Origin of the sequence: uncultured Campylobacter sp. (assembly GCF_938002845.1) — a bacterium.
GTDB lineage: Bacteria > Campylobacterota > Campylobacteria > Campylobacterales > Campylobacteraceae > Campylobacter_B.
The window spans coordinates 1-57,671 of sequence record NZ_CALKZP010000053.1; the positions used below are offsets into that span (position 1 = coordinate 1).

A 57,671-nucleotide genomic window follows, 5' to 3' on the forward strand; every position below is an offset into this window, starting at 1 on the left:
CTAACAAAAGGAGTTTACGCTCCGAAAAGTGTCATCCTCCACGCGGCGTTGCTGCTTCAGGGTTTCCCCCATTGAGCAATATTCCCTACTGCTGCCTCCCGTAGGAGTCTGGACCGTGTCTCAGTTCCAGTGTGACTGATCATCCTCTCAGACCAGTTACGCGTCATAGCCTTGGTAAGCCGTTACCTTACCAACTAGCTGATACGATATAGCCCTATCCATTACCGAAAAACTTTCCCGTACCTACTTGTATAGATACGGAGTATAAGGTATTAGCAGTCGTTTCCAACTGTTGTCCCTTAGTAATGGGCAAGTTAGCTATATATTACTCACCCGTGCGCCACTAAGATTAAATAGCAAGCTACTTAATCTCCGTTCGACTTGCATGTATTAGGCACGCCGCCAGCGTTCACTCTGAGCCAGGATCAAACTCTCCATATTAACCTTCTTTAGCGCAAAGCAAAGCTTTGCTAAGAAGCCTCTGCTTGCAGCTGCGAGTGCAACGAAGCAGAGCGCTAAAGACTAAGATTGCTTACGCAATCCAAATTAGCGTTTAGCTAAATCAAATTTAATTGATTTAGAATTTATATGAAGTTTTAATCAAAAAACTTTAATTTTATTAATTAGTTTTATCTCTTATCTACTTTCCAAGGAAAGCCTGATAAAAGATTGGCTCAATCGATCACTTGTTTAGATTTCAAAGATTGACTAATTAGTTTAACAGTGTTAAATTAAAAAACATAATTTAAGAGTTAGTTTCAAAAACTCTCAAAAATTAGAGAATTGTTTATTTAACTCAAAATTAAAACTTACGATATTAAAAGAAAAGGCTTTATTAACGTGAAAGTTAAAGGTGGTTTCTCAATTCGTGAGCTGGAATTATACAAGCAATATACTTAAAAGAAGCTGAAGAAATGAACCAAAATTGTATAATTTTTAAATTTATGGACGATTTAAAAAGTAACCTGCAAAAAGCCAGTTTCTGGTGTTATGGTTATAGTTGCGGTTCTTCGCGCCGTAGTCAAAACTATTTGACAGTTTTGTCCATTGTAAACCAACCTATTATAACCCCTAGTTGCACCACCGCCATTAGGAGTACTTACACTTCTCATAGGTCTTCCAAATTCATCAAAAGATAAAGTCTGCAAGCCGGCCTGTCCACATACACCGCGAAATTGAATATTAGTTATTCCAAAATTTGTCGTCAAATTATATTTATTGCTAACATTTGCGCAATCAGCATTCGTGATACCAGCCCATCCTGAACTCATAAATCTATTCGGATCCAATGGATCTCTCGCAACTTCGTTTGCCGAATTTAAATTACCCGTTGTAGCTCCATCATCATGATATACGCTATATCTCCATTCGTTTGCACCTCCGCAAAATGCAGCCTGAGTAAAAGTTATACTCCATCTCTTTCTAAACCAGTTGGCATCAGTAGGGTCAAATTTACTATCCTGCATCGCTAGGTGCTGAGTATAGCGGATATGCGACATCACTTGATCGGCGGCTTCGGCGATATGATCATCGTTTATTCTCGGTAGCGCAGCGGCGGCTATTATTCCTATTACCACGATCACAACGACAAGCTCTAGCATAGTAAAAGCTTTTTTCATCAAATTTATCCTCTAATCATCTTTTATAATCTTAAAATTTGCGATTTTTACGCCGAATTTATAGACCGCTATATTACCATAATTATCTTTCTGGTCCAAAATTGCTAGCTGCAAATTTGCGTCCGGTCGCGTATCTATGCCGTAAAATTTAAGTCTCAAGGCTAGCTTTTTATCGTCCGTGAAAATTTTTTCTACGCCCTCATTTTTTAGCTCTTTTGCAAGCTCTTTTGCTACGTGATATCTGTAAACAAAATGCTTGGTCGGATCTTTTAGCACGCCGTAAAGCGTTTCGTTAAAAAGCACAAACAAAAATCCCGCAAGCAAAGAAACCACGGCAAATGAAGCTAAAATTTTATACCCGCGTCTAAACATCGGCAATCTCACGCGGTACGAGCTAAAAAATACCCGAACCAAAATCGGCACCGAAATAACGCAAAAAGGTAAGTAGTTTTCGAGCTCAAGCCGCTGTCTGATCGACAAAAACAAGCAAAACAAAAATGCAGTTATGGAAACGAACCAGAGCAAATTTTTGGTCTCTTTTATCCAAATTCTATACATAGCATAGACGAAATAGACGAAAACAAAAGGCGAAAACGCGGCTGCAAAAATACTCACGGTGTCAAGCAGATGGCCTCTTGGTTTACCGCCCGAGTTAAATCCGTAAAGATAAAAACAAAGCGCTAAAAGTAGCGCCGCCACCCACGCCATCTTAGCGTCGCGCCTATAAACGCCGAATGCAAAAATAGCCGAAAAATAAACCAAAAATGCGCCGCTAATAAAAGGCAATACGCACAAAAGCGCGTAAAAAGCGAGCATTTTGCGTAGTTGATAGAGATAAATGCTCAAAAGCGAGAGCGCGATTATGATGCCGGCATCGTTTACCAAGATCGCCGACGCCATCGTCGCAGGAAGCAGTATAAACACGACCGCGCTTACTACTCGGTCAAATTTGCGTTTTAAAATTTGCTTTGATACCTTGTAGAGTAGCGCGACACTAAAAATGTGGCAAATAACAAAAGGAAGGCGCAAAGCATAGTCGTTTTGCCCGAAAATCTCAACCGAAGCTCTAGCCAAAACGGCTGAAATTTTAGGCGAGTTATAAAACGCATCCGCCTCGTAGTAGCTAATGCTAAGCGTGCTAATCGCGTACGACAAAAAGCAAAAATCGATAAGGCAGATGATAAAAAGTAAAAACGTTTCCGAGCGCAACATGGCTAAAATTTGGGCTTAAATTTGCTCTTCCCAGAAAAACTCTATCCACTCATGCGCCTCTCTTACCGTAAAATCAGGCAACAAAAGAGCTTTGCGTTTATAAAAGATAGTCGCGATCTTTAGCTCGATATGCGGGAAGCGCTTTAAAAGCTCTTGCTTGATAGCTATCATGCTCTCGCCCGTATCGATCATATCGTCCACTATCAAAATTTTATTAAATTTAGATAAGTCAGGGATGTTAAATACATCGATAGTGTCGAGCTTTTGAGTCTCTTCGTAGTGGATTGAGTTTAGCGTAAAAAGATTGCGGTTATTTAGCAAGCTCGCCAAAAAATGCCCCAAAGTAAGCCCGCCGCGGGCGATTGCCAAAATCACCTCGGGCTCGAAATTTGCTTTGATATCTCGCACCATTACTTTTACGTCTTTGTGAAATTCCTCAAACGGATACTTCAGCATATTCTCTCCTTAATGCACTAAAAATACTATGAAACTAATGAGCGCAAGCACTATAACGCCGATATTTACATACTCCCACTCGCGCCTCATGATACGAACCAGCAGATACGCCATAAATCCAAACGAAAGTCCCGTCGTGATTGAGTATGTAAGCGGCATCAAAATAACTATCAAAAACGTCGAGATAGCGATGGCCGGATCTTTAAAATTTATATTTCCAAGCTCGCTAAACATCAGCACGCCCACCATCACCAGTATCGGATATATCGCGTTTGAAGGGATAGCTTTAAAAAGCGGCAGCATAAAAATCGTAAGCACGAAAAATAGTCCGCAAAATACCGCCGTTAGTCCCGTCTTGCCGCCCTCTTCTACGCCGCTAGCGCTCTCGGCAAACGACGTCGTCGTACTAACGCCTACTAATGAGCCGGCTACCGTAGCTACCGCGTCGGCTTCGAGGGTTTTTTCTAGTTTTTCGACGCCTTTTTGATTGCTCTCGTCAAAGATTCCCGCTCTATTTCCCACGCCAGCTAGCGTGCCGATAGAGTCGAAAAGATCGGTCACGAAAAAGGTAACGATCACCGGTAGCAGCGCAAAAGATAACGCGCCCATGATGTCAAGCTCTAAAAATATCGGCGATATCGAAGCCGGTAGCGAGATAAACTCCTTCGGATACGGCGCGATACCAAAAATCCAAGCGACCACCGAGGTCGTAAATACCGCGATGATGAATGCGCCCTTAACCTTCCACGCCCAAAAAAGTATAACAAAAAATAGTCCCACAAAGCCCAAAATAACGTTTGGATCTTTTAAATTTCCAAGTCCAACCAGCACGGCGTCATTATTTACGACTACGCCCATCTGCTGAAGTCCGACAAAGGCGATAAACGCACCAATGCCAGCGCTTATCGAGCGTCTGACGTCATCGGGGATGGACTTTAGGACCCAGATTCTAAAATTCGTAAAAGATAGCACGACGAAAATTATACCCGAGATGAAAACCACGCCCAGAGCCGTCTGCCACGGTATCTGCATACCAAGCACGAGGCCAAATGTAAAATACGCGTTTAGCCCCATTCCCACGCTCATAGCCACAGGCGTGTTCGCCCATATGCCGTTTAGCACGGTAGCGATTACCGTTATAAGCGCCGTAGCCGTGATGAGCGCATCCATCGGCATGCCGGTTTTGCTCATGATTATCGCGTTTACCGGCACAATATACATCATCGTTAAAAAGGTCGTGAGTCCCGCGCTAAACTCGGTTTTTACGCTAGTGCCGTTTTGCTTGAGTTTAAAAAAATCCAACTTCGCCCCCTTAGTTATCGTAAATTTTTAGTTCGTTATACAAGCTATCTCGCTCGACGGGGATAAAACCCGACGTCTGAATGAGATCGGTAAAATTTCTAAGACTCATACCGCTTGCCGATTTCGCACCGGCCGCGCTTTGGATGCTCTCTTTTTCTATCGTGCCGTCTAGATCGTCGGCGCCGAATTCCTGCGCGACCATGGCTAAATTTATCGTCGAGGTCGCCCAGTATGCCTTGATGTGCGCTACGTTATCGAGCACAAGGCGCGATATCGCAAATGTCTTTAAAATTTCGGCCGAGCCGGGATAGTTTTCCACTTTTAGATAGTTATTGTCGCGCTGATAAACAAGCGGGATAAAGGCGTTAAATCCGCCCGTCTTGTCCTGTAAACCTCGAATCCGCAGCATATGATCGATGCGGTTTTGTCTGCTTTCTACGTGGCCAAACAGCATCGTAGCATTACTTTCTCTGCCTTTTTCGTGCCAAAGGTGGTGGATTTTGAGCCAGTTTTCCGAGCTCACCTTGCCTTTGCAGATTTTACGCCTAACCTCTTCGTCAAAGATCTCCGCTCCGCCGCCAGGCATGCTATCCACGCCGTATTCGAGCATTTTATCCACGACTTCTTCGTAGCTAAGTCCGTGTTTTCGCGAGAGGAAATCAACCTCCGCCGCAGTTAGAGCTTTGACGTGGATTTGCGGATATTTTTCCTTGATTTTTTTAAAAATTTCCAAATACCACTGCCACGACGTCTCAGGGTTGTGCGCCGAGACGATATGTATCTCTTTTGCGCCGCCGGCAACGCTTTTTTCGACGATTTTTAGTATTTCATCGTGGCTCATCGTATATGGGTTTGGATTTTTGCGGTTTGCGGAAAATGCGCAAAATTTACACACGTCCGCGCAGATATTGGTCGGGTTTATGTGGCGATTTACGTTAAAAAATACCTTTTTGCCGTGCAGTTTTCGCCGTTTGGCGTTTGCAAATTTACCCAGCGTAAAAAGGTCTAGGTCGTACAAGCCTGCGCATTCGTCCGCGTCCAGACGCTCGCCACTTTGGAGTTTGTCTATTAAATTTGTCAAATTTTATTCCGAAAATAGATATTAAACGGCGATTATATGTTAAAAAAGCTTTGTTTTTGCAAAATTTTAGTATCATCGGATAAAATTTACACAAAAAGACGGCGGTAAAAAAGTGGCTTTAAAAGGAAATTTAAGCGGCGTTTTGGGCGGCGCAAATTTGGCCTCGCAGCTAAAAAAGCTTCAGGGCAAGGGCTTTGCAAATTTCATCGCAAAGCAAAGCGACGAGCTGATAAAAGCTCTGTGCACGCGGGTTTTGGACGAGATTTTTGCAGACTTTAACCCAGATGTAGATTTTATACCATTTTGCGTCATTGCTACCGAAAAATACGCAGACAGCCTCATCTCTACAAGCTCGGTTTTAGAGATTTTAATCGTCTTTAAAGAAAACGCGGGCTTTAACGTCAAATTTATCCTAAAAAAGCTAGTTGCCGCGCTGGAGGGCTCAAATTTAAAGCTAAATATTAAAATTTGCGAGCTGGACGAGATTTTCGAATCGCACAAAAACGATCACAAAGCAAAGGCCGCGTTTAGCCGCATCCGCTATATCTGCGGCTCGCGTACGCTCTACAAGGCCGCGCGCTCGGAGATTTATAAAACGCGCGAGTTTAACGCGCAAGAAAATCTCAAATTTTACGCCAAAAATCTAGGCGCTTTTAACGATATCCCAAACATAAAGCAAGAGCCCGATCTTAAAAACGATCTAGGCGGTACGAACGACATATACTATCTAAACTGCGCTCTAAACGGCTTTGAAAACGAGATCAGCATGCGCTCGCAGGCTCTAAAATTTATCGACGAAAAGGAGCTTAGCGCGCTAAATTTGGCGACTGATTTTATCCTCTGCGTAAAATCGGCGCAAAATTTAACCCTAGGCTCGGACGTTTTTGCTCCCGCAAAGCTAAACGAGATCACCGCACTCATGCAAACCAAGTCCAAAAAAACGCAAGAAAATAGCAGCGTCATCTCGCAAAAGCTCTTTTCCTGCATGCACTCGGTCGCCGTTTTTTCGCGCTACCTGGTTTCTAGCTTTTATAGGAGTAAATTTACAAGCGGGGCTAAATTTAGCCAGCTGCGAACTGCGCGGCTAAAAAACGGATTTTATAGGTTTGAAAATACGATTTATGTCCCGCTACACGTCCGCGCTAGGCCGCTAAATGCAGTGCTAAAACAGCTTTTGGCTCTCGGCGATGCGGAGTATAAATTTGACGTCGGAACGATCTTTTACCTAAAACGCGCGCAAATCAGCAAAGAGGACGCCGAGGATTCGCTCGCGCTTTTTAGAAAAATTTTGATGCGAAACCACGCTTACTGCATCATCAAAGCGCTTTTGGACGCGGAGATTTTGCCCGTTTTGGTTAAGCCGCTCGAGCACGCCGTAAATTTGGCCGAATTTGACGGCTATCATAAATTTAGCGTCGGCGAGCACTGCGTTTTAAGCGTCAAATTTGCCGAAAATATCAAAGATAAATTCGTAAAATCGCTCTACGACGAGCTTTGTGTCGAGGGGCGCACGCTGCTAAAGCTAGCATTGCTCCTGCATGACGCGGGCAAGGGGCTAGGCGGCGATCACTCGGTCGTGGGCTCAAATATCTTTCGCGCCTACGCCGCAAAGCTAAATTTGAGCGCAAAGGCCGTAAATATCGGCGTTACGCTCGTGCGCTACCACACGCTGATGAACGACGTGGCAAACCGCGAGGACATCTACGATCAGCGCACGATTTTTAGCTTTATCTCAAAACTAGGCGATCCGCAAACACTAAAACTTTCCTATATCGTCGCTTACTGCGTGATAAACGCGACTGACGAAAAGCTCTATACGCCCTATCTGGCGCGACTTTTGCGCGAGCTTTACGGCATTTGTTTGCAAAGCTTTGAGGATGAAAATCTGCTTGATGAGGCTTCAAGGCGCGTAAAAAAGGAGCTTAGCATCAGGCGAAACGCTAAATTTGCGGCTTTAAGCGAAAATTTGAAAGAAAAAATTTTCGCCATCCGCTCAAATTTGCTCTTTGCCAAATACCAACCAGCAGATATCATCGCTATCGCCTGGGCCGCGCAAAGTGCGGATAAACTAAGCGTGCAAGTACAAAATCACCAAAGCTTAAGCATCGAAATTTACGCGCAAAACTATCCGAATTTAGCCGTTTTGCTCTCGGCTCTGGCGCATCTTGATCTTGGATTTATGGAGATTTTCGAGCTGTTTGATGGTAAATTTTACGTCAAGCTCGAGTTTAACAAAAACGTAAAATCAAGCGAGCTAGAAACCCTAAAAAACCTCATCGAGATCTCACTAAAAAGTGGCGCCTCAGCGCAGATAAATCGCCCGATAATACTAAAAGGCGAGCTAAATTTCGACGCGAACCACTCGCAAGAGTACGCAAAGCTGGGCATAAACGCGAAAGATCAGCGCGGACTGATGGCTTACGTATTGGGAGTTTTTAAGGAATTTGATGTAAAAATAGCCAACGCTAGAATCCAAACCGTAAAAAACAGGACGCGAAATTTGCTACTTATCGAAAAGCGCGAGGGCGTGGATTTGGGCGAAATTTTAAAATTATTAGAAAGCGAGTAAACATGTGCGGAATCGTCGGTTACGTCGGCAATAGAGAAAAAAGAGAGTTTATTTTAAACGGATTAAAAGAGCTTGAGTATCGCGGCTACGACAGCGCAGGCATGGCGGTGATGAGTCTAGATGGCGGTTGCGATAAATGCGCGCAAGAAATCGCCTTTTTCAAAGCCACAGGCAAGCTTGAAAATTTAGCCAAAAAATCAGAGGGCTTTAGCTCTAGCGGCGAAGGCGTCGCGATCGGACACACGCGCTGGGCTACGCACGGCAAACCAACCGAGATCAACGCTCACCCGCACCTAGGCGAGCACTCGTTCGTCGTTCATAACGGCATCATCGAAAACTACAAAGAGCTAAAAGAGGAGCTTGAGGCAAAGGGCGTTAGCTTCCTTAGCCAAACCGACACCGAAGTCATCGTGCACCTTTTTGAGGAAAATTTAAAAACTATCGGCGAGCCGTTTAGAGCATACGAAGCGACGGTAGCGCGCCTGCACGGTGCTTACGCGACGCTGCTAATCACCAAAACGGCTCCGGGCAAAATTTTCTTCGCCAAGGACGCCGCGCCGCTAGCCATCGGCAAAAGCGAAGGCAAAGAGGTCTTTTTCGCCTCTTCAGACGCCCCGCTAATCGGCCTAGCCAAAGAGGTGTGTTACCTGGACGATAAAAGCTACGGGTTTGTAAGCATTGACGAGATCGCGGTTTTTAAAGACGCAAAAAAACTAAGCCCGAGCTTTTCCGCGCTGCCAGCAGATAAAAGCTACGCGCAAAAAGAGGGCTATAGATTTTTTATGGAAAAAGAGATCTACGAACAAAGCGCGGTAGTGAGCGAAACGCTAATGGGACGCGTCAAAGAGGATGCAGTAGGTCTTGAAAATTTGACAGACGAGTATCTACGCAATATCGATGATATCGTGATCTGCGCATGCGGCACGAGCTATCACGCAGCCCTTACGTCTAGCTATCTTTTTGAGCGGCTAGCAGACACGAGAGCCAAGGTCGAGATCGCAAGCGAATTTCGCTATAGACGCCCAAAACTAAACAAAAACGCTCTTTTTATCGTCATCTCGCAAAGCGGCGAAACCGCCGATACCCTAGAAGCGCTAAAAATCGCCAAGCAAGCAGGACTAAAGACGCTAGCTATCTGCAACGTCGATAACTCCTCGATCGTGCGATTAGCTGACGACACGCTGCTAACTCGCGCCGGCATCGAAAAGGGCGTAGCCAGCACCAAAGCCTTCGCCACGCAGGTCGTGACGCTATGGATGCTAACGCTGCAAATCGCGCAGGCTAAAGCCTCGATAAGCAAAGACGAGCTAAAAAACGAGATCGCGGCGCTCCTGCACGTTCCGCAAATTTTAAACATCAGCAAAGAACCGCAAGAGCGCATCCGACGCCTAGCAAAGCACTATTTGCACGGCCACGGCTTCTTTTTCATCGGGCGCGATATATTTTATCCGCTTGCGCTAGAAGGCGCGCTAAAGCTCAAAGAGATCTCCTATCTGCACGCCGAGGGCTATCCAGCTGGCGAGATGAAGCACGGCCCTATCGCGCTTGCCGACGAGAGACTCTTTACGATCGCACTGATGCCGCAAACCGTCCTCTACGAAAAAACCAAAAGCAACGTCGAGGAGCTCGCCGCTCGCGACGCCTACATACTTGCTATCAGCCCCGAGGAGTTCGAGCTTAGCGACGATTTTATCAAAACGAGCAAGCAAACTCATCCAATGAGCGAGTTTTTCGAGATGATGATCATCCTGCAGCTTTTTGCGCTGGAAATCGCCGTGAGGCTAGGCAACGACGTGGATATGCCGAGAAATCTCGCTAAAAGCGTGACCGTAGAGTAAATTTAATAGGCGAAATTTGACGGGCGACGACGCTAAATTTCGCTTTTAAACCTATCCAGCAAATTTGGGCGATATAAATTTACTCGCCCAAATTTCTACCGATTTTTATTTATTATTTTTAAACTTACCTATACGCAAATTTATTATCACTCGGGAACATCATGCAAAATTTAAACGAAAAATACGAAATTTATCAAAAAAGGCTAGCTAAAAAGGCAAGTCGCCTCACGTCGCTGATGAACGACGCAAAATGGCTCAAGCTTTGCGAAATTTTAGAGGCCTCGGGTTGCAAGGGCTTACGCACAAAACTGCTTTCAAGCGACGAGGAGATCGTACTCGTTTGCGGCTTTGGGTGCCTACAGGATGGGTATTTTGACTGCGCCAACGGAGCTATCTTGTTTAAAGACTTGTACTGGGTTTTCGTGCCTAAATTTTACGAGCAAACGCGTATGAACAAAACCGAAAAGCTCGCCTCAAATTTTATCCCAAATCCGCTTGAAGCGGTGCTGGACGCCATGACAAAGGCAGGCAAATTTGACTACGAAATAGACGAAATCGGGCTAAAAATTTACGGATATAGATAAATTTGGCGCAGGCAAACGAAGTCAAATTTAAAGCCGCGCTTGCTCGCCAAATGCAGCGAAATTTGATAAAATTTGATGAAATTTAAACTCAAGGAGCAAATATGGGCGCTCATCTATGCCCAAAATGCGGCGAAAACACGATCTATTTCGACGGCATCTGCCACTCGTGCAGCCAAAGGCAGAGGCGGGATGAAATTTTAAACCTAAGCGCCGACGAAGTAGAAGCGATGATCTTAAAAATCGCGGAGCGAATCGATGAGATCGAAAAATGGGATGAGATCTGCAATGATTTTTGGGCGCTTTTTAGCCTGCTGGGCATCCACGATCCAAGAATCGCGAGAGCCGCAGCGGCAAAGGAAATCTACTATCCGCCAGAGCTCTACTTCGGCGCGCCGGACGATGTAAAAGACGCACTCATGACAAAACTAAACTCGCTAGAGGATAACTCCAAAAACGTGCTAAATCACCTACTTTGCGCGCTTGCGTGGCAGGGCGGCGAGCAGACGGCCGAGCTTTTTTACGAGCTGTATAAAAACCCGCGGCCGTGGCGTAAAAAGCTCTACGTGGGTACCGAATTTTACGCAAAAATCGGCGGCTGGGTGTTTGACGAGACGGGCGAGCGAAAATCTTTGGTTTTTGAAAAGTGCCTCACCGCGGTGCGCGTAAAAGATGGCAAAATCGCGAGCCAAGACGCAAATTTAAACTCAAACCAAAACGCGGATGAGTCCGTGCAAATCGGCGAGCCTACAGACCAAAAGTGCGAGTTTTGCGGCTGCGAGATGCTCGATATGCTACGCCTTAAGGCTGGCGAGCCGCGGCTTGCGTTTTTAAATTTAAAGCACGACGCGATATTTCGCTGCTGCCCGACCTGCGTCGGTTCGGTCGTTTACTTTTGCAAGAGAGGCGCAGACGGCGAGATAGAGCTAAGCTATAAAGGCGAAGGATTTACGGAGAGTTATTTTTCGCAAGAGGACATGGCGCGACTGTGCGGTATGAGATTTAAACTAGGCGACGAAGTGTCGCCCTTTTACGGCTGCTTTAGCGAGCTTGATACGACCGTGGGCGGCTATCCGCAGTGGGTGCAGGACGCCGAGTATCTACTCTGTCCTAGTTGCAGCGGGACGATGAAACATCTAGCGCAGATCCCATTTGGCGAGATGATACAAGGCGAGGGAGTCATATACGTGCAAATTTGCGAGAAATGCGAGGTTTTGGGCGGCTGTTTTCAGTGCACGTGAGGCGGACCAATTAGCTATAATGCGAGTAAAATTTGATTTAAGGAGAAAATATGGGGTTATTTGGTTTTGGTAAAAAAGCTGAAAAAGCGCAAATTCCAAGCACTTTTGCCGGCAGAGTGGATAAATTTTGGACGGAATTTAGCGGCGTGATAGATGAGATCAAGGCCGATTTGGCAGCGGAGGAGTTTGAAAAGGCGATGCGAAAGACCGACGAGAAGCTTCGTATCTGCCTTGCAGAGCCATATTTTATGACTGGGCTCGTAGGCGATAAGCTCGATCTGGTGCTAACTCCCGAGGGCATGAGGCACCGCCTATTTTGGCTAAGCTTCATCAAAAACGCTATGCCAAAACAGCTCGAGGACAGAATGCTCTGCACGCTCGGAAAGCCGCGTGCGCCGAGAGGTATCGGCGGGATCGAGATGTATGGTACCCGCGTAAACGCCGAGGAGTCGATGATCTACGCGCAGTTTAACGAAAGCGACGTGGATATCAAAATTTACAATGTAAATTTAGCCACTCTGCTCGCGCAGGACGATGGCAAGGCTTATAACCTTAGCTTTATCCTGCTTGACAATATGATCGGCGAAACGGCGATCATAAATACGCTAGGCGAGCTTGAGGTGCTAGCCGAACCCGAAGAAAACGGCGTGCCGCTAAGCGAATTCGCCGATCTGGTCGATGAGAAATTCGGCGAAAAAGCCGCTCGCGAACCGCTAAAGAATTTTTTTAGCTACGAAATGGAGCCGCGCGGAAGCGAGGTGCGCGAGGACGTGATCGTGGGCACCACCTGCCTAACGGCCATCGTAAATCAATACCTAAACGGCGAGCACGACATCTATAACGAAGCCTTCGAGCTTGGCATAAAATTTTGCTTTCTTAGCATCGGTAGCGGCGGCGACGTGCAGGCGGGCTTTGATCTGCGAAATAAGATCGAGGATGAGGAGCTAGAAAGCTGCGGCTCGTTTTTGGAGATAATCGGCGGCGCAACTGGGCAGAGGCACGCATACATCGATCTCATCTGCTATGACGAAGAAAGGCTTAAAGAAAAAGTAAGCGAGCTTTGCAAAAAATATGACGCAAATATCGAAATCCACGACTTTAAGCGGTAGCGGCCTCTGTTTTTGCGGCAGATAAATTTAAAATTTTGCGCCATCGCAGAAAATAAATTTTAAAACTCTACGCCGCCGCGTAAAATAAATTTAAAATTTGCCGCACCGCACGCTTTTCGTTCGGTTTTGTCGTTCCGCTGGTACGCGCTAAATTTGATCAAATTGCAAGCTTGCGGTGCAAATTATAGTGGCGCGATTTAGGATTTTGTTTATGCACGTGATTCGCTTGCAATGTAGATCAGCGTGGGCGTTTTTTATAAAATATACACACCGCTTGCAAATTTCACGCGCTGTACCTGTTCGCATACATAGGCTCGCTACGTAGAATTTTTATCGGCCACAATAATCTTCAGCGCGAGATTTGTTAAGATTTAAGCACCAACGCATAATTTGATAAAATTTTAGAAGCGGACACGCAATAAATTCCAAGAAAAAAACCAAGCACGAAAGAATTTCTAATGAAATTTTGCAAAACGCTCTTTGGTAGAATTTATAAAAATTATAAAGATTTGACTCGGACAAATTTTAAAATTCTATAAAAAGCGGGTTTTATCAAAATCTTGCCAAGCCATGAAATTTCAAGAAAATCCCATAGAATTTCGCAGAATTCCGATAAGTTTTTTGAAATTTTACTATAGCAGAATCCGATCCATCGCGCGCATTAGATTTAGCATTTGAGCATGTTCGAAAACGTCGTGCGTGCGGATGATCGCGGCGCCGTTTAAAGCCGCGATCTGGTGCAGATACAGCGAGCCTGCGAGCCTATCCTCGACCACGGAGGAGCTGTAAAAATCGATAACGCTCTTTCTGCTTGCGCCCACGAGCAGCGGACAGCCGAAGTGCAAGAAATGCTGCAAATTTTTAATCAGCACCAAATTTTGCTCGGCAGTCTTGCCAAAGCCGATGCCCACGTCAAGGATGATCTTTTTAAGTCCCACGCTTTGCAGCTGCTGCAAATTCTGCGCAAAAAACTCATCGATTTCGCCCATCAGATCGTCGTATTTGGGCGCAAGCTGCATATTTTGCGGATTTCCTTGCATGTGCATCAGCACGTAAGCGGCGTCGTAGCGAAGCGCAAGCGGGGCAAGAGCGAGGTTTGCGCTGATGTCGTTAATGATGCTAAAGCCCCGATCTAGCGCAAATTCCAAACAATACTCATCAAAGCTATCGAGGCTAAATTTAGCCCTTTCGTGCAGACGCAGGTGGTAAATTTCGCTCAGCACGTCCTTTATGCGCGCAAACTCCTCATCCCTGCCGCAGTACTGGCTGCCCGGGCGCGAGCTTACGCCGCCGATGTCGATGATAGCGGCGCCCTGCTCAATCATCTTTTCGATCTTATTGGTCGCCTCTTTTAAGCTTGCCGCACGGCTTGCGGGGTTGAAGCTATCGGAGTTGATGTTTACTACGCCCATTATTTCGCAGCTTTGCGGCTTAGCAAATTTCTCGCTTAGAAATTTCGCAAGCTCTTTTAGCCCGAAATCCTGCAGCGTTTCTTTCTGCGCCAAAGCCTCGATCTGGCGGTCATTTGCGATCAAAACCGCGTCCGTATCGTCGCGCCCCAGGATCACCCCTTCGTTGCACGCAAGCTCGGCGCCGATACTAAGGGCATCTTGTTTTAAAATATTCGCCGCGGGCGCTCGCAGATCTTTTAGATAGAAAAAGTTTAGCCGCGATTTTTTCTGCATTATCGCCCGTCCCGCATTTCGCACGCCGATACGCTCGCAAATCAGCGCAAAATCGGCCTCGTTTGAAATTTTATAAATTTTCATCTTTTCTCCTCGATCATCAAAAGTAGCGGAGTAAGCACGGCATGGGCTTTAGCGTTGTGCTCGGCAAGATAACTCAAGCGGTCAATCCGCTGCAGCTCATCGCCGCTTAGCCTGACGCCTGCTTCGAAGCATTCTAGCGCGATCTCGCCGATGAGCGCTTTTAGCGCCGTTTTATCCAGCTCGCCCTTGCGCTCCAGCGCGATCTGCGCGTCGATAAACTCCACCGCTTCCTTTAGGCTGAGCCTGGTTAAATTTAACCCGGTGCGGTATCTGGGCTTTCGCACGCAGAGATTTTGCACCACGAGGCGCGAGCGGATGGTAGGCAGCAGGGCGTTGATGAAAGGGGTGATCAGGAAAAACACCGTATTTTTAGGCGGCTCCTCTAAAATTTTAAGCAGAGCGTTTTGCGCCTCCTCGCCGAATTTCGTAGCGGCGATGACGATGATCTTATCCTCGCGCTCGGCGACGTAGGCTTCGTCGATGATCTTTCGCGCCTCGTCGATCTTAAGTTCAGTGCTTTCGAAAAACCTTAAATTTTTGCGTGGAATTTCGGCTAAAATTTTATCTTTAAAGCCCCCATAATCGCTGGTTAAAACGATCTGATTTATGATTTTCAAAGCACCACTTCGTCAAAAAGCACGGCGTCAATGCTTTTATCTAAAATTTTAAAAAGTTGGATCAGTTTGAGATCAAGGCTCGGATCGCTCTCGCTCATGTAGAAGCTGTTTTGCAGCCTCTCGTCGATGAGCCACAGATAGCTATCCTCGTGGCTTTTGGCGATTTTGGCTAGCGGATGGTTGCCGTTGCCGATGTAAAAATATATAAAGCCGTTGGCAAACGCGAGGCTTAGCATATCGTTTAGCAGCAGCGCGTCCTCAAGGCTATTTACGCCGCCACGGTAGAGCGAGCGCAAAGAAAAAAACGGTAGCAGCGGGCGTGAGTTGGTAGAGGAGTTGATCTTTTTGATGATGTATTCGCTAAACCAGCTTCGCTCATCGTCGCAGATGACGATGAAAGCAAAGCCGTCGTGGAGGAATTTTAGCTTTGATGCTAAAAGCGGCGTCCAGTCCTCCTTGCGATCCTCGAGCCACTCAAGTCCGGGCTCGGAGCGCATCGCCGTGACGCTCCAAGTGTGCAGATCCTGCATTATTTATCCAAATCGTAGGCTTTATGCAGCGCGCGCACGGCAAGCTCGCCGTATTTGGCCTCTACGATCATCGAAATTTTAATCTCGCTCGTGGAGATCATCTGGATATTTATCCCTTCGTCCGCGAGCGTCTTAAACGCCTTGCTGGCTATGCCGCTGTGGCTTTTCATACCTACTCCGACCAAAGAAACCTTTACAATATCGGCATCCGATTCGATGATGGAATTCGGATTTGGATTTACCTCTTTCATTACCCTATAGGCCGTCTCTAGCTCGTTTTGCGGCACGGTAAAGCCCAAATTCGTCTCGCCGTTTCGTCCGATATTTTGCACGATCATATCGACGTTGATCTCCTTACTTGCAAGCGCGGAGAAAATTTCAGCCGCGACGCCGGGGCGGTCCTCTACGTTTCTAATTGTAATTCTTGCTTGATTTTTATCCAGTGCAATGCCGCTAATTACCGCATCTTCCATCTTTTCTTCTCCTGTTATGAGTGTTCCTTCATGATCGTTAAAACTGCTTCGCGTCACCAAATTTACGTTTAATTTTTTCGCAAGCTCGACGCTTCGATTTTGCAAAACCTTCGCTCCCAAGCTCGCAAGCTCAAGCATCTCGTCGTAACTGATGCGATCAAGCTTCTTAGCCTTTGGCTCGATGCGCGGATCGGTCGTATATACGCCGTCTACGTCGGTGTAAATTTCGCACAGATCGGCATTCAGCGCTCCTGCAACGGCGACTGCGCTAAGATCGCTTCCGCCTCGCCCGAGCGTAGTTACTTCGCCTGCGGTACTAATGCCCTGAAAGCCCGCGACGACGACTATTTTGCCCTGCTTTAGCGCCTCTTGCATACTTTTTGGATCGATAGAGACGATGCGAGCTTTGGTGTGAAAATTATCCGTCACGATGCCCGCGCCTCGCCCGCTAAATGCGATCGCAGCATAGCCCTTAGCATTTAGCGCGATAGCTAAAAGTGCGCTGGTGACGCGCTCGCCCGAGCTTAGCAGCACGTCCATCTCTCTGCCTACGGGAGTTTTAGTAAAAAATTCCGCCTGCTCGATGAGCTGATTGGTAACGCCGCTCATCGCAGATACGATTACCGCGACATCGTGTCCTTCGTTTTTAGTCTTTATCACGCGCTGCGCGACCGCCTCGATCCGCTCTAGCGTACCGACGCTCGTACCGCCGTATTTTTGAACGATCAGCATTAAATGTAACCCTCCTCCTTAAAATATTTTAAAACCGTCGCGTAAATCGGCTTTTTGAAGTGATTTACGTGCCTTAAAACCTCATTCGCGCCTACGAATTTAAATGCGTCGAACTCCGGAAGTTTAGTATTGATGTTTATATCGGCTAAGCTTCGCAATCTCACCAAAAAATACCTTTGAATTTGCCCGTCGTATGGGTGCATCTTTTGAGCTACCCCATCGGGAAAGTCATAGCTGAGCCACTTCGGGCACTCAGCGATGATATCGACTTTGCTTGTTCCGATCTCCTCACCGAGCTCTCTGCGGATCGCCATCTTAGGCGTCTCACCATCATCGATACCGCCTTGAGGAAACTGCCAGGCGCCTTTGATGTCGCTTCGTTGCGCGATTAAAATTTCGCAATTAAACGGATACGAGGGCGAAAGTACGATTGCAGCGACATTTGGTCTGTAATTTTTCTCTTTTTCCATCTCGTTTTCTCACAAAAAATTTCTCAAAATTCTACCTAAAAATATTAAAATTTGCGTTAAGAGGCTTAAAATTTATATAAATTTTCAAATTAATTCGCTAAATTTTGTGACATAAATTCAGCCCATAGGACCGCCATTGCACATCTACATCCACGTGCCGTTTTGCACCTCCAAATGCCCGTATTGCGCCTTTGGCTCCTTCAGCGATAAGTTTAGCCTCGTAAAAAGCTACTTTCGCGCGCTAGAGCTTGAGGTGCGCGACTTTTTGGCGAAAAATCCGCACGCGCAAATTTCGACGCTTTTCATCGGCGGAGGCACGCCAAGCGCCGTGGATGCAGGGCTTTACGACGAAATTTTTGCGCTGCTTACGCCGCGTTTTGCTGCCGGAGCCGAAATCAGCTCGGAAGCTAATCCGAACTCCGCCAGCCCCGCTTGGCTTAGGGCGATGCAGGGGCTCGGCGTAAATCGCATCAGCTTCGGCGCGCAGAGTTTCAACGACGCCAAGCTAAAGTTCCTCGGTCGCGCGCACAACGCCGCGCAGATTTTCCTAGCGGTGCAAAATGCCAAAGCGGCGGGCTTTGATAATATAAATTTAGATCTAATCTACGCGAGCAAATTTGACGATAAGAGGAATTTAAAATTTGAAATGGACGAGCTTGTGCGCTGCGAAGTGCCGCATCTAAGCGCCTATGCGCTAAGCCTCGAGGAGAACACGCCGTTTTTTGGGCGCGAAAGCTTTAAAAAGGAAAGCGTGGCTCTAGCTAAATTTCTCTTTGCTCTTGCGGCGGATAGTGGTTTTAGCCAGTATGAAATTTCAAATTTTGCCGCGCGCGGACTGCGCTGTAAGCACAATCTCGCCTACTGGCGCGGTGAGGATTACGCCGGATTTGGGGCATTTGCGGTCGGAACTAGCGGACAGGTGCGCCTTAGCTCGCCTAAAAATTTGCAAGATTACATTGCAGATCCGCTGCAAAAACAGCGCGAAGCTCTAAGCGCGCAGGATAAAAAGCTTGAGCGCATATTTCTCGGGCTGCGCTGCGTTTTGGGGCTTGAAGCACGTATTTTAAACGCAGCGGAGCTAAGCAACGCGCAGCTGCTCGTGCGGGCAAAAAAGCTGAAATTCGGCGAGGGTAAATTTTATAATCCCAACTTTTTGCTCGCCGACGAGATCGCGCTTTTTATCACGCAAGAAAGCCGCCGCGGGCGCTAAATTTAAGATTAATGAAATTTTAGTTACAATACGCCACTTTTTACATTAGGAAATTTTATGTTTGGTATCAGTATGCCTGAAATTACGGTCATTTTAATCATCGCGATAATCGTGCTAGGGCCCGAGAAGCTTCCAAAAGTGCTGGTCGAGCTCGCAAAATACTTCAAAGTCATCAAAAAAACCATCAACGACGCAAAATCGAGCTTCGATCAGGAGCTTCGCATCGCCGAGCTCAAAGAGGACGCCAAAAAATATAAAGAGAGTATCACGCAAGCAAGTGAGGGCGTGCGCAAAAAGCTCACGTTTGAGGAGCTCGACGAGATCAAAGGCGGTATCGACTCAGTCAAAGAGACGCTAAATGCGGGGCTAAAAGACGCGGAAAGCTCGCTTAAAGAAACGCTTAGCTCGGACGCCGCCAAAGACGTGCTAAACTCCGCGAAAGTCTCGGCACAAAAACAAAATGGGACGGCAAATTTAAAGTCAAATTCGAGCGGCGAAAATTCCGCGCAAAATTCGGGCGGCACCGTAAACTCTACGCAAGGCTCCGCCGGCAGCGCAATGAATTCCGGCGTTGAAAGCAAAAGTGCGAATTCTGGCGCTGAAAACAAAGGCGAAAATTCCATGCCGAGCGCAAGCGGCGGCGCGGAAAATTCCGCGCAAAATACGAACGCAAGTAGCGAAGCGAAAAACGGCGCGCAAAATAACGACACGCAAAAATCATAATGAGAGAGAAATTTAATGTTTGAAGAGCTAAAACCCCATCTAGCCGAGCTTCGCAAGCGCCTGGTTATCTCCGTGCTTTCCGTCATCGTCCTTTTCGTCGTTTGCTTCGGCTTTTGGGAGCAGATCCTGGGTCTCATGACGCGCCCGCTAGTGCGCGTACTTCCCAAAGGCAGCGAGATCATCTTTACCCAGCTTGGCGAAACGTTTTTTACTGCGATGAAGGTATCGTTTTTCACCTCGTTACTTCTAGCAATGCCGATAATTTTCTGGCAGGCGTGGCTTTTCGTAGCGCCTGGACTTTACGATAACGAGAAAAAATACGTCATTCCCTTCGTTAGTGGCGCGAGCATTATGTTCTTTTTGGGCGCGGCGTTTTGCTATTTTTTCGTAATCCCAGTCGCATTTAATTTCTTGGTAAATTTTGGCGCCAAGCAATTTACTGCGATGCCTACGATCGGCGAATATGTAGGCTTTTTCGCTAAGCTCGTCGTCGCATTCGGCATCAGCTTCGAGCTTCCGGTGGTGACCTTTTTTCTCGCCAAGATCGGGCTTGTGACAAACAAAAGCCTGAGCGATTTTTTCCGCTACGCAATCGTCATTATTTTCATCTTTGCAGCGGTCATGACGCCGCCGGACGTGCTTAGTCAGTTTATGCTCGCAACTCCGCTAATTGCGCTTTATCTGCTTTCGATCTTTATCGCCAAAATGATAAATCCGTATAAGCCCGAGGATGACGAAAGCGAAAATTCCACGGACGTAGCGCAGGCGTGAGATGGCGGATCTAAATTTAGTTGGCAGCTACGATTACGAGCTTCCTAGCGAGCTCATCGCAAGCGCGCCCGTGATGCCCAAACAAAGCGCGCGCCTGCTGATCTATGACCGCGCTAAAGAGCAGATTACTCACGCGCACTTCGGCGATCTGGCGGACGCCCTGCCGCCCTGCGATATTATTTTCAACGACACGCGGGTAATCAAGGCGCGCCTCTTCGGTCATAAAAACAGCGGCGGCAAGATCGAGCTTCTGTTAAATTCGCCGCTTGAGGGCAATAAATTTAGCGCCTATATTCGCGGCAGCGTCAAAGTAGGCAGCGAATTAAAATTTCAAAGCGGTCTTGAAGCGCGCGTTTGCGAGCTGATGGAAGGCGGGCTTCGCATCGTGCAGTTTGAGCAGGGCGGCGAAGCTTTAAACACCCATGATGTTTTTGAAATTTGCGAACGTATCGGCCATGTGCCACTGCCACCGTATATCAAGCGCACCGATACCAAGCAGGACGAAAGCTGGTATCAAAGCATCTTCGCGCGCGAGCAAGGCGCCGTCGCCGCACCCACCGCGAGCTTGCATTTTGATAGCGAGATGATTGCGGATTTGCGTCAAAATCATGAGATCCACTTCATCACGCTGCACGTAGGCGCGGGTACCTTCAAGCCCGTGGAAGTAGCGGATCTGCGCGATCACAAAATGCACGGCGAGCTATACTCCATCCCGCCGCAGACCGCGCAAATCCTAAAAAGCGAGCGAAAAATTTTAGGCGTGGGTACGACCGTTACGAGAACGATCGAAAATTTTGCACGTAACGGGCAAAGCAGCGGAGTCTGTGAGCTGTTTTTGCACCCAGGCAACCCGCCGATAAGACAGAATTTTTTGCTTACGAACTTTCACCTACCAAAATCCACGCTGATAATGCTCGTAGCGAGCTTCATCGGTCTTGAGCGCACGCTTGAGCTCTACCGCATCGCAGTGGAGCAAAGATACCGCTTCTACTCCTATGGCGATGGGATGCTTGTGCTATGAAAGCCGTGGTTTTAGGCGCGCTAGCAATATTGGCTGCGACGGCAGGCTTTGCGGCAAGAAAACTTTTTGCTAAAAAGCCCGCCGTAAGCGGCAAAATTTTCTCCGCTGCGCCTAAAGCCAAAGAAAGCGATTCCGTCGTGCCTAGACGCGAGGATATCGCGCAGATCGATATTTTAAAAATTTTAAAATTCCAAAGCGAAATTTTATTTGAGGAGTGCACGAAATACGATAGCACGCTCTATCTTAGCTTCCCGCCGCAGCTACCGCGCATTTACGGCGGCGAAGTGCTAAATCTCACTAGCGCGGTATTTGACGCGTGCGAGTTTTTTCTGCAAAACATCGCCGAGCCGATCTGCGTGAGCGTGGAATTTAGTAGCAAGGAACTTAGAGCGAATATGAGCTCTATCAAGCTCGACGTTCGCGTAGGCATCGATCGCGAGCTAAAGGATCCGCGTACCTATGCGCTCAAAGGTGCACTAGAAAGCGCCGCTAGCACGGATGATGAGTATCTTACTTCGGCGCAGACCCATTTGCGTGCACTCGGTTCGCATCCGAGTATTGGAGCCGACGGGCGCGGAACCTTTATCAAAATGGATGCTGTGCTTAGTTGCTTCGCGCAGCAGAGCTTTAGCGCCAAAAAATACGACTACAACGTCATAATCACGCATAAAAACCGCGCGATCTTTGAGGAGCTGAGAGATTTTTTGAGCGAGCTTGGTTGCGACGTGATGCCAAACTCCAACTGGGAGAGCGCAAAGAGGCACCTAAACGACTTCATCTACGTAGCCGACGTCGTCATCCTCGACGCCGAGATCCTGCGCGCAAATATAAGCGAAATAAACTACCTCAACGCGCTGGAAAAAGATGGGGTATTTTTCATATTTTTGCTTAAAAATAAACACTCGCTCAAGGTGCTGGAGGGGCTAAGCTTTAAATTTTTCAAGCTCGAGATGCCATATTTCTACGACGAATTTTACGCCACGCTCGACATCATCGAAAAGATCAAAAACGATGAGAATTTCTTGGGGCTGTAGCGAACAGGCAGCGATAAATTTAAAACCGAAGAGATTGAAGTGCTATATTTTGACTTAGATTGGATCAAGGGCAATATAAAAGATAGCGAATATGCCTTAAGGCAGCGGCGGTACGAGGAGTATTTAGCAGGGCTGCATAAAAATATGCATACGCTAGAAAGAATTTTTGCGGGTATAAGCTTCAACGATGCACTATTGCTACCCAAAAAGCAAATCAATGAAAAGTTGCATTTGAAATTTTACATCGGAGATTTGCAAAATGGATATTATGAACTAAAATGCGTTATGAGCTCGGATCAAAGATGCGGCGTGGCGCCCGGCGAAATAATAACGAGCGAGATATTTTACGAAAATGGCAATTACCGCTTCTCTTTCATCCTTGCCTGTCTGAAGGAATACGCCGTTAATTTCTCCAATATAGATAGCCTTAAATTTAACGCGATTTCGCAAAGAAAATATAGCCGCGAGTTTAAGAAATTGAAACTTTCATAGTAAATCCAAACCTCGGTTTTTTACGTATAAATTTCATCCACTAAAGATTGCCGCCTCGGTATTTATCTCATTTACAATCCAAAATTAAAAATATTAGCTAGCGAAGTTTTGGGAGGTATGGATTTTGATTTAGACACGAGCTTTTGACAAACGATGTGAGCTTCGGAGGTATAAGAATTTTAGTTTTTCGTGACTTAGAATGTGTCGCGTACTTCAGGTCAAAGCGTAGCGATGTGAGATAAAATTTTGCTCGCTCGAGTGCTGAGGCATTATGCTTTTAGAAAAGGCACAAAGTAACGTAAATTTCGCTGCGCTTGTAGTTGAAATCCGCTAAATTTAAGCCAGAATCATTCGGCGACAGTGTCATTCGCCAAACCTTCTAAGGCAAAATCTCTAAATTTAAGTTCTGGACATCATATGCAAGCAGATTTCCTTCTGCCCTTAAAGCATTCAAATCATATTAAAATTTAAACTTCCAAGCGAATCTAAAGAATTTTGGAAATCACTACGTTGCATTTAAAGGTGCGCCCGATAATAGATATAAACAAACCAGCAAATTTTAAAATTTAGCCAGACGAACTTTGTTCGCGATTTAAATTTTATCTTCTGCCCTCTTTTTTAGCCCTGATCGCCTCATAAAGCTCGTCGATCGAGGTTGCGGACGAGCCCGAATATTTCTGCGCCGCTCGCATGGTCTTTTTGCCCCACCTACCGTCGATTGTCACGCCGTAGCCGCTAAACATCAAACTACGTTGGATATAATAGACTTTATCTTGCTGCGTCATATTTTGTTGCTTCTGCACTTCGCGCTCAGCATCCTTTGCCTGCTCACTTTTATAAACAGCATCAGCCGTAAAGTATGCTAGCACTAAAGCTCCAGCGATCGGAACGACAAGGGTAACAAATCTATTATTTACGTTAGAAGTCAAGCCTTCTAAAAATGCCTTTGCAACGCAAAACACTATAAAAGCAGGAATGGAAGCTATAACGGCATTAAAACCACCCAAAATGGCTATGACGCCAAAAACGATAACCGCAGCTGCAAGCCCATCAAAAGCACCGCTACCAGCAAGGAAGCCTAGGAAAAAATTCATAATCTATCTTTTAAAATTTAAGTAATGTAATTCTCCAAAATTTAAATTTAATCGGAGAATTACAAAATTTCTCCGCCAGTGAACGGCGGAATATAGACTATTTAACGTGCTTCATAGTCCTATGAAATCGCGGACTGTGATCTCGCGCCGCCGCTAAAGCACCTATAAAGGCCAATATGCCAATAACCCAGACGATAATTAATAAAGTAGTATAGTCTTTAGCAAAAGCCGTTCCAAAAAAGAGCCAGAGTATAGAAAAAAAGAGTGTTCCTATCCACGACCTGCGATAAGATATCTCCGCCTGACATCCGCTACATACGACCGCACCGTATTTGATGTCGTCTTTGCCGCAAAAAGGACATTCCAAATATTCCTCTTGTTCATTCTCTGCCATAATTTCTCCTTTGAAAAAATATGGATGAAATTATATATATAAGAACAGGCTTAAAAATTTTAAAAATTGGATTTAAAAAGTAGGAATTTTAGCGGCTCTACGCCGCTAAAATTTAAAGATTTTCGAATGGATTTACGACCACGTCTTTGCGATCGACGATATAAGGTATAAGGGCTGCTTGGCGCGCGCGCTTGATAGCCTTTTCTACCATCTCTTGGTATTTTTTACTGGTGCCGGTTAAGCGACGCGGCATAATCTTAAAGCGCTCGCTTAGGCAGTGCTTTAGCAGCGCCGTGTCCTTATAATCGATAAATTCGATCTTCGCCTCCGTAAATTTGCAATACTTCCTAGTATATTTTCTCTTATCTGCCATGATTTTTCCTTAATTAAAATGGGATCGTGTCGTTGCCGTCATCGTATTTATCGGCATCGACGTCGACTTCCGGAATCGTGCTTTCGTAACTCTGCTCTTTTTGTTTAGGCGCGTTATAATCGTTTTTTGCGCCTCTTGAATTTGAGTTTTGTCTGTTAGCATAGCTATTTCCGCCGCCGTAATTACCGCCGCTATAGTTAGAATTTCCTCCGCCGTAGCCGCCGGAGCTTCCGCCATAATTGCCGCCCTCGTAATTACCGCCTTGATTATAGCTGCCGCTTCCACCTTGATTGCTTCCTAGCATCTCCATCGTATCTACGCTAATGGAGTGCTTGCTTCGGTTCTGTCCGTTCTGATCTTGCCACTGATCTAGCTTTAAGCGGCCTTCGATCAAAATTTTACTGCCTTTTCGCAAGTATTGGTTTGCGATCTCGGCCGTGCGACCGAAAAAATCTATGTCTATAAAGCATGTCTCTTCGCGTTTCTCGCCGTTTGAGCTATTGTATCTGCGCGTGACGGCGATGCCGGTTTTACCTACGGCGGTGCCCGTTTGCAGATATCTAAGCTCGATATCTCGGGTCAAATTACCTACCAAAACTACTTTATTGAACATATTTTATCCTTTATTCGCCCTCTTTGGCTGCTTCTTCAGGCTCTTTTGGCTCTGCCGGCGCTTTTGGCTCGCGCTCTTTTTTTGCAGGGCTTAGCTTGATACCTTTGCTTAGCTTGTCCCAAGCGGAAATTTCACGCTTAGTCTCATATTTGACGGTCAAAAATCTAATGATATCTTCGGTGATACGCAGATTTCTAACAAGTTCGGAGATCAAACTCGGTTCGGCTTTAAAATAGATTACGAAATAAACTCCGCGCTCATATTTGTCGATCTTATAGGCAAGCTTTCTAGCGCCCATTTCGATCACGGAAGCGATCTCTCCGCCATTTTTGGTTATGATTTCTTTGACGAAATCGACTTTTGTTTTAACTTCATCGTCGGTAAGCGTGGGCTTAACGATGAATAAAACCTCGTAGTTTCTCATAAATTCTCCTTATGGATTTTAGCTCGCAAACAGCGTCTGCGGGCAAGGATTTTGCAAAAAATGCGAAGGGATATTACTAAAATTTCACTTAATATTTGCTTTTTGCCCGAGCGAACTTAGCAGCATGCGCTGCAACCTCAAAAACGATGCAAGCAAAAGCTCGTCCTTCGCTACGTTTTTTTCGCTTTTGAGTTCAAATTCCAAATCGTTTAAGTGGGCAAAAATTTTATAAAACGTCCGCGTTGAAAAGCTGGTGGCGTAGCGCTGCATCTGTGCGGCTACGGAAGGTGGCGGCTGATAGCCTAAAACCGCCTTAAAATCAAATCTGCCGCTTATTTTCACGTAAGCATGCAGGCGAAAAATTCTATAAATCAAGCGGTAGAAATAATTTATCAGCTCCATCTCGTTGTATCCGCCGCCCAGAGCCATTTTGTAAAAATCTACGCGAAAGTCGCTTAGTCCAAAAATTTTATCGAAAAGCTCGTCGTAGCTTACCTCACTGAGCCCATAAACCATCAAATTTACGTTTTGCAGGCTAAGCTCAAGTCCCAGACTTGCAAATTTTTCTATCTCGCTCGCGCTCAGACTCAGGCTTTCGTTGTGGATGGCGTAGATCCTGCTAAGCGCGGCAGTGTTTGCAAAAAGCCCGCACATCTCGCATTTTTGCGCAAGTAGCGCTATGGCTTCGTTTACGCCCGAGGGTTTGAAAAACCTCACTTCGTTTCGTTCAAATTCTTTGATAAAATCCGCGCTTACAGAAATTTCGCTATCGTTTAGCTCGTAGATCAGATGGTTATTCGCGTCCGACTTACACAGCGCGATGAGCCTTCGCAGCTCCTCCTTTTTGATAAGCGAGGCAGTTTTGATGTGAAGCGTGTTGCTGCCGCCGAAAAGCGAGGGCTCCAAGAAGCTCCGCGCCTGCTCAAAATCATACTCCAAAAAATACAAACTCAAAAAATTTTCCGAGGCGTAAATTTGCTTCAGGCGCTGCGCGTAAAGCTCGTTTGAAAAATCGTCTCCGCCGCGCAAAAGCACGAAATTAGGCACCCTGCCGCTTGCTATAAGCCCGTCAAATTCTTTTCTATACATCAGATCTTCTTTACCACCCTGCCTAAAATCACTCCGCTAGCGATATTTGCGTCCGTAAGCTCGACTAGCACGGGAGTTAAAATGTCGCCGGCGAAATTTGAAACCAAAATTTTAGCCCCCTTTAGTTTGTCGTCTAGCTTTGCGGTGACGGAATTTCCGTTTTCGTCGATATAGCAGCGGAATTTTTTGCCTAAATTTTCTGCGGCCCAGCGCGCAAATTTTCGGTCCATAAAATCAAATGCAACCTTATCCGCTTCGCGCTCGAGCTCGTTTAGCCTCGCGCACGTAGCGTCGATGTTTAAAAGCAGGTAATTATAAAATTTCTCATCCCCCCTCATCTGCGCCTTTAGCAAGCGGTGCAAAATGAGATCGGAATAGCGCCTGATCGGGCTTGTGAAGTGCGTGTAGTTATCAAATCCGAGTCCGAAATGCCCGCGCGATTCGGACGCATACTCGGCGCGCTTTTGAGCCTTGATGATGAGCTTATCGATCTCCTCGCGTATCCCCATAGCATCGGCTTGCGCTTGGATTTCGCCGATCATCTTAGCAAGATTGCTCTGATACGGCGCGTCGATGCCGAACAGCGCCAGATCGTCAAGCAGAGCGTAAATTTTTTTAAGCTCCGCCGAGCCGTGATTTCTAAAAACGCCCCGCTCGATGCGCGCCGCAGCGGCTTTGTTGGCTAGCAGCATACAATCCTCGATGAGCTTGTGCGACGGAGTGTCGGTCTCGAAGCGGGTGGAGCTTATTAGGCCGCGCTCATCAAGCGTGATGCGAAGTTCCTTGGTGCGGAAATCAAATCCGCGCTTCAGCCTCGCGCGGCGCAGGCGCTCGCAAATTTCATTAAGCGGCAAGAGCCAGCTTAAAATTTCGGGCTCGCACGCCTTGCGGGTGCGTAAAATTTCATCGACCTCGTCGTAATTGTAGCGGCGTTTTGATCTTATGATCGCTTCGAAAAGCTCCTCTTTTTGCGGGTTTAAATTTTCATCTAAAGCGATCTTAAAAACAAAGGCCAGTCTCGGCAGATCTGGCATCAACGAGCAGATGTTTTCGCTAAGCTCGCGCGGTAGCATCGGCACGGATCGGTGCGGGAAGTAGATCGAAAAGCCGCGAAATTTCGCCTCCTTATCGATCGGCGAGTATTCGCTTACGTATTCGCTCACGTCGGCGATCGCGACGTAAAGCGTGCGCTCTTTTACGTCAAAATAGATCGCATCGTCGAAGTCCTTGGCGTCGATAGGATCGATGGTGCAAAAGGGCAGATGCTGCAAATCCACGCGCTGCGGATATAGCGCCCCGTCCACTTCGCTGCCGAAGCTCGCGGCTTGCTGCTTGCACGCTTCGTTAAATTCGTCGTTTTTATCGTAGATCGCTAAAGAAATTTTTTCATCGACGAAGGGATCGGCCAAGTTTCCGATCACCTCGGTGATCTCGTTCGTTAGATTATCGATCTTTAAAAGGGTGTTTAGCGGCAGTTGCTTTAGCGATTTTTGCGTGGCTTTGAGCGGATTTGCGAGACCGGTTTTGACGTTTACGCCTAAAATTTCGCGCCCGAAGCTTTTAGTATAAACCACGCTCGTTAAAAACGCGGGCTTGACGCACATCAGCACCTTTGCGTGCAGGCGGGACTTTCTTGAGCTTAAAATTTTTGTTAGGATCAGATCGCCCAGATGCACGCCACTTAGATATCTGTTTTCGATGATGAGATCTGCCTTGAAGCGATCGTCGAAGCTTTGCAGATAGCCTGTTCCGTCGCGCGCGATGTCGAGTCTGCCGAAAACATAGCCGTCGTTCAGATAGAGCTTGCCCTTGTGCGCGCTGATAGCGCCGATATTTAGGAGGTTGCGCACGAGCTCCTTTTGCTCGCCGCTAAGATCTTTTTCAGATACGCCCGAGTTGAAGGCGCGCAGGAACTCTTTCATATCGAAATTTCACCTTTCGCCTCTAAAAACGCTTCCTGCTCGAAGCCGAACTCGACTAGTAAATTCAAAGCGTTGTCGATGCTAAGCTCGTCGAAGTGATGGTAGATATTGACCGCAGTTTTGGCGATTTTTAGCATCGCGTAGCGGGATTTGTTCTCAAAAGGCGCGTCATCCGGGGCGTTTGAATACAGCACGTCCTGCGCGATCTGCTCTAGCCCAAAATGCGCAAATAGCGCGTGCGAGACGCTCTCGCGGTTCGTACCGCAAAATTTCATCTCCACATCGGTAAAATCCTGCGGAAAGATCGAACCCTTGATGGCATGGTAAAATTCCTCCGCCTTGCCCGCAGCGCACACCTGCTCGTCGATAAAAACTCGCCCAAACTCCACTAAAATCACGCTTGAGAGGATACTTTGCTCAATCTGCGGGTAGGATTTGATCCACGAAAACATAAGCAGATTTCGCAGTAGCGAGACCTGCGTGAGCTTTTCGCGATCGATGCGATACGCCTGCAAATCCGGCTTTAGCATCTCGTCGAATACTGCGAATAGAAAAAACGCCCGCATCTGCTCGCGCCCATAAAGCTCAAACGCTCGCTGTAAATTTAACGTCTTTAGTGCCGCGGCGCCCTGCTCTTGTCCCTGCTCCTGCGCTCTGCCCCATTCTTGCTCCTGTTTTTGCTGCTGCGCTTGCCCCTGCTCCTGCTCTCGTTCTTGCTGTTGCGTTTGTGCGGCTCGCGTAGAGATACTCGAACCTAGCGCGCAATCGGCTTTCGCAGCGGCATGCTGATTTTGCCGCTGCGTATCGCTCGCGGCCTGCGAGGGGTTAAATTTAAAATTCTCGTCGCTGCAGTTCGCGCCGTTTGCGTCATTTGAGTGATTAAATTTAGGACTATCGCCCTGCCCTGCTAAGTCTGCGCTTTTTTGCTCACTCGCGGCATCTTGCAAACCACGCCTCATAGGCCCTATGCTTTGGAGATCGCACTGCTCATCCGCGGCACCGAAATTTTGCCGCGCGAGCTCTTCGGCGCTAAATTTAGACAAACCGCAAAAGGCTAAATCTAAAATTTTATCCGCGAGGGGAGCGTTTTTTGAAATTTGCAGAGCGAGCCTGACATCCGAAACATCCGCGTCAAACGATGCTAAAATTTTTAAAATTTCATCGCTAAAGCCCGCAAGAGCGCCTATTTTTTGGGTTATAAATTTATTCATTTTAAAAAGCCGTTCAATATAAATTTCGCACAATCATATCAAATTTTAACTCAAATTGCAAAGCAAAACGCCGCCGTTGCGTCCAAATTCCACCTCGGCTCACGAGGCTTTTAAGCGCTTTTTTTATGCCAAAAAAGCGGATCAACCCACCCCTTTGTCGCGGCAGCAAAACCAAAATTTCAAGCGCTGTTTTATAAAATTTTAATCCCCTTTCGTATAGAATGCATCGAAATTCCGTTTATAAAGAGCTTGATTAAAACAGAAGTTTGAAGAGCCAAAAAGACTTAAAAACCGAAAATAACTTTAAGATACTCAAGCTAGTTTTTAAAATTCCATATAAATTCATCTACTTGAATTTATATGAAATTTAATGACGAGCTAAGATATAGAGCAATAAAATATTGCTACTAAAGAAGCTTTTTGGGCTTTACAAATTTGCATATGTATTTTTATAAAGGTTAGATATGCGCAGTATAGTATTTCTTTTCATAATACCCGCTTTTTTTACCATAAGCTTTTTTGTCGCCCTAATCGCCCCTAAAGGCAAACGCAAACTGCTTTGGCTTTTTGTTTGGTTTATGGTGTTTTTCGGGGATATTGTCGTACTTAAAGCAATTATGGCCTATTATGATTTTAAATATGCCAAGATAAACGTCTATGAAAAGCCCGCCATACACGCTTACTATGCCGGAGAAAGAGAAATAGTCGAATGGAATATAAGCGGTTTTCCTTTGATAGATCCAACCAATTGGCTAAATTTCCCTGCAAATACGACCGATGCGAATTTCATATCTTTGATAAACGGCTACGTAAATTTCATAGATTATAAAGAAAAAAGCGAAAATCCTGTCACAAACGGTAAATATTTTAGAATTTATCTGGATGACTATACCGCACAAGAGTGCTTTTTATCAGCCAAGTTAAGCACAAGAGGCTTTTTAAAGAGTATCCCGATAACGTATGAAGAATTAAATATATTTTTTAATCAACTACAATCAAATCATGAAAGCGAGGATAAAATAATCAGAGAGATAAAATCATTACTTGATGATAGAAATGCCTCGACGATAGATATAAAACCGTCTAAAATATTAAGCTACATAAAATACAATATGAAAGATCTCAAGCAAATTTACAAAGACAAATGCGTAGCTCGTAAAGAAATCAATGAAGATGAGATAGCCGATATAGAGTTGGTATTGGAAAAAGAAAATAGGATGACGGACTGGCGCATAGAGCCGGCACCAAATATCAAAACCTTTCTTGACGACCTAATCGGTCTAAGCTTTAACTACGGCGGAATCATAAAAGATAGAAAAACGGGCAGGATACTAGCCGATAATATATACGAAAACGTAAGATACCAAGGAGCGTTAGGCGAAAGCTTTATAAAGGCTTTTGGAAGCGAGTCGAGAGGATACGGGATATCTTGCGATAGCGGCAGGGAGAAGTATTTGGATATATGTAATCAAAAGATGATAGAAGAATTCTTCAGAAAGGATAGAAAATGAGAAAGTTTGAGGCGCTAAAAACATATGCAGAGCTAGCATGGGCGGGGTATAGGGGATTGAACAATTAACAAGCTGTGGTATAAAAAAGACTGCCATGGATTTTGGATTTAACTGAGGGCTAATTCAGATCAAACAGATCCAAATATTAAATTTGCAAATTTAAATTTACTAATTGTGTGAATTTGTAAAGTAAGTTTAAATTTGTAAATTTAATAAATTCAGTATCAAACGATACTGACGAGATTTGAATTTTGCATTAAAATGTCGTTGCAAAACGGAGAAACCGTTTATTAAGGCGAATTTGCAAATTCAAAACGCCTCATTGCTGGATTGTTTCGACCACTTCGTGGTCTCGCAATTACAAGGTTGTGGGCATTGTGGGAATTTAAATAAATTCTTGCAATGAGAGAAATTTTTTAAAAAGGATTAAAATGAGAGATTATGATAAAGCTCCACTCATCATTAAAAATAACTTTATAATGATAATGTATGGTTTTACATTTTTACTTGTATGTAACACTATAATGATTTATATTGTATTTTTTACTGGTGTTGTCGATTGGAATAGTGGCGAGTTTTTTGAAATTTTAAAAAATGAAATGAGAAATCCAAGATTTAGTAGTTGTGTTATATCGTTTCCGATAGTTAATATTTGGGCTTTTATTGATTTCACTAGAAAACTTAGAAAGCCTGAGAAAGTATATTTATATAATGATAAAGTTTATTGGGATAAACGAGATACGACGGTAGCAAAACAAAATATTGTTTGGGTTAAAAAAAGTATTTATCCTATGATTGGTAAGATACCAGATAACTCGGTTCAAAAAATTTTTGTACTATTTGGTTTTGTTATTGCGGGATTTTTTTTGATTTTATCAAATTTACTTGCTTGTTTAGCAAAATTAGTTGCTTTATTAATTAACAAAGATTATAAATTTATACTATTTTGCACCATAGTTTTTTGTGACAATCAAAAAAATGCTGTAAATGTCTATTTGATGACAAAGCAAGACTATAAACTAGTAAATGAGTATTTATTGCAAAATTTTAATTTACAAATCGAAAATTTAGATAAAAACTACAAATTCTATAAATAGGAGAAAATTATGTCAGAAGATAACAATACTTCTAACAATTCAAGTCAAGGTGTTGCTTGGTATGTCAAAGCCTACTTCGGATACAATCGATTTCATAAAAGGAATTCCTGTAAATGTTTTAGCCGACCCTGATAATGTCAAGGTTTTTGATAACTATGTAAAAATCAAATCAGGTGGGCTAAATATGGTTATTCCTATCGTTGATGCGGCTGGTGGCGCTATAGCATTAGGTATTGGCTAAGAGCCTTAACAAGCAAGCGTCGCCTCACTCAAAACATTTCCCTCTGTATTCACAAAAGATAAAGGAGACTTTGTTTTTATGCTCTCTAGCCACTCACCTACCTCCTTTGGAAGACCCAGATATTCATCACCATTAGCTTTCACTTTATTTTCATCCTGCGGGAATAGTAAGTAATATTCTCCGTCATCGTCCACCTTTAAATGCGCGTGGGTTAAATTTCTTACATTTGAGCTTCTTAGCCCGGTAAGTAGTCCAAAGATTAAAGCATTCTTAACGCCTATTTGATGAGGATAGCTCATGATATATTTTATCAACAATCTCAAATCCGCATTCGCGGAAATATACGAATAGCCCCCGGATTTAGGTATCTTATATAGGTTCTTTAATTGCGTATCGCAAAATAAAATATTGTCGGTAATACCTCTATCTCGTGCAAACCTAAATAAAGAACGAATAAAATAGAACAGATCTTTTAGAAGTGCATATTTCTTATTTTTATAAATGGGGTCTAGCATCTGCATTATTTCTTTTTTGGTAATCTTGCCGATATCCTTATCGCTAACGTACTTTAGCCTCGATTGAAATCTAAATCGTAATTTCCTTAACGTTCTTTCGGCGAAAGCGTTATATTCACAGTAAATTTTAAAAACACTCGCTAGCGTATTCTTTGGAGCCACCACACCATTAATATGGCCATTTGATATCAATTTTTTTAACAATATTCTAGCCCCTTCTAATGTTATTTCGTCGGCATTGCCTAGAACTTTGATTAGCTTGCCGCCTTGCGTATAGTGATAGTGCCTGTGTGTTTTAACTGTTCCGTCTCTAGCTAGAGAGCTATAAAATTTAACGGCTATAAAATCATCCAATACTTCGACCATAGTGCGCTTATATTGCGGCAAGATAAAATTCCTGACTACTTTATCAGGATCTGATTTAAAAATTGGATTATCCTTAATTTTGGTAAAAACTTCTGTCATCTTTCTTCCTTTATATAGTAATTTTAGGCAGATTATAGAATTTCCTCAAAGGATTAACAAGGCGGGAGCGTAGAAAAAGCTACTATACAATTTTTTAATATACAGTAGTTTTTCTTAAAATATATATGTGAATCGATGATTTTAAGTATTAAGAATTTTTTAAGAGTAATTTTAAAATTCCCAAAAATAGAGCTTAAAAAATTATCTAAAAATTCAAAAAAACTAAAAAATAGGGAAAATTTTGATAGATGGTGCGACCGACGAGATTTGAACTCGTACACCTTGCGGCACTACCCCCTCAAGATAGCGTGTCTACCAATTCCACCACGGTCGCATAAATTTTTAAAGCTTAATCTCAAGCCTTGAATTATATAATTTTAAAGCCCGATTTCTCGGGCTTAGTATTAATTTGCAGCAGCCTTTAAACCCGCTGTCAAAAAAGGATTTACGAAAAGCAAGATAAATGAAATAACTAATGCATAGATAACCTGCGCTTCGATCATCGCTAGCGAAATATACATCGTATTCGATAGCTTGCTAGCTACGCTCGGATTTCTAGCGATGCCGTTAAGTGTCGCGCTAGCGGCATTTCCCATACCTAACGCGCCACCCAAAGCGGCTAGACCTAAAACAACTGCAACGGTAATTGCAGAAAAAGAAACGATCTGAGTGTAAGCACTTAGCTGCTCGCTAGCGAAAGCCGCGCCGCAAAGCGCAAATAACAATACAAGAACTTTTTTCATAAAAGTCTCCATAAATAAATTTTAAAACGAGTTTCGGCTCAATACCCCCTACTCCAACGTTTTAAGTGTGAAATATTATTAAAATTTTGCTTTTGATTTGTTTAATCTGGCGGAATTTGCGTTAAATTTAACAAATCCCGCCGTACACGCCAACATCTTAACGTTTAGCGTCCAAATATGTATTTAGCGCCGCAACGTAGGCCTTTGCGGACGCTAGCATCGTATCTACGTCAAGTCCTCTGCCGATGATGGCGCCCTCGCCCGCAAATTCCACCTTGACGGTTACTTTTGCCAGCGCGTCTTTGCCCTGCGAGACTGCTTTTACTTGATACTCCTTCAGGCTACCGCTGATGCCGCTAATGCGGTCTATCGCCTTAAATATCGCATCCACACCGCCGTTTCCAAGCGCACTATCGCTTAAAATTTCATCCTTATATCTTAGCGTAAGCGCGGTGCTAGCGTGTCCTTTGTTGCAGCTATTGGAGCTTAAAACCAGCACTTCGTAGGTCTTTTCGGCTCCCACGAACTCATCGTTTACGAGCTCTCTAATATCCTCGTCGAAAACGTCCTTTTTGCTATCTGCAAGCGCTTTAAATTTATTAAACGCGATCTCAATCTGCTCATTACTAAGCTCATAGCCCAAAGATACCAGCTTGTCTTTGAAGGCGTGACGGCCGCTGTGTTTGCCCAGCACGAGCGAGTTTTTATCAAGCCCGATATCCTCGGCGTGCATGATTTCGTAGGTTTCTTTGTGCTTTAACACGCCGTCTTGATGGATGCCGCTTTCATGCGCGAAGGCGTTTTTGCCCACGATCGCTTTATTGGGTTGCGGCTCGATGCCGGTAATGCTCGCGACTAGGCGGCTGGATGGATAAATTTCTTTCAAATTTATATCGGTATAAAGCGGCGCAAATTTATCTTTGCGCGTCTTGATCGCCATTACGATCTCCTCCAGCGCCGCGTTGCCCGCGCGCTCGCCGATACCGTTTATCGTGCACTCGACCTGTCTGGCTCCTGCCAAGATAGCGGCTAAGGAATTTACGGTAGCCATTCCCAAGTCGTTGTGATTGTGCACCGAAACTACGGCGCGCCCGTCGATAAGCTTAACGATCTCGCCTATGCGCGCAGTGATCTCATCCGGATAGAGATAGCCCACCGTATCGGGGATATTTATGGTGGAGGCCCCTGCGCTTATCGCGGCGTCGCAAATCTCTTTTAAAAAACCCATATCGCTTCTGCACGCATCCTCGCAACTAAACTCCACGTCATCGCATAGGCTTTTGGCGTATTGCACAGACTCTACGGCGCGCTTTATGACCTCTTGCGGCTGCATTTTGAGTTTAAATTCCATATGGATGGGGCTTGTGGCGATGAAGGTGTGGATGCGCCCGAGCTTTGCGCCCTTTATCGCTTCGCCTGCGGCCTTGATGTCTTTTTCTAAAGCGCGCGCAAGCGAACAGACGCGAGCCTTGCTAACGGCGCTAGCGATCTTTTCTATCGCGTCAAAATCCCCGGGGCTCGCCGCCGCAAAGCCAGCCTCGATAACATCTACGCCCAGCTTTTCAAGCTGCAACGCAAGATGGATCTTTTCGTCCGTATTCATCGACGCTCCGGGGCTTTGCTCGCCGTCACGAAGCGTCGTATCGAAGATTATGATTTTATTTTTGTCCATTACAAATCCTTTCAAAGGGTTAAAATTTGGCAAAATTATAGCCGCGCAAACTTAAAACAATCGCGGCGATAAACATATTTGAGATTATTTCGCCGTTTCCTCGGGTTTGTCTTTTTTATGAAATTTAGCCGCGCTTAAATTTAAAGCTCCGCGAACCAAACCGTAAACGATATAAACCAAAGTAAGCACCGCCGGAAATTCCAGCCTGAAAAGATATAAAAGCGAGAAAAATACGACGATTAGAAGCACTAAAATTTTAATCGCATTGGGACGTTTTAGGCTGATCTTTTTAAAGCTCGGAAAGCGGATATTGCTTACCATCAAAAACGATAGCGCCGCCATTGCGATGATCAAAAGTACTCCAAAACCTTTAGAGAGCTCATATTTTAGATAAATTCCGATCCAAAACGCCATCGTAATCGCTGCCGTAGGAATCGGCAGTCCGATAAAAACGCTAGGCTCATAGGTGCCCGTGGTGACGTTAAATCGCGCCAGCCTGATCGCGCCGAAAACCACGTAAAGCGCGGCTACGAGAGAGCCGACCTTGCCGTAATCGTGCCCGACCGCGCAGTAAAATAGCAGCGCCGGCGCGACGCCGAAAGCCACAATATCCGCAAGGCTGTCAAATTCCACGCCGAATTTCGACGTAGCATGCGTTAGCCTCGCTACGCGACCGTCAAGTCCGTCGCAGATCAATGATAAAATGATATAAAAGATCGCGGCGCTGAAGTTGCCCTTGATCGTAGAAATTATGCTGATAACCGCCAAAAAAGCACTTGCCGCCGTGAAAAAATTCGGCAATATGTAGATTAATTTTCCCTTTTCCTCTTCCATCTCTTACTCTTTAAAATTTTATTTTTACACCGCTTTTCATTCGGTGCCGCAGATCGCGCGTAAAACGCTTTAGCGCGATCGCCTTAAAATTTAGCTCTAAGTTCTTACTCCGCGTGAGGCTTTAAATTTAAGCCTCGTTCTTTGCGCTCTCGATATCATCATTAGCGCCTAAATTTCGCACCAGGCGGGTAGGCATACCGTTATCTTTTTCAAATTTAGAGATGATCTCCACGATCTGCTCGCCCGAGACAGTCTCCTTCTCATACAGCGCCTTCACCATCTCCTCAATCGCCGGAGCGTAGGTTCTTAGCGTCTCTTTTACCGCCGCGTAACGCTCATCCAGCGTCTTGCGGACATATTCGTCAATCTTAACCGCCGTTACCTCGCTGTAATCCTTGATGCTCTGTCCGCCGTTTAGGAAGGAATACTGCTGCTTTTCTAGCACCGCAAGCCCGAGCGCATCGGTCATTCCGACCTGAGTAGCCATAAATTTAAGCATATCGGTAGCGCGCTGCAAATCGTTGCCTGCTCCGTCGGTGATCTCGCCCAAAAACACATCTTCCGCCGCGCGCCCCGCCAAAAACGTATCGATCTCGGCAAAAATTTCATGGCGCTGGTGCAGGTATCTATTTTCAAACGGCGAATTTAGCGTGTATCCCGCAGCGCTCAATCCGCGCGGCACGATAGTTACCTTCGATACGGGCATCGCGCCTTTAGTAACCTCGGCGATGAGCGCATGACCGCTTTCGTGGTAGGCGACGATCCGCTTTTCGATTGGGCTTACGCGGCGCGATTTTTTAGCCAGTCCGATACCGACGCGTTCGATCGCTTCGAGCAGGTCTTTTTGCTCGACCTCCGCCTTTGCCTCGCGACCCGCTAAAAGCGCGGCTTCGTTGATGATATTTGCAAGATCGGCTCCCGCAAAGCCAACGGTAAGGCGCGCGATCTCTTCAATATCGATATCGCGAGCAAATTTAACGTCGCGCATATGCACTTTTAAAATCGCCATTCTGCCGTCAAAATCAGGTCTATCGACCAAAACCTGCCTATCGAATCTGCCTGGACGTAGAAGCGCCGCATCCAGCGTCTCCGGGCGGTTGGTAGCCGCAAGGACGATCACCGGGCTTGATTCCGAGCCGAAGCCGTCCATCTCGGCAAGCAGCTGATTTAGCGTCTGCTCGCGCTCGTCGTTACCGCCGCCGATGCCGCCTGCGGTTCTGCTTTTACCGATCGCGTCGATCTCGTCGATGAAAACGATCGCCGGAGCCTGCTTTTTAGCGTTATCGAATAAATCCCGCACCCTGCTGGCGCCCACGCCTACGAACATCTCGATGAAGCTGGAGCCCGACACCGAAAAAAACGGCACATCCGCTTCGCCCGCGACCGCTTTGGCTAGTAGCGTCTTACCCGTGCCGGGAGGGCCCACTAAAAGCACGCCTTTTGGAATTTTAGCCCCAAGGCTGATATATCGCTCGGGGTTTTTCAAGAAATCTACGATCTCCTTAACCTCCTCTTTCGCCTCTTCGACGCCCGCTACATCGCTAAATTTAACCTTCGGCTTTTCGGCGCTTACCAGGTTTTTGGAGCTTCCGATGCCAAGCACGCCGCCGCCCATATTACGCTGCATGCGGTTGGCTAAAAACATCCAAATTCCAAAGAAAATCACGAGCGGCAAGACCCAGCTAAAGAGCAGATCGGTCAAAAAGTTGCTCTCATTATACGCGCCGTATGGAATTTTGCGCGATTCTAAAATTTGAACTAGCTCAGGATCATCCACGCGTTTGGCAGTGTAGATTACGTTGCCGACTTGAGCTTTAATCGTGGAGCTTCCGATGGAAACCATGCTTACTTGAGAGTTTTTGATTTGCGATTTTAGCTCGGAGTAAGTTACGTTTCTACTCTCGCCCGAAACGGAGCCCAGCACTCCGCCACTATCAAATCCGCCGCTTGGCGATATCGCTTTAAACACCACTATCAAAATAAGCGCGAAAATTATAAAAACGCCGATCGGATTTTTATTGAAAAAATTGTTTCCGCCGCCGTTTTGAGGGGGTTGATTATTTGGGTTGTTATTCATATTTTCCTTTCATAAACGAAGCTAAGCCATTCGTTTTGCTTTTTCATCTGCACGAAATTTAAATCCGAAAAAGCTTGCTCGATCCTATCTTTATATTTTTCTAAAATTCCCGACAGCACGAGCTTGCCGCCCGGTTTTAGCGCTTTTTTTAGATCCGCGCTTAGGATCAAAATCACGTCGGCGATTATATTTGCGACGATTAGATCAAACTGTGGCTGCGCGGCTGCGCTTGAACTTTGCTCGTTTAAGTTTGAAACGCTGCCGAGCCAAATTTTATCGATCTGCACGCCGTTTTTCTCGGCGTTTTGCTGCGTAGCCGTCACCGCCTGCTCGTCGGTATCGCAGGCGCTTACCTTTGCGCCCAGTTTTTTCATCGCGATACTTAAAATTCCGCTGCCGCAGCCCACGTCAAGCGCGCTCATGCCATCGCGAGCGAGCTCGCTAAGCAGCGCTAGGCACATATTGGTGCTTTCGTGATGCCCTGAACCAAATGCCAGCGCAGGATCGATTAGCAGATCGATTAGCGCGGGATCTTGCGATCCTTCGCACCAGCTCGGACGGACGTAAAATTTACCGACTGCTACGGGCGCGACGCCTTTTTTATACTCATCGAGCCAGTCTTTGTTTTGCTTTTTTGAAATTTCGATCTGCAGATCGGCGTCTAAATTGAGAGATCGCGAGAGCCCCTTTTTAAACTCTTCAAACGCAAATTTTAAATTTTGAAGATCCTCTTCGTCGCGGATTATGAAGCGATCGCCGCGTTCTTCGACGCAGGTAACGCCGAGCTCAAACGCAAAGTTTTTAAAAAGCTCGCTTGCATTCGCGCTTTTTACGATCATCTCATAAAAAAAATCTTTCATCGCCTCACATCGCCTTTAAATTTTAAAATTTGCATATTACTAAAATTTAGTTCAAACTTTGCTTACGCTCGGGCGTTTTTATAGAGCTTCAAACGCCTTTTTAAGATCGAGCGTGCCCTCGTAATACGCCTTGCCGACGATGACGCCTGCTATGAGCCCTGTGTTTTTAAGCGCGATTATGTCGTTCATATCTTTCACGCCGCCGCTTGCGATAGTGTCGATACCGCTAGCTTTCGCGATAGAGCGGCTAAATTCTACGTTTACGCCGCTTAACATCCCGTCGCGCGAGATGTCGGTGCAGATGATCGCGCAAACGCCCGCATCCGCGTAGTCTCGCGCCAAATCGGTCGCTTTTACGCGGCTTAGCTCCGCCCAGCCCTCGGTCGCTACGAGCCCGTCTTTTGCGTCTATACCCACAACGATGCGGTAAAGCTTCGCCATCCTCCTTACGAAATCTCTATTTTTAAGCGCCGCCGAACCTAGGATAAATCTATCGACGCCTAAGCTCAAATACTGCTTTATGCGCGCTTCGTCGCGGATGCCGCCGCCCACTTCTACGCGCAGGCGAGTGCTTTTTACGATCCGCTCGATCGCTTTGAAATTTACCGCCTCGCCCGCAAACGCGCCGTCGAGATCAACCAAATGCAGCCATTTAGCGCCGAGATCTTCAAATTTTTTGGCTAGATCACAGGGGTCTTTGGAATAAATTTTTGCGCTTTGCATCTCGCCCTTGCTAAGGCGTACGGCGCATCCTTGTTTCAGATCGATCGCAGGGAAAATCTCCATCACAGCTCCGTAAAATTTTTAATGATTTTTATGCCCGCATCGTGGCTTTTTTCGGGATGCGGCTGAAAGGCAAATACGTTTTCGCGCCAGATCGCGCTTGCAAACTCATAGCCGTAAAACGTGGTCGCAAGCGTGATCTCGCGCGCGCAAAGGACGTGGTAGGAGTGCACGAAATACAGATACTCAAACTCGCCCAAGCCCGCGTTTATCGGCGAGCGCTTGATAAAATGCGCGCTGTTCCAGCCGACGTGCGGGATCTTTAGGCTTTCGGAACGAGTGAAATTTTGCCCGCAGCGCTCGCTCAGCTCTGCCCTATCTGAATTAAATTCCGTCTCGCCCGATATAAATTTTGTATTTTCTCTAAATTTCATATTTTCGGACCTGGATTCCGCCCCCCGAATATTAAATTTCGTTTTGTCAAATTTCACGACGCGACCGGGTAAAATTCCAAGCCCGCTGCGCGCGCCGAATTCTTCGCTTTGTTCGAATAGAAGCTGCATCCCTAGACAGATGCCTAAAAAATATCTGCCGCTTGCGACAAATTCTTTAATCGCGGCGTCCATACCGCTTGCGCGAAGCCTATCCATCGCCTCGCCGAATGCGCCCACGCCAGGAAGCAGAGCCTTATCGCAGCTCAAAAGCTTCTCAGGGCTACGCGCGAGGCAAAATTTAGCGCCGCAGAAGCTAAGCGCGTTCATCACGCTTTGGATATTGCCCGCGCCGTAATCCACGATACCGATCAAGCCGTGCCCTTCATATCGTTCAATCGGTGCGAAAACTCGGGCACGATGCGCTTTAGCTTATCCGCAACCTGCGCGTCCTCGCACTCCGAAAGCTCCTCGATCTGCGAGCTCAGCTCTTGCAGATCATATTTTGCGGAGTGGGTTACGAATATGGATTGGTATTTCGTGCTCTTGTCGTTTTCGTCGATCAAAAGCTCCTCGTAAAGCTTCTCACCAGGACGCAGACCTACAAATTTAATACCCAGCTCCTCCTTGCCGGCAAGCTGCAACATTCGCTTGGCAAGATCGGCGATCTTTACGGGCTCGCCCATATCCAGCACGAAAAGTTCGCCGCCCTGCGCGATGGAAGCTGCCTGAAGCACAAGCTGACACGCCTCGCTAACGAGCATAAAATATCTCGTAATCTCGGGGTGCGTAACGGTAAGCGGCTCGTTCGCTTCGATCTGGCGTTTAAATTTAGGGATGACGCTGCCGCTTGAGCCGAGCACGTTTCCGAAGCGCACTGCGACGATTTGCGTATCGCTTGCCGCGTCGTTGGAATTTAGCGCGTAAAGCTCGCAGATGCGCTTCGTCGTGCCCATAATGTTCGTCGGTCGCACCGCCTTATCAGTCGAGATCAAAACGACCTTTTTCGCGCCATATTTTTTGGACAGATCAATTACGTTTTTTGTGCCGATGACATTGTTTTTGACCGCTAGATGCGGATTAAACTCACATAACGGCACGTGCTTATACGCCGCTGCGTGCACGACTACCTCGGGACGAAATTCTGCAAAAACCTCCTCCAGCTCATGGCGATAAACGACGTTTATCATCTTTAGCTCGTTACGCGCGTCCGCGCCGGTGGCTTCGTTAATAGAGTAGAGGTTAAACTCGCTGTGTTCGACCATAATAAGACGCTTTGCGCCGAATTTCAAGCATTGCTTACAAATTTCGCTTCCTATCGTGCCGCCCGCACCCGTTACCAGCACGATCTTGTCTTTGATAAAATTTTCAATCGCTTTGGTGTCGAGGTCTTTGGGCTTGCGCGCGAGCAGATCCTCGATCGATACGTCGCGGATCTTTTTGCTCTCATCCTCCAAAAGCGAAAAGAGCTTGATATCCTTTAGCCCGTATGCAAACAGCTCGTCGTAGAGCTGCTTTAGCTCGTCCGGATACAGCGCTAGCGCGATGATCGCGGTTTTGGCGCCGCTATCTTTGATCATCTGCGGAATTTCGCTCTTAGCCCTGACGACGTAATTTTCGCAATAGGTCCCTACTAACTCGGGCCGCCCGTCCACGACGCCCACCGGATAGTAGTTGATATATTTTTGCCGCATACCTTTTAGGACGTGAAAGGTCTTGCTCGTAGCGCCCACGACGATGCAGGGCTCGTTATTCGTGATATTTTTCTTCTCACTTAGAAACATCCGCTTTGAAATTCTAATCCCACCGATTAAAATAAACGAGATCGCCGCATCGATGATGATGACTGAGCGCGGGAAGGGGTTAAAAACTTTACTCGCTAGAAAAAATAGGATCAAAAAGGTAAGTGCTGCCATCACGTGCGCGTAGAAGAGCTTTCTTGCTTCGTATAGTCCGAAAAATCTCCACGGAACTAAATAGATCCGCAAAAACCAAAAATAGAAAATTTTAATCGCAGTAAGGCTCGAGGCGCTAAGCAGCGCGCCTTTATAGAATTCGTTCGGTATATCTCCGCTAAATCGCAGCAAAAACGCGATGTAAACGGAGAGGATCGAGATAAAAATATCTCCTAGCAAAAAAAACGCGAAGCGGCTAAATTTAGTGGGTTTTAACAGCATTAGATGTTTTCTTTTACGATTTTTACGACGCGTTCAATCGTCTCGTCGCTCATATCGGTGCCGCTAGGAAGGCAGATGCCGCGACTAAACATATCCTCGCTCGTGCCGTCAACTACACTAAGTGCGCCTGCGAAGATGCTTTGCAGATGCATCGGCTTCCAAAGCGGGCGAGATTCGATGTCGGCTTTATTTAGAGCGTCGATAACCTTTAGATGAGCGTCCTTTTGTTTAAATAATAGCGTTGTAAGCCATCTGTTGCCCTCGCCGCCTTCGACTTCGGGCATAAACTCCACGTCGGTGCCTCTAAACAGATCCTCATAAATTTTAAAAATTTCGCGCTTTCTCTTTACGCGCTGCGGCAAGACCTCCATCTGACCTACGCCGATAGCGCCTAAGACGTTGCTTAAGCGGTAGTTGTAGCCGTAGTCCTTGTGCTCATAGTGAAGCAGCGGCTCGCGTGCCTGTGTGCTTAAAAATCTAGCCTTGGCGATTAGCTCCTCATCGTTTGAGATCAACATTCCGCCGCCCGAGGTGGTGATGATTTTATTGCCATTAAAGCTTAGTGCGCCGCATTTTCCAATACCACCAAGTGCTTTGCCTTTATAAAATCCGCCCAGTGCCTCCGCGGCATCCTCGATAACATCAATGCCTTCGTTCGCGCAAATTTCGCATATCTCATCCATCTTCGCAGCCTGTCCGTAAAGATGCGTAACGACGAGCACCTTTGGCTTTTTCGGCGATTTTTTGATCGCTTCTTTAAGCAGCTTCGGGCTTAAATTCCAACTCTCGTCGCTGTCTATCAGCACCGGCACGCAGCGCTCGTAAAATATCGGATTTAGCGACGCCATGAAGGTAAACGTGGAGCCGAGCACCACGTCGCCGTCCTTTGCGCCGCTGCAACGAAGCGCTAGATGAAGTGCCGCCGTGCCTGCGTTTAGCGCCAGCGCGCCGCGCGTGCCAGTATAGGACTTCACTGCGTCCTCAAAGCGATTGACATATTCGCCCAAAGGCGCGATATAGTTGCTTTCAAATACCTTTTTTATATACTCAAGCTCATTGCCACCCATATTCGGCGGGCTTAAAAATACTCTTGCCATCTCTATCCTTCCTTGATCTTTAAATTTAACCTCGCGCGTCGCAAGGCTAAATTTAGCTTTCGGCATTAAATTTAAATGCTCAGATTTTATCACTTTTAATGCTATAAATTTTAAATTCAGCCATTTTTTTTAATCACGCGAGCGGGCACGCCTACGGCTACGCTGTCGCTAGCTATGTCGCGCACGACCGCAGCACCCGCGCCGATTATGCAGCGCTGCCCGATACTTAGCCTCTGAATGACGCTAGCGCCGATGCCCACGTGCGAAAACGCCCCCACCTTCACGCCGCCCGCAAGCGCCGCGTTTGGGCTAACGTGCGCGAACTCGCCGATCTCGCACTCATGCTCGATTACGACGCCAGAGTTGATTATCACGCCGCGACCGATTTTAGCTCGCGCATTTATCACGGCGCCGGGCATTACGACCGCGCCCTCGCTGATGGCGGCGCTTGGGCTTACGATGGCGCTTTGATGAATCAGCGTCGCTATCTCAAAACCCGCACGCACCACCCTCTCTTGGATCTTTGCGCGGGTTTTGTTATCTCCGATTGCGATTATTACGGGATATTTCGGCAGATCCTCGCTAAATTTCAACCCTGCCGCGTCGTCTAAAAAAACGACCTCGCTAAATTTAGCCCCGCGCGCGGCTAGCGCGACGTCCGCAACCACCAGCCCGTGTCCGCTCGCGCCGTAGACGTAAATTTTAGTTGTGCCCATTAAATTTCTCCGTCGTCGCCATGCCCTCTTTATTCACGCCCTCTTTCGCAAGCACTTTTTTAATCGTCAAAAGCGCGATCTTAAGATCGAGCGCGAAGCTTAAATTCTGCGCATAATACGTGTCGAACTCAAATTTTTTCTCCCAGCTGATCGCGTTGCGTCCGTTTACCTGCGCAAGCCCCGTGATGCCCGGGCGCACGCTATGTCGCAGGCGCTGCTGCGGCGAATAAAGCGGCAGGTATTCGATCAGCAGCGGGCGCGGCCCGATGAAGCTCATATCGCCCTTTAGCACGTTGAAAAGCTGCGGCAGCTCATCCAGGCTTAGCGCGCGGATCTTTTTGCCGTAATCGTTCAGCCGCGCTTCGTCGGGCAGAAGCTCGCCGTCCGCGCCGCGCTCGTCGCTCATCGTTTTAAATTTGTAAATTTTAAAAATTTGCTCATCAAGCCCAGGGCGAGATTGCGTAAAAATCGCGCTTTTGCTAATGTGCTTACGGATCAAGAACCACGTAAGCGCCATAACGGGCGAAACCAAAATGATCAAAACCAAAGCCGCCGTAAAATCGAGCGCGCGTTTTAAAAAACACCTATACATCGATAAATTTCCTATAAACCTCTAAATATTTTTCCGTGACGATCTTTTCGTCGTAATTTGCAAGCACCATCTCGCGCCCGTTTCGCCCTAGCCTCTCGCAAAGCGCAGCATCGTCCAATAGAATTTCGATCTTTCGCGCAAGGCCCTCTGCGTCGCGAGTGCGGCAAATTAAGCCGTTGACGCCATCTTGCACGGCTTCGACGCAGCCGCTACAGTCGCTTACCACGCAGGCTCGCGCCATGCTCATCGCCTCTAAAACCGTGCGCGGAAAGCCCTCCTTGTAGCTAGGAAGTGCCAGCAGGTAACTAGCCTTCAAAAGCTCTGGCACATCATTTCTGGCGCCTAGATAATGCACCGCACCGCTTTGCAAAAATGCAGGATCAGCGGTGCTTTTATTGCCCGCAAAACCCTCACCCACAAAGACAAATTTCGCATCCAATCGATCTTTTAAAATTTCTGCTGCTTCGTAGAATTCTCTCACGCCCTTATGCCACATCGCGCGAGCTATCATCAGTACGATCTTTTTGCCGTGCAAATCCTCGCCCAAATCCGCCACACTAACGGTTTTGGGGTTGAACTTTTCAGCATTTACGCCTACACTTTTAATTCTTATAACCTTTTGCTTCGCAATAAGCCCGCGAGATAGCATATAATCGGGATCGGCATCGTTTACAAATATGCAAGCATCCGCCTGCAAAAATGAAAATTTATAAAGCTTCTCCAATACCGCTCGCACGAGCCTTGTTTTAATATCTTCGTCGATATAAACGCTACCCAGCCCCTCGACTAAGTTTATCACATATTTTATACCCGCCTCTCGAGCCGCCAGTGTACCAAACACGTTTGATTTATGCGCGGCTGTTTGCAGCAGGTCCAAATTTAGCCTCTTTAGCTCGCGCGCAAGGGCTTTGGTGTTGCTAAATACGGTAAACGGATTTAAGCTCGCTCGATCAAGATCGTAGGTTATGGCATTAAAATCGCGCGCTAAATCCTGCGTATAAGCGCCTCGAGGAGCGATTGCAAAAACCTCGTGTCCGCGCTCTTTTAAAGCCTGCATTATCGGGCGACGAAAGAAATGTAAGCTCATATCGGCATGGCTTAAAAACCCTATGCGAGCCATATGCTGCATCCCTTGCTTGGCGTTGCGAGATTAAATTTCATAAATTTCTCCTTAGATTGCGGCAAAAATTTTATCTAGCGCTTTAATTTATAAACTTTCACAGCAGGGCTTAAGATCACAGGCTCGAATAGCTCGGGCCTATATCTTTCAAATACAAAAAGCTGAATATAGCTTGAGTTTAGCATCGTCTTATCTAGCAGCAAAAATCGCCCGTAATCGCGCATGAAAATAACGTAAAATTGCGCGCTGCTGTCCATATTAAACTCTTTTACCGAAAGCTTGCCATTCGCGTCGTAGCTCGTTTCGTAAAAGGTATTGATCGCAAATTTTCTGCCGCTAAATTCTAAACTAAGCAAATTCGGAGAGATCGAAAAGCCGTTGTCCATATGCACGCCGCTTTGATCCTGAACGAACCTATCGCTCGTTATGAAAAATAGCTCGCCCAGCTGCTTGCCGTCGGTGATGTCGATATTTGAAAACTGCGTGACGACGGGGAAGATATTCATCATGCGATCGGGCAGGATGTAGTAGATGTCGCGCGTAGGCCTTGGCGGCTTAAAATCAGCCAGTCCCAAGCTTAAGATAAAGTCATTTACGTCCGTGGCGTTATAATCTTTTAAAATTTGCTTTAGCTTGTTTGGAATTTTTTCGCTATATCCGCGCTCGGTGTATTCGACATCCAGGCGCGCCATATTTGCAGAGCTCATCTGATCTCTAAAAAGCGCAAAGCTAACGGGAAAATTATCGTTGCCGAGGTGTTTGCCGCCGTCGATGAGGGTCTTTACATCGCTGTAGTAGCGTATGCCATATCCGTAGTCCCACCACGAAAGCGCGTAATCCTCGCGCTTCGCTTTATCTTTAAGCTCATCAAGCACCCGCACTTCGCTTTGATAAAAGACCGTATCGACCTTGTACGAGACGATGTGCTGCCATGCGGGGTAAATGGCAAGCGCCGTTAAAATAAGCAGTATCGCGCGCCCTGCGATCTTTGGCAGATCCAAGCGCTTTACGCAAAAATACAAAATATATCCGAAGCTCAGTCCCATCACACCCACGGCATAGATCGTAAATCTAAGGCCTGCTTTGTTCGCCGCAAAGCCCAAAAGCAAAAGCGGGATCGAGAGTAAAAATTCCTTATGCCTAAAGCAAAGCACTATGTATCCAATCGCTGCGATCACGAAAACCGCGACGTGCGAGCTGATGCGCTCCATAAAGATCTTGGGCGGCACGATGCCAGATTCTTGAATTGTTTGATTGACGTTGAAAAAATGAAATGTCGTATCGGCGTTGTCCGCAAAGGAGCGGAAGATATAAAATTTCGCCTGAAAGATGATCGGGCTAAGACCTCCGTTTGCGACGAAAAAGACTACGGCAAGCGCGCCGATAATCGCTAAAATTTTAAAATTTAATAGCTTTCCTTTAAATGCAAAGAGCCAAAATAGCGCAAGCGAGATTAAAATTTTAGCTACCAAAGGCGTGGAGCAAAGCGCGATCAAAAAGATAATCATCGCTTCGTAATTTACCGCACTTTTTCGCTTAAAAATCAGCGTGTAGGCGAAAAACATGGCGAGCATCATGGAATTTAGCGAAAAGCTGGACGGATACCACCACATATAAAATATCGTAAACGCGCCCAGCCAAAACAGCGTGCTGCGCGAACCGCGCGTGCAAATGCGGATGAGCGCCCACAAAATACACATCGCAAGCACGATATTTAGCATATCGGTGTCGTAATACCCCGCCATAGTGCGGTTGTAGTAGCTATTCGCCACGCTCGCGACAAGCGCGCCGATGAAGCCTGCGCGCATGCAGCGAAACTCACTTGAGATAAGCAATATCGGCACTACGATGAGCGAGCTAAACAAAGCCGGCAGATAAACGAAGATCGTCTCGATTTTAAAGGGCAAAATTTCAGCCAAAAACGCCGTCACGATCGAAAGCGGTGCACTAAAGTAGCTAAGATCGTTGGGCTGATGAAAGCCGGCGAGGCGGTCGCGCGCGCCCTCTGCAAAGGCGTAGCCGTCGTTTGTGTTTATCATCAGCTCGCCATCCCAAAAAAAGTAGTTCACAAAACCGCTCGCCCAGTGCACCCACCACATGCGAAACGCCACGCTAAAGGCAAATGCGAACAAAATCATCAGCAAAATATGCTTAGAAAACTCATAATTTTTTATAAAGCCAAAAATTCTGCGCCTAGTAGGAAGCGCGTCAGCTGCCTGATTTTTAGAATTTTGGGAATTTTCTGCTGTAAAGCTTTTAGAATTATCAGAATTTATGCCGTTTGTAGAATTTAAAGCACTTGCGGAATTCGTATTTTTAAATTTAGCCAAATTAGCGGCTTTTGCGGAATTTTTATTTGTAGAGTTCGCAGCGCCAGTGGAATTTTTATTTGTAGAATTTTTGCTCGTGGAATTTGCAGCGCCCTTTAAATTTGAGTTTGTAGAATTTGCGCCTGCGGAATTTTTAGAATTTACCGAGGTAGAATTTTGTCCGCTTGATTTTTTAGCCTTTTTGGATTTTTTTTGTGCTCGCATTTTTGCAGAAGCAGCGCGCGCTTGATCGTCGCTTAAATTCTTAGCACCGACTTGCGCGGAATTTTTGCTCGCAGAATTTTTTACATCAAGCGCGGAATTTTTATCGCTCTGAGGCGCGGTATCCTCGCTACCCTCAATCTCGGCATTTTCGCCATTAAAATTCTCTCCGCCATCCGCAGAATACTCTGCGTCAAAATTTCCCTTACTAGCGAAATTTTCGCTTAGGGCAGCTTTGTCCGCACCCATTGATTGCGCGCCTTTTTGATCGTCCGATCCTTCGTCGATCTCTCTAACGCTAAAAGCCTTTTTTTCTTCACCCACGCCTATTTTCCTTCGTCGATTTGTTCTATTTTTGCGATCAGCTCGCTTGCTATCCGTTTTTTATCGAAAAACGAGGCTCTAATTTTAGCCTTTTTCTCATAAAATTTTACATAATTTTCATCATCCAGCGCTTTTTGCATCGCCGCTTGAGTGCTTTCTAGATCGTTCACGCCCACCAGCACGCCCCATTCGCTCTGCCCCAAAAGCTCGCGCGCACCGCTTTGATGATCGCTTGAAATCACGAGCTTGCCGCATGCAAGAGCTTCGATGAGCGCGTTTGAAAACCCCTCAAAAAGGCTTACGAAAACAAACGCGTAGCATCTGGCCATATATTTATACGGGTTTGCGTCAAAGCCCAAAAGTTTTACGCGACCGCTTAAGCCTAGCTCCTCTATCAGAGCCTCAAGCTCGGCTCGCAGCACGCCGTCGCCCAAGATCAGCAGGTCTTTGTCGTTATTTTTTAAATTCGCATATGCGCGGATTAAAAGCGCGTGGTTTTTGCCCGCATCGAGCCTGCCGACGCTTAGGAAAAACGGCCGCTCCTGCGCGACCTGCTCACCCGCTTTGCGACTGATCTCATCAAGATCGATCGCGTTATACAGCACGCTCATCTTGCGCTCATCGATTCCGAAATTATCCGCCAGATCGCGCAGATTTCCAAGCGAGTTGGGGAAGATAAAATCGGCCTTCGGATAGAGCTTGCGCAGCAAAAGCTTTGAAATTTTGGATTTGAAGCTCGCATCTTTATACAGCACCGACGGCGTCGAGCATTCGTTAAAAATCATCGTTCCGCCCAATCCGTAAACTCGCGCCAGCGCCGCCACGTAACACGGGCGGTTCATCCAAACAAAGTGAATATCAATGCCTAAGCGCTCGCATAGCTTTTTGTATCGCAGCGCCAAAAACGGCAGCTTTGCGAGCTTCAACAGTCCATTTTCAAAAGGGGCTGATTTTTCGATGAAGTGGATCTGCACGCCGCTTGGAATTTCATAAAAAATCCTCTCGTTCATCAGCACCAGATGCACTTCGTAGCGTGCCGTAAGCTCGCCTAAGAGGTTGCTTACGACGCGTTCGGCGCCGCCTCCTGCCATCGAATATATAAAAACGCTTAATTTCTTCATCCCTTTACCTTTTAAATATCGCTGCCGCGCCCTAAATTTAAGCTTTACTCACGCCTTTTTATGCGAGCATACGCCGCGCTGTTTAAATTTAGCGCATTTTGCACTGCCTCAAGAGGCTAAATTTCATAGCGCAATGTGGCTTTGTAAATTTAAACGCACCGTTTTGCTCGGGCGCAAGACGCTATCTTAGCACACCGAAGTTTAAATTTAATCCCTGCGCGCCGCAGAGCATCGATAAGCGGCTGCTATTTGCGCGCAAACCGATCTATCAAGCCCTGCCAAAGCTCAACTATGCGCTCTTGCGAAAACTCGTCTAAATTTTCATTTGCATTTTGCACCAGCCGCTTTTGCAGCGCCTCATCTCGCATTAAATTTTCAAGCTTGCTCGCAAGTTCATTCGCATCGCCGCATTTAAACAAAATGCCGCTAAAGCCGTCCTTTATAAGCTCTTTTGCGCCCGCCGTGTCGCTGCTAAGCCGTGCACAGCCGTAAAATGCAGACTCGATCAGCACGTTTGAAAGCCCTTCATTAAGCGAACTGAGCACAAAAATTTTAGCTTCTTTATACAGCTCGCTCACATCCTGCTTGTGCCCTAAAAATCGCACTTCAAGCCCGAGTCGCGCCACGAGCTCGCGCAAGCTTTCGCACAGCGAGCCGTCGCCCGCGATTAAAATTTCCCACTTCGCAAGCAGGCTTTTATCGATCCTGCTTAGCGCGTCAAAGTAAATTTCATACCCCTTTACGGGCTCGAGCCTGCCGACGCTTAAGATCACGTTTCGCTTAACGCCCTTGGTATCGCAAATATCGCCGAAAAAGGGGTTGTGCACGACGAAGCAGTTTTTGACAAATCGCGAATAGTACTCAAAGTCCGAGCGCGTAAGCACCGTAAGCGCGTCCGCTTTTTTATAGCACAGATCGCGCACGCGGCTAAAAAGCCCGCTTGGCAGATAATCGTGCGCGTTGTGCTCGGTCGCGATGAGCGGGATGCCTAGCCCGAAGCTTGCGATCACGCACGCTACGTTCGTCCAGTCCATAAAGCTGATGATGACGCTTGGGCGCTCGCGCTTGAAACACTCGCGCAAAATTCTGTATTTATCGAACCTGCCGCCATTTTTATAAACATCCAGATGCAAAAATTTTATCTTTTCGCTAAATTTATACCTGCCCTCGTCGTTTTCCAAAATCGCGATCGTAACGTCGTTTGCGCGCGCAAAATGGTTCGCCAAAACCTGAAGCACGCGCTCGGCGCCGCCGTTTCTAAGAGCCGCGATGACGAATAAAATTTTCATTTTAACTTCCGATAAATTTTATAAAATAGCCGCAAAAGCGCGGGGCTGGCGTAAAACAAGACCATCATCAGTGTCTGCGTGCGACTTGCATGCGCTGCGAAAAATCCAAAATCCATCCGCTCGCGCACCAAAGCGTGCAGTGAGCGGATCTGATCCGCAGCTTCTGCAGCGCTTAGAGGCGAGCGGGGATCTGCGATCTTTCTTTGCGACGTGGAATTTTGCTCGGAATTTTGCATATAATTTTGCTTGGCGGAATTTTTAAATGCGGAATTTTTACCGCATGCGCAAGATAAACTACCAGCGCCATGCAAATCTGCCTCGTTTGCCAAGCTGCACGTATTAGCCTCAGAAGGAGAAGTCGCATCCCCATCCGAACTTGCAGGATCAAAGCTCGATTTGATAATTAAAAACGCCGTATTCAGCGCAGACTCGCAGCGAGTGAAATTAGCCTCACGCGCCAAGCTTGGATAATTCACAGCGATCGCCTCAGTATAGCGGCGCACCGCAGCGATGACCGCAAGATGCCTGCGAGCGAATGAGTTTACGGTCGAGCCCGCCCTTACGCGGTAAAAATATAAAATTTCATCCGTGCACGCCGTAATAGAAGCGTTAAAAATATCAAAAAATATCGCCACATCCTCATAGATCTGCCCCGTAGGAAAGCGCAAAGCAGCGAAAATTTCGCGAGCAAACAGCGCGCGCCAAACCGCGGTGCTAAAATACGGATCCTGCGTGCAGCTGCGTCTAAAAAGCTCTTGCGGCGATATTTTATATTCACCTGCGTTGGCATTCGAATTTGCAGCTCCTCCTAGATCGCTAATCTCTTTAGAATTTTGATTTTCTTTAGAATTTAAAGCCGCCTTGAAATTATTTATTTCGCTCTCGTCGCTAAATGCCGTGTAGCCACACATAGCGATTTTAGTGCAAAATTTCTGCGTCAGGCGAAAAAGCGTCTCAATTAAATCAAGGCTTATCAAATCATCGCTGTCTACGAAACTGATAAACTCCCCGCGAGCGACATCTAAAGCAGCGTTTCGCGCGCTAGCCTGCCCGCCGTTTGGTTTATGCAGCACTCGCACACGAGGATCGCGCGCGGCGTATTCGTCGCAAATCGCCTCGCTGCCATCATTTGAGCCATCATCTACAAGCAGAATTTCTAAGTTCGTATAGGTCTGCGCCGTAATGCGCTCCACGCAAGCGCGCAGGAATTCTTTTACATTATAAACGGGGATGATGACCGAGATTAGGGGATTTTCGCTCATTATTCCTCTCTTTTTATCGTAGCGGCTATAAAATCCAGCCAGCGTCGCCCGATCGTTTCAATTTTAAAGCTCTCCTCGCGCTTGGAGGCATTTTGTACGAGTCGCTCGCGCAGCTTTTCGTCGCTCATTAGAATTTCAAGCTTTTTAGCGATACTTGCGCTATCGCCTACAGGGCACAAAAACCCATCTATGCCGTCGCTTATAAGCTCGCTAGGACCTGCGATGCAATCCGTAGAAATTCTGGCGGTGCCGAAAAATATACTTTCCATCAAAATATTGCAAAAGCCCTCCATCTTGGAGGTTACGACTACGATTTTAGCGCGTTCATATAAGCTCTCGATATCGCGCACAAAGCCGATGAACTGCACATTTAAGCGCAGCTTCGCAGCTAGACTCTCAAGGCTCTTTCGCTCCTCTCCGTCGCCTGCGATCACCACCTTCCACTCTTTTAAAAGATTGAAATCTATAAGCGCAAGTGCCTTAAGAAGGACATCAAAGCCCTTATAGACATTGAGCCGGCCGGCTGCTAGTATGATATTTTCTTTAGGCGGGCGGGCCTCTTTAGCATGGCTGATCTCAAACATCGGATTAGGCATAATCACTCGATTTTGCACATATGTGTAATGATCCAGATCGAATTTACTAAGCACACTAAGACCTGCAGCTTGCGGATAAAAGATCCGCTTGAGCGCTCGCCAGATCGGACTTTTTAAAAAGCGATGATTGGTGTGTTCGGAGACGATGATTTTCTGCCCAACTCCAAGATTTGCGATAAGCGTAAGGACATTGGTATTATCTAAAAACGAGATTACTACGTCAAATTTACGATTTTTTAGAAGCCTGTGCAAGGCTAAAATTTTATCGTAGCGCTTTTTTATATTGCCAAATACTCCTAAATCGCCTACTCCTAAATCCAAGCTAATAAGCTCGATCTTAGGATCTAGCGCGTAAAACGGCTCGTCTGCGTCAAATTTTATCACGCAGACTTCATTCTCACGGCAGAAAAAATTTGCCAGCACGCTTAGCACGCGCTCGGCACCGCCCTTGCCTAAAGCAGAAATTACCATAGCTATTTTCATTTTATGAGCCTAAACTTGTTTTTAAAAATTTCATCGAGTCCTCTCTTTTACGGCGCAACGCCTCATTTACGCCATCCCAATCGATAGTCGCGTCCAAGCGGGCGTCTTTGGGATCTTGCAAAGCCCTATCTTCAAGCCCGAACGAGCCCAAAAGCGAGCTAAAGCGCGACGCACCGCGACTAGCGTTAACGAGCACAAAAAACGGCTTATTAAAGATTATGGAAAATACGCAGCCGTGAAATGAGTCGGTTAGCACAAACTCCGCGCCCGCAATAGCGCTTAACCATGCTTTTATGCCGATACGGTTGCTGCGGTCGTTCACCTCATCTATCTCTAGGCCGCTTTGCTTTTTTAGTAGCTCTATCGCCGCTTCAGAGCGAGGCGATGGATCTAGGATATAGGCAAAACCCTTGCGCTGCGGCGCATGGCTTAAAAATTTATCGTAAATCTCTTTGTTAGCCAAAAGCGTAGGATCCAGTACCCAGTGCGCATCTACGCCAAAGCATTCGCGTGCAAGCTTTACACCATCGCACTCACGCACCGAAATAGCTTTAAATTTAGCCAAATTCGCAGCGTGAGCTTTTAAATCTGCGGGATTTTTAAGCCCACAGAGCCTATCTCCGCCGAAGCTCGCAGCATAGGCGATCCGCGTGCAGTTAGGCGGCAAAAATCCAAGGCTAAAGCAATCTGCAAAATCCGCAAAATAGCTAGGACGAAAAACCTGATCGCTTCCTAAAATCACCGCTTCAAAGCGTTCTTTCTCGCACAGCGCCTTTAAATCCGTAGGCGTGCAAATAGGCGCGGTTGAAGGAATATTTTCCGATACAAACTCGCTAGTATCGCGCTCGTAAGAGGGATTAAATTTCGCGCCGCAAAGCTCCTTTTTAAGCGTGCATACCACTAAAAATTTAATATACGTAATCGATAGTTTACTTCTTTGCAGGCGCAAGTTTATGAGACGTGGCTCATGCCCTAGCCCCACTAGCACGCGGCTTAGCGCGTAAGCTTGTAAAATTCCGCCGTAATTATTTACTAGCGGCAGGGTAAAAATCCCGATCTTCATGCAAACTTCCTATAAATTTTATATGCCGCGATCTTTGGTAGCGCCAAAAGCGCTAGCACTTTATTCGCAGCGGCAATTTTTTTAAGCCTAGCAGCGATGAAATCATCACAATCAAAATGCGTAGCACTATATCGCTGGATCTGAAGCTTCTGGCGCAAGATGTAACGCCTAAGCGGGTTTTTCGCGCCATAGAAAATTTCATTTTTGTACTCCACCTGGCTTTTCTGCGAGCGCTGCACCTCTGCTGCGGATATCCGCTCGCAAAAAATCGCCTCGCGCGCCTGCTTCGTAGGCTGCGAAAATAGCGCGTCGATCTGAGCTGCGCGCGTAATTACGAGCGATGTGCCGCGCCACTCGTTCATTTCGCTTTGCAGCCACGCATCCATCAGTACGACGTCGGCGCATTTAGCAAAAACGTCGGTGCAGGCGTTGCACGCAAGTGGGGTAAAAGCGCGCGAACTCCAGTACGCAAAGGCGCTACTACTGCGATCGTCTATCGCCTCACTGCCGTCTGCAGCGCGGAATTTAAAACCAAAGCTCATCGCACTTTTGCCCGCGATTTTATATCTGTAATTAACTGCTGCGAGCTGCTTACGCTCTTTAAACGCAAGATCTGCCAGCTTATGCGTAAAACCAGCACCCTTGCCCTGTCCGCAAACCAGCCCAATAATAAAGCTTATGCGGGATTTAAGGCGCGGATTTTTACTCGCAGCAAGCCTTAAGGCCTTGGCAAAACACGGCAGCGCGCTGATCGCGTATCTACCCTCACGGCGCGACATCTCCTTTAGCACTGCTTCAAGCGTGAGCGGATAGTAAGCAGACGAGCGCGCGCGAGTAAGCTCACCAGCATTTTTTATCACGCTAAATTTAAATAGCGGCATGGAATTTTCGCCCGCATAATTTCGCGCGTTTTTGGAATTCTCGCAAGCAAAATTCTGCGTTGATACGGAATTTTCACAAGAAGCTTTAGAATTCTGTGCGAAATTTTCATTTGTAAAATTCTGCATAGAATTCTGCGTAAAATTTTCGCAAAAGGAATTTTGCGCACTCGTAAAATTTATAGAATCATCGTCCGCCAAATTCTGCATTAAATTTGGAATTGCGGAATTCTGCTCGGAATTTTCGGTTACGGAATTTTGCAAATTCTGCGCCATCGCTAAATTATTGCAGGCGGAAAAATCCCGCTTGGAATTTTGGGCTATAAAACCCTCTTCGTCCGCGGGCACGACGCAAATCGCGTAATCAATGAGCCCGCGCGCAAAAAGCTCGCGAAAAATATAATCTCCCGCGCCGCCGCTCGCACTGCTTAGGCGCTGCGCTTCATCTTTTTTGTAGAATTTGTAAGTGGCTAAAAACCTGCCAAAATCTGGGCTAAAGCCTTCCAGCTCTGCGTATGATTTAGAATTCAGCTCGTTTTCGATCGTGTCTTTTTCGTAAAACGGGCAGACTTTTAGGCAGATATCGCATTTGTTGCGGCACCCTTCACCCTCCTCGGGCGCGTAAAATCCATTGCCTCCAAGCCGCATTTTTAGCACGCCAAAAGGGCAGCTGCTCGCGCAGACGCCGCAGCCGATACAGCGGTCTTTCGTAACCACTTCGCTAATTACATTGAAGCTCAAGCCCGCCTCCTTATCTTTGCTGCAATGCCGCCAAAAATCGCGCGCTCGTAATCGTTCATCGCCCAAAAATACGCGCTTAGCACAAACATAGCCGAATAAAGCCCGCCGCAAATTAACAAAAAGCTCACTCCATGCAAGCCTAATGCGTAATTTATCACTAGGCTTACTGCGATTGCGGGAGCGAATTTTACTACCATCGCGCCAATATTTCGCCAAAATTTAGCGATGTCAAGTCCGATTACACGAGCATAGTAGATATTCATCACGCAGATATTTAGCAAGGTGATAGCAAAAGCTGTGCCGCACGCAGCGCCCACGCCACCGTAAGCCTTAGCTAGCGGGATAGAAATAGCGATATTTACGAGCGTGACGCAAAACGCAGCGATTGAGCGAAATTTGACTTTGTTTTTTGCCTGAAGCACGGCTAGGCCTAAATTTTGAATCAACGGCACGCTTACTGGAAGCACCAAAATAAGCGCGATTGCGTATGAAATTTCATAATTTGCGCCAGCCCATAGCACGATAAACTCCCGCCCAAAAAT

52 protein-coding genes, 1 tRNA gene, 1 rRNA gene and 1 pseudogene (1 of these 55 running past the window's edge) are annotated in these 57,671 nt (G+C 46.5%); 14 read left to right on the forward strand and 41 right to left on the reverse strand.

The window, feature by feature from the left end; genetic code table 11:
* From Q0224_RS09365 to mqnE, 6 genes are all read right to left on the reverse strand, one after another.
* Nucleotides 1-441 (reverse strand): 16S ribosomal RNA (locus tag Q0224_RS09365); the annotation flags it as partial.
* Nucleotides 442-953: 512 nt separating this feature from the next.
* A complete protein-coding gene (locus Q0224_RS09370; protein ID WP_297950846.1) occupies nt 954-1,619 on the reverse strand; it encodes a prepilin-type N-terminal cleavage/methylation domain-containing protein in 666 nt (221 codons plus the stop codon).
* A gap of 12 nt (nt 1,620-1,631) precedes the next feature.
* Nucleotides 1,632-2,831 (reverse strand): glycosyltransferase family 39 protein, encoded by a 1,200-nt coding sequence (locus Q0224_RS09375; RefSeq protein ID WP_297950847.1) that lies wholly within the window; start codon nt 2,829-2,831, stop codon nt 1,632-1,634.
* A 15-nt stretch (nt 2,832-2,846) separates the two neighbouring features.
* Nucleotides 2,847-3,287: a phosphoribosyltransferase gene (locus tag Q0224_RS09380; protein WP_297950848.1), complete on the reverse strand. Its 441-nt coding sequence runs from the start codon at nt 3,285-3,287 to the stop codon at nt 2,847-2,849.
* Nucleotides 3,288-3,296: 9 nt separating this feature from the next.
* Entirely contained in the window at nt 3,297-4,589 is a 1,293-nt protein-coding gene (locus tag Q0224_RS09385; protein WP_297950850.1) for an NCS2 family permease, read from the reverse strand.
* A gap of 10 nt (nt 4,590-4,599) precedes the next feature.
* Nucleotides 4,600-5,670: an aminofutalosine synthase MqnE gene (gene mqnE / locus Q0224_RS09390; RefSeq protein ID WP_297950852.1), complete on the reverse strand. Its 1,071-nt coding sequence runs from the start codon at nt 5,668-5,670 to the stop codon at nt 4,600-4,602.
* Between the two features lie 112 nt (nt 5,671-5,782).
* Here mqnE and Q0224_RS09395 point away from each other — a divergent pair, with 112 nt between their 5' ends.
* The 5 genes from Q0224_RS09395 (at nt 5,783) to Q0224_RS09415 (ending at nt 13,008) form a co-directional block, all read left to right on the forward strand.
* A complete protein-coding gene (locus tag Q0224_RS09395) occupies nt 5,783-8,239 on the forward strand; it encodes an HD domain-containing protein (RefSeq protein ID WP_297950854.1) in 2,457 nt (818 codons plus the stop codon).
* A 2-nt stretch (nt 8,240-8,241) separates the two neighbouring features.
* Nucleotides 8,242-10,077 (forward strand): glutamine--fructose-6-phosphate transaminase (isomerizing), encoded by a 1,836-nt coding sequence (gene glmS / locus Q0224_RS09400; protein ID WP_297950856.1) that lies wholly within the window; start codon nt 8,242-8,244, stop codon nt 10,075-10,077.
* 161 nt (nt 10,078-10,238) lie between these two features.
* Nucleotides 10,239-10,661 (forward strand): hypothetical protein, encoded by a 423-nt coding sequence (locus Q0224_RS09405; protein ID WP_297950858.1) that lies wholly within the window; start codon nt 10,239-10,241, stop codon nt 10,659-10,661.
* A 101-nt stretch (nt 10,662-10,762) separates the two neighbouring features.
* Nucleotides 10,763-11,899, forward strand: coding sequence for a cytochrome C (locus Q0224_RS09410; RefSeq protein ID WP_297950860.1), 1,137 nt, complete (start codon nt 10,763-10,765; stop codon nt 11,897-11,899).
* 50 nt (nt 11,900-11,949) lie between these two features.
* A complete protein-coding gene (locus Q0224_RS09415; protein ID WP_297950861.1) occupies nt 11,950-13,008 on the forward strand; it encodes a hypothetical protein in 1,059 nt (352 codons plus the stop codon).
* A gap of 632 nt (nt 13,009-13,640) precedes the next feature.
* Here the strand turns inward: Q0224_RS09415 and folP are convergent.
* From folP to Q0224_RS09440, 5 genes are read right to left on the reverse strand one after another with little or no spacing between them, the layout of a single operon-like run.
* Complete coding sequence (gene folP, locus Q0224_RS09420) at nt 13,641-14,777, reverse strand: dihydropteroate synthase (RefSeq protein ID WP_297950862.1); 1,137 nt, start codon at nt 14,775-14,777, stop codon at nt 13,641-13,643.
* A complete protein-coding gene (locus Q0224_RS09425; RefSeq protein WP_297950863.1) occupies nt 14,774-15,394 on the reverse strand; it encodes a DNA polymerase III subunit delta' in 621 nt (206 codons plus the stop codon). Before Q0224_RS09425 ends, folP begins: the two co-directional genes overlap by 4 nt.
* Complete coding sequence (locus Q0224_RS09430; RefSeq protein ID WP_005873254.1) at nt 15,391-15,924, reverse strand: HobA family DNA replication regulator; 534 nt, start codon at nt 15,922-15,924, stop codon at nt 15,391-15,393. Before Q0224_RS09430 ends, Q0224_RS09425 begins: the two co-directional genes overlap by 4 nt.
* Nucleotides 15,924-17,129, reverse strand: a complete 1,206-nt coding sequence (locus Q0224_RS09435) for an aspartate kinase (RefSeq protein ID WP_297880342.1) — start codon at nt 17,127-17,129, stop codon at nt 15,924-15,926. Before Q0224_RS09435 ends, Q0224_RS09430 begins: the two co-directional genes overlap by 1 nt.
* A complete protein-coding gene (locus tag Q0224_RS09440) occupies nt 17,129-17,599 on the reverse strand; it encodes an RNA pyrophosphohydrolase (protein ID WP_297950865.1) in 471 nt (156 codons plus the stop codon). Before Q0224_RS09440 ends, Q0224_RS09435 begins: the two co-directional genes overlap by 1 nt.
* Nucleotides 17,600-17,735: 136 nt before the next feature.
* On the opposite strand from Q0224_RS09440, the gene hemW reads away from it, so the two are divergent.
* The 6 genes and pseudogenes from hemW to Q0224_RS09470 all read left to right on the forward strand — a co-directional run bounded on the left by hemW (nt 17,736) and on the right by Q0224_RS09470 (nt 22,850).
* Nucleotides 17,736-18,809 carry a radical SAM family heme chaperone HemW gene (gene hemW / locus Q0224_RS09445; protein WP_297950867.1) on the forward strand — a complete coding sequence of 358 codons (1,074 nt, stop codon included), beginning with the start codon at nt 17,736-17,738 and terminating at the stop codon, nt 18,807-18,809.
* Between the two features lie 57 nt (nt 18,810-18,866).
* A pseudogene (gene tatB / locus Q0224_RS09450) lies at nt 18,867-19,136 on the forward strand (Sec-independent protein translocase protein TatB); the annotation flags it as partial.
* Nucleotides 19,137-19,547: 411 nt separating this feature from the next.
* The gene (gene tatC / locus Q0224_RS09455) at nt 19,548-20,303 is read left to right on the forward strand and encodes a twin-arginine translocase subunit TatC (protein WP_297950869.1); all 756 of its coding nucleotides are present in this window, start codon (nt 19,548-19,550) and stop codon (nt 20,301-20,303) included.
* A 1-nt stretch (nt 20,304) separates the two neighbouring features.
* Nucleotides 20,305-21,324 carry a tRNA preQ1(34) S-adenosylmethionine ribosyltransferase-isomerase QueA gene (gene queA / locus Q0224_RS09460; RefSeq protein ID WP_297950871.1) on the forward strand — a complete coding sequence of 340 codons (1,020 nt, stop codon included), beginning with the start codon at nt 20,305-20,307 and terminating at the stop codon, nt 21,322-21,324.
* Nucleotides 21,321-22,358, forward strand: a complete 1,038-nt coding sequence (locus Q0224_RS09465) for a hypothetical protein (protein ID WP_297950872.1) — start codon at nt 21,321-21,323, stop codon at nt 22,356-22,358. The genes queA and Q0224_RS09465 overlap by 4 nt, the downstream gene beginning before the upstream one ends.
* 39 nt (nt 22,359-22,397) lie before the next feature.
* Nucleotides 22,398-22,850, forward strand: a complete 453-nt coding sequence (locus Q0224_RS09470) for a hypothetical protein (protein WP_297950874.1) — start codon at nt 22,398-22,400, stop codon at nt 22,848-22,850.
* A gap of 599 nt (nt 22,851-23,449) precedes the next feature.
* Here Q0224_RS09470 and Q0224_RS09475 read toward each other — a convergent pair.
* From Q0224_RS09475 to Q0224_RS09510, 8 genes are all read right to left on the reverse strand, one after another.
* Nucleotides 23,450-23,944 (reverse strand): hypothetical protein, encoded by a 495-nt coding sequence (locus Q0224_RS09475; protein WP_297950875.1) that lies wholly within the window; start codon nt 23,942-23,944, stop codon nt 23,450-23,452.
* A gap of 97 nt (nt 23,945-24,041) precedes the next feature.
* A complete protein-coding gene (locus tag Q0224_RS09480) occupies nt 24,042-24,338 on the reverse strand; it encodes a hypothetical protein (protein ID WP_297950877.1) in 297 nt (98 codons plus the stop codon).
* A gap of 112 nt (nt 24,339-24,450) precedes the next feature.
* Nucleotides 24,451-24,711 (reverse strand): 30S ribosomal protein S18, encoded by a 261-nt coding sequence (gene rpsR, locus Q0224_RS09485; protein WP_295151385.1) that lies wholly within the window; start codon nt 24,709-24,711, stop codon nt 24,451-24,453.
* Nucleotides 24,712-24,724: 13 nt separating this feature from the next.
* The gene (locus Q0224_RS09490; RefSeq protein WP_297950878.1) at nt 24,725-25,324 is read right to left on the reverse strand and encodes a single-stranded DNA-binding protein; all 600 of its coding nucleotides are present in this window, start codon (nt 25,322-25,324) and stop codon (nt 24,725-24,727) included.
* Nucleotides 25,325-25,334: 10 nt separating this feature from the next.
* Nucleotides 25,335-25,748 carry a 30S ribosomal protein S6 gene (gene rpsF / locus Q0224_RS09495; RefSeq protein WP_297950880.1) on the reverse strand — a complete coding sequence of 138 codons (414 nt, stop codon included), beginning with the start codon at nt 25,746-25,748 and terminating at the stop codon, nt 25,335-25,337.
* Nucleotides 25,749-25,832: 84 nt separating this feature from the next.
* Nucleotides 25,833-26,837, reverse strand: coding sequence for a DNA polymerase III subunit delta (locus Q0224_RS09500; RefSeq protein WP_297950882.1), 1,005 nt, complete (start codon nt 26,835-26,837; stop codon nt 25,833-25,835).
* A complete protein-coding gene (locus tag Q0224_RS09505) occupies nt 26,837-28,759 on the reverse strand; it encodes a ribonuclease R family protein (protein WP_297950883.1) in 1,923 nt (640 codons plus the stop codon). The genes Q0224_RS09500 and Q0224_RS09505 overlap by 1 nt, the downstream gene beginning before the upstream one ends.
* On the reverse strand, nt 28,756-29,970 hold the full coding sequence (locus Q0224_RS09510; RefSeq protein WP_297950885.1) for a hypothetical protein: 1,215 nt from the start codon (nt 29,968-29,970) through the stop codon (nt 28,756-28,758). The genes Q0224_RS09505 and Q0224_RS09510 overlap by 4 nt, the downstream gene beginning before the upstream one ends.
* Before the next feature lie 464 nt (nt 29,971-30,434).
* On the opposite strand from Q0224_RS09510, the gene Q0224_RS09515 reads away from it, so the two are divergent.
* The 3 genes from Q0224_RS09515 to Q0224_RS09525 all read left to right on the forward strand — a co-directional run bounded on the left by Q0224_RS09515 (nt 30,435) and on the right by Q0224_RS09525 (nt 32,819).
* Nucleotides 30,435-31,481 (forward strand): hypothetical protein, encoded by a 1,047-nt coding sequence (locus Q0224_RS09515; protein WP_297950887.1) that lies wholly within the window; start codon nt 30,435-30,437, stop codon nt 31,479-31,481.
* A 431-nt stretch (nt 31,482-31,912) separates the two neighbouring features.
* Entirely contained in the window at nt 31,913-32,578 is a 666-nt protein-coding gene (locus Q0224_RS09520; RefSeq protein ID WP_297950890.1) for a hypothetical protein, read from the forward strand.
* Between the two features lie 61 nt (nt 32,579-32,639).
* A complete protein-coding gene (locus Q0224_RS09525) occupies nt 32,640-32,819 on the forward strand; it encodes a hypothetical protein (protein ID WP_297950892.1) in 180 nt (59 codons plus the stop codon).
* A gap of 5 nt (nt 32,820-32,824) precedes the next feature.
* Here the strand turns inward: Q0224_RS09525 and Q0224_RS09530 are convergent, their stop codons facing one another.
* From Q0224_RS09530 to Q0224_RS09635, 22 genes are all read right to left on the reverse strand, one after another.
* On the reverse strand, nt 32,825-33,799 hold the full coding sequence (locus tag Q0224_RS09530; protein ID WP_297950894.1) for a hypothetical protein: 975 nt from the start codon (nt 33,797-33,799) through the stop codon (nt 32,825-32,827).
* Nucleotides 33,800-34,048: 249 nt separating this feature from the next.
* Nucleotides 34,049-34,133 (reverse strand) — tRNA-Leu (locus tag Q0224_RS09535).
* A gap of 70 nt (nt 34,134-34,203) precedes the next feature.
* Nucleotides 34,204-34,542, reverse strand: a complete 339-nt coding sequence (gene atpE / locus Q0224_RS09540) for an ATP synthase F0 subunit C (RefSeq protein ID WP_177386747.1) — start codon at nt 34,540-34,542, stop codon at nt 34,204-34,206.
* Between the two features lie 157 nt (nt 34,543-34,699).
* Nucleotides 34,700-36,214, reverse strand: coding sequence for a 2-isopropylmalate synthase (locus Q0224_RS09545; RefSeq protein ID WP_297950896.1), 1,515 nt, complete (start codon nt 36,212-36,214; stop codon nt 34,700-34,702).
* 84 nt (nt 36,215-36,298) lie between these two features.
* A complete protein-coding gene (gene pssA / locus Q0224_RS09550) occupies nt 36,299-37,048 on the reverse strand; it encodes a CDP-diacylglycerol--serine O-phosphatidyltransferase (protein WP_297950897.1) in 750 nt (249 codons plus the stop codon).
* 127 nt (nt 37,049-37,175) lie between these two features.
* Nucleotides 37,176-39,125 (reverse strand): ATP-dependent zinc metalloprotease FtsH, encoded by a 1,950-nt coding sequence (ftsH, locus tag Q0224_RS09555; protein ID WP_297950899.1) that lies wholly within the window; start codon nt 39,123-39,125, stop codon nt 37,176-37,178.
* Nucleotides 39,122-39,985: a 50S ribosomal protein L11 methyltransferase gene (locus Q0224_RS09560; RefSeq protein WP_297950901.1), complete on the reverse strand. Its 864-nt coding sequence runs from the start codon at nt 39,983-39,985 to the stop codon at nt 39,122-39,124. The genes ftsH and Q0224_RS09560 overlap by 4 nt, the downstream gene beginning before the upstream one ends.
* A 78-nt stretch (nt 39,986-40,063) precedes the next feature.
* Nucleotides 40,064-40,771: a 1-(5-phosphoribosyl)-5-[(5-phosphoribosylamino)methylideneamino]imidazole-4-carboxamide isomerase gene (hisA, locus tag Q0224_RS09565; RefSeq protein WP_297950903.1), complete on the reverse strand. Its 708-nt coding sequence runs from the start codon at nt 40,769-40,771 to the stop codon at nt 40,064-40,066.
* Nucleotides 40,771-41,514, reverse strand: coding sequence for an imidazole glycerol phosphate synthase subunit HisH (hisH, locus tag Q0224_RS09570; protein WP_297950905.1), 744 nt, complete (start codon nt 41,512-41,514; stop codon nt 40,771-40,773). Before hisH ends, hisA begins: the two co-directional genes overlap by 1 nt.
* Entirely contained in the window at nt 41,511-43,316 is a 1,806-nt protein-coding gene (locus Q0224_RS09575; protein ID WP_297950907.1) for a nucleoside-diphosphate sugar epimerase/dehydratase, read from the reverse strand. The genes hisH and Q0224_RS09575 overlap by 4 nt, the downstream gene beginning before the upstream one ends.
* Nucleotides 43,316-44,413 (reverse strand): UDP-N-acetylbacillosamine transaminase, encoded by a 1,098-nt coding sequence (gene pglE / locus Q0224_RS09580; protein ID WP_297950937.1) that lies wholly within the window; start codon nt 44,411-44,413, stop codon nt 43,316-43,318. Before pglE ends, Q0224_RS09575 begins: the two co-directional genes overlap by 1 nt.
* A gap of 116 nt (nt 44,414-44,529) precedes the next feature.
* Nucleotides 44,530-45,129 carry a UDP-N-acetylbacillosamine N-acetyltransferase gene (gene pglD, locus Q0224_RS09585; RefSeq protein WP_297950909.1) on the reverse strand — a complete coding sequence of 200 codons (600 nt, stop codon included), beginning with the start codon at nt 45,127-45,129 and terminating at the stop codon, nt 44,530-44,532.
* On the reverse strand, nt 45,116-45,721 hold the full coding sequence (gene pglC, locus Q0224_RS09590) for an undecaprenyl phosphate N,N'-diacetylbacillosamine 1-phosphate transferase (protein ID WP_297918852.1): 606 nt from the start codon (nt 45,719-45,721) through the stop codon (nt 45,116-45,118). Before pglC ends, pglD begins: the two co-directional genes overlap by 14 nt.
* Complete coding sequence (locus tag Q0224_RS09595; RefSeq protein ID WP_297950939.1) at nt 45,714-46,841, reverse strand: glycosyltransferase family 4 protein; 1,128 nt, start codon at nt 46,839-46,841, stop codon at nt 45,714-45,716. The genes pglC and Q0224_RS09595 overlap by 8 nt, the downstream gene beginning before the upstream one ends.
* Nucleotides 46,842-46,915: 74 nt before the next feature.
* Nucleotides 46,916-49,696: an STT3 domain-containing protein gene (locus Q0224_RS09600; RefSeq protein WP_297950911.1), complete on the reverse strand. Its 2,781-nt coding sequence runs from the start codon at nt 49,694-49,696 to the stop codon at nt 46,916-46,918.
* 2 nt (nt 49,697-49,698) lie between these two features.
* Nucleotides 49,699-50,817 (reverse strand): glycosyltransferase, encoded by a 1,119-nt coding sequence (locus Q0224_RS09605; RefSeq protein WP_297950914.1) that lies wholly within the window; start codon nt 50,815-50,817, stop codon nt 49,699-49,701.
* Between the two features lie 245 nt (nt 50,818-51,062).
* Nucleotides 51,063-52,106, reverse strand: a complete 1,044-nt coding sequence (locus Q0224_RS09610; protein WP_297950915.1) for a glycosyltransferase — start codon at nt 52,104-52,106, stop codon at nt 51,063-51,065.
* On the reverse strand, nt 52,103-53,368 hold the full coding sequence (locus Q0224_RS09615) for a glycosyltransferase (protein WP_297950916.1): 1,266 nt from the start codon (nt 53,366-53,368) through the stop codon (nt 52,103-52,105). The genes Q0224_RS09610 and Q0224_RS09615 overlap by 4 nt, the downstream gene beginning before the upstream one ends.
* Nucleotides 53,368-54,447, reverse strand: coding sequence for a glycosyltransferase family 4 protein (locus tag Q0224_RS09620; RefSeq protein ID WP_297950918.1), 1,080 nt, complete (start codon nt 54,445-54,447; stop codon nt 53,368-53,370). Before Q0224_RS09620 ends, Q0224_RS09615 begins: the two co-directional genes overlap by 1 nt.
* A 1-nt stretch (nt 54,448) precedes the next feature.
* Nucleotides 54,449-55,510 (reverse strand): polysaccharide pyruvyl transferase family protein, encoded by a 1,062-nt coding sequence (locus Q0224_RS09625; RefSeq protein WP_297950920.1) that lies wholly within the window; start codon nt 55,508-55,510, stop codon nt 54,449-54,451.
* The gene (locus Q0224_RS09630; protein ID WP_297950923.1) at nt 55,507-57,129 is read right to left on the reverse strand and encodes a Coenzyme F420 hydrogenase/dehydrogenase, beta subunit C-terminal domain; all 1,623 of its coding nucleotides are present in this window, start codon (nt 57,127-57,129) and stop codon (nt 55,507-55,509) included. Before Q0224_RS09630 ends, Q0224_RS09625 begins: the two co-directional genes overlap by 4 nt.
* Nucleotides 57,126-57,671: the 3' portion of an oligosaccharide flippase family protein gene (locus tag Q0224_RS09635; protein WP_297950925.1), read on the reverse strand. The gene runs 993 nt beyond the window's last position; the window shows 546 of its 1,539 coding nt (coding positions 994-1,539); its start codon lies off the right edge, out of view; its stop codon occupies nt 57,126-57,128. The genes Q0224_RS09630 and Q0224_RS09635 overlap by 4 nt, the downstream gene beginning before the upstream one ends.

Bases quoted from the DNA above. Each gene is read 5' to 3' on its own strand.
- Q0224_RS09490 (WP_297950878.1), bottom strand. From the start codon at position 25,324: ATGTTCAATAAAGTAGTTTTGGTAGGTAATTTGACCCGAGATATCGAG.
- ftsH (WP_297950899.1), bottom strand. From the start codon at position 39,125: ATGAATAACAACCCAAATAATCAACCCCCTCAAAACGGCGGCGGAAAC.
- Q0224_RS09480 (WP_297950877.1), bottom strand. From the start codon at position 24,338: ATGGCAGAGAATGAACAAGAGGAATATTTGGAATGTCCTTTTTGCGGC.
- rpsF (WP_297950880.1), bottom strand. From the start codon at position 25,748: ATGAGAAACTACGAGGTTTTATTCATCGTTAAGCCCACGCTTACCGAC.
- Q0224_RS09430 (WP_005873254.1), bottom strand. From the start codon at position 15,924: ATGCAGGATCTGCACACTTGGAGCGTCACGGCGATGCGCTCCGAGCCC.
- Q0224_RS09615 (WP_297950916.1), bottom strand. From the start codon at position 53,368: ATGAGCGAAAATCCCCTAATCTCGGTCATCATCCCCGTTTATAATGTA.
- tatC (WP_297950869.1), top strand. From the start codon at position 19,548: ATGTTTGAAGAGCTAAAACCCCATCTAGCCGAGCTTCGCAAGCGCCTG.
- Q0224_RS09530 (WP_297950894.1), bottom strand. From the start codon at position 33,799: ATGACAGAAGTTTTTACCAAAATTAAGGATAATCCAATTTTTAAATCA.
- Q0224_RS09370 (WP_297950846.1), bottom strand. From the start codon at position 1,619: ATGAAAAAAGCTTTTACTATGCTAGAGCTTGTCGTTGTGATCGTGGTA.
- Q0224_RS09505 (WP_297950883.1), bottom strand. From the start codon at position 28,759: ATGAAAGAGTTCCTGCGCGCCTTCAACTCGGGCGTATCTGAAAAAGAT.
- atpE (WP_177386747.1), bottom strand. From the start codon at position 34,542: ATGAAAAAAGTTCTTGTATTGTTATTTGCGCTTTGCGGCGCGGCTTTC.
- pglE (WP_297950937.1), bottom strand. From the start codon at position 44,413: ATGGCAAGAGTATTTTTAAGCCCGCCGAATATGGGTGGCAATGAGCTT.
- pssA (WP_297950897.1), bottom strand. From the start codon at position 37,048: ATGGAAGAGGAAAAGGGAAAATTAATCTACATATTGCCGAATTTTTTC.
- rpsR (WP_295151385.1), bottom strand. From the start codon at position 24,711: ATGGCAGATAAGAGAAAATATACTAGGAAGTATTGCAAATTTACGGAG.
- hisA (WP_297950903.1), bottom strand. From the start codon at position 40,771: ATGGAGATTTTCCCTGCGATCGATCTGAAACAAGGATGCGCCGTACGC.
- folP (WP_297950862.1), bottom strand. From the start codon at position 14,777: ATGAAAATTTATAAAATTTCAAACGAGGCCGATTTTGCGCTGATTTGC.
- Q0224_RS09475 (WP_297950875.1), bottom strand. From the start codon at position 23,944: ATGAATTTTTTCCTAGGCTTCCTTGCTGGTAGCGGTGCTTTTGATGGG.
- Q0224_RS09545 (WP_297950896.1), bottom strand. From the start codon at position 36,214: ATGGACAAAAATAAAATCATAATCTTCGATACGACGCTTCGTGACGGC.
- Q0224_RS09595 (WP_297950939.1), bottom strand. From the start codon at position 46,841: ATGGCTCGCATAGGGTTTTTAAGCCATGCCGATATGAGCTTACATTTC.
- Q0224_RS09405 (WP_297950858.1), top strand. From the start codon at position 10,239: ATGCAAAATTTAAACGAAAAATACGAAATTTATCAAAAAAGGCTAGCT.
- Q0224_RS09515 (WP_297950887.1), top strand. From the start codon at position 30,435: ATGCGCAGTATAGTATTTCTTTTCATAATACCCGCTTTTTTTACCATA.
- Q0224_RS09435 (WP_297880342.1), bottom strand. From the start codon at position 17,129: ATGCTGATCGTTCAAAAATACGGCGGTACGAGCGTCGGTACGCTAGAG.
- queA (WP_297950871.1), top strand. From the start codon at position 20,305: ATGGCGGATCTAAATTTAGTTGGCAGCTACGATTACGAGCTTCCTAGC.
- Q0224_RS09625 (WP_297950920.1), bottom strand. From the start codon at position 55,510: ATGAAGATCGGGATTTTTACCCTGCCGCTAGTAAATAATTACGGCGGA.
- Q0224_RS09500 (WP_297950882.1), bottom strand. From the start codon at position 26,837: ATGTATAGAAAAGAATTTGACGGGCTTATAGCAAGCGGCAGGGTGCCT.
- Q0224_RS09575 (WP_297950907.1), bottom strand. From the start codon at position 43,316: ATGCTGTTAAAACCCACTAAATTTAGCCGCTTCGCGTTTTTTTTGCTA.
- Q0224_RS09520 (WP_297950890.1), top strand. From the start codon at position 31,913: ATGAGAGATTATGATAAAGCTCCACTCATCATTAAAAATAACTTTATA.
- Q0224_RS09525 (WP_297950892.1), top strand. From the start codon at position 32,640: ATGTCAAAGCCTACTTCGGATACAATCGATTTCATAAAAGGAATTCCT.
- glmS (WP_297950856.1), top strand. From the start codon at position 8,242: ATGTGCGGAATCGTCGGTTACGTCGGCAATAGAGAAAAAAGAGAGTTT.
- Q0224_RS09560 (WP_297950901.1), bottom strand. From the start codon at position 39,985: ATGAAAGATTTTTTTTATGAGATGATCGTAAAAAGCGCGAATGCAAGC.
- Q0224_RS09605 (WP_297950914.1), bottom strand. From the start codon at position 50,817: ATGAAGAAATTAAGCGTTTTTATATATTCGATGGCAGGAGGCGGCGCC.
- Q0224_RS09415 (WP_297950861.1), top strand. From the start codon at position 11,950: ATGGGGTTATTTGGTTTTGGTAAAAAAGCTGAAAAAGCGCAAATTCCA.
- Q0224_RS09440 (WP_297950865.1), bottom strand. From the start codon at position 17,599: ATGGAAAAAGAGAAAAATTACAGACCAAATGTCGCTGCAATCGTACTT.
- Q0224_RS09465 (WP_297950872.1), top strand. From the start codon at position 21,321: ATGAAAGCCGTGGTTTTAGGCGCGCTAGCAATATTGGCTGCGACGGCA.
- pglD (WP_297950909.1), bottom strand. From the start codon at position 45,129: ATGGGCACAACTAAAATTTACGTCTACGGCGCGAGCGGACACGGGCTG.
- Q0224_RS09610 (WP_297950915.1), bottom strand. From the start codon at position 52,106: ATGAAAATTTTATTCGTCATCGCGGCTCTTAGAAACGGCGGCGCCGAG.
- Q0224_RS09375 (WP_297950847.1), bottom strand. From the start codon at position 2,831: ATGTTGCGCTCGGAAACGTTTTTACTTTTTATCATCTGCCTTATCGAT.
- Q0224_RS09510 (WP_297950885.1), bottom strand. From the start codon at position 29,970: ATGAATAAATTTATAACCCAAAAAATAGGCGCTCTTGCGGGCTTTAGC.
- Q0224_RS09380 (WP_297950848.1), bottom strand. From the start codon at position 3,287: ATGCTGAAGTATCCGTTTGAGGAATTTCACAAAGACGTAAAAGTAATG.
- Q0224_RS09410 (WP_297950860.1), top strand. From the start codon at position 10,763: ATGGGCGCTCATCTATGCCCAAAATGCGGCGAAAACACGATCTATTTC.
- Q0224_RS09620 (WP_297950918.1), bottom strand. From the start codon at position 54,447: ATGAAAATAGCTATGGTAATTTCTGCTTTAGGCAAGGGCGGTGCCGAG.
- pglC (WP_297918852.1), bottom strand. From the start codon at position 45,721: ATGTATAGGTGTTTTTTAAAACGCGCGCTCGATTTTACGGCGGCTTTG.